Here is a 56,554-nt window from a genome sequence, read left to right as displayed (position 1 = left end):
CGGCGTCCTTGAGTGTGACGGACACCTGGCTGGACGTCACTGCGGCGGCTTTCTCGGCGAGTTCGCCGTAGGTGAGACTGCGGCCGCCGGCCGACGAGGTGATGATCCCGGCCTTGGTGGTCAGGGTGTCCAGGGCCGCCCCGAGTTCCAGGGCCGCCGCCTGCAACAGCCGGCCCCGGGCCACCGCGGCCGCCACCCGGATCGGTGTGAAGGTCGAGATGGTTGTGTTGGAGCCACCGGTGAGCTGGTTGAACAGCAGTTCCGGCCGCGCGTCGGCGAGCGTGACCCGGATCCGCTCCAGCGGCAGGTCCAGTTCCTCGGCGATCAGCATGGCGCTGGACGTCGTGATGCCCTGCCCGACCTCCGCCCGGGGCAGCTCGAAGGAAGCCGTGCCGTCGGTGTCGACGCGGATCGTGACCAGGTTCGCCGTCGGCAGTGCCGCATCGGTGAGCATGTCGTTGAGGTCGTAGATCTCCGCCGGGCCCGGCACGGACGGGACGACGGCCGCCGCCTCGTCCGGTGCGAACACCGCCTCACCGAGTTCGGCAGCCACGGTCAGCGTCGAGGCGGCCAGCACATACCCGAGGAACCTCCGCCGTCCGATCCCGGCCGCTGCGGGTATGCGTCCGGAGCTGTCCATGCGATCTCCTTCGATCCGCCACGAGTTGTGCACATGCCCGATCCGCGCGAGGACGGTGCGACACGCCGCCGGTGATTCCACCGCTCACCACCGGTTTCGGCCATAGGCAGGCGACGGGAAAAGACGCCGTGGGACTGTGCCGGCGCACAGTCCCGCCGGACTACACTGCGCCCGTGACGACGCAGCTGAGGGCCGCCGACCGGGTCGTCGAACTGGTCGGCCGACTGCTGACCGAGGTGGACCGGCTCGCGGAGGACCTCACCGACGAGATCCTCGCAGGCGAGCACTCGTACGCCGAGAGCACGCTGCTCGCCCGGGAACAGTTGCGTTCCCTGGTGCGCGACAACCTGACCACGATGTTCGCGGCACTGCAGGGGCGGCCCACGACGCTTGCGGCGCCCCGCGCCGCCGGGCGCCTGAAGGCCGCGCAGGGCATCCCGCTGGCCGCTCTCCTGCACGCCTACCGGCTGGCCGGCCGCTTCATCTGGGACCGGCTGCTCGCGGCCGCCGTGGACGAGGAGAGCACCGTCGAGCTGCTGCACACGGCCTCCGACATCTGGGCGGCGATCGACGACTACTCCAGTGCGGCCGCCGACGCCTATCGGGCCACCGTCGAGGAACAGTCGCGGCGCGACACCACGACCCGGAGCATGATGCTCACCACCCTGCTCGACGGCAGGGCCGGCACCGGCGCGAGCGCATGGGAGATCGCACGGGTCCTGGACCTCGACCGGCAGGGCCCCTTTCTGGTGGTCTGCGCCGAGGTCCACGACGGGGTTGAGCCACTGCCCAGCGTGCGCAGCCGGCTGCGTGCCGCCGGAATCGGCTCCGAATGGATCCAGCCGATAGGGGCCTGGGTGGGCCTGCTGGCCCTGCCGCACGAGCAGGCCATCGCACATGCGGTCGACCAGCTGTCCGACATCGCGCTGTCCCGGGTCGGGGTCAGCCGCGCCTTCACCTCGCCCGTGAACGCCCCGACCGCCTGGCGGCAGGCCCAGCTGGCCGTACAGTGCCTGCCTCATGGAGCAGGCGGCACCCACCTGTACGGCAGCGCTCCGGTATCGCTCCTGGCGGCCGCCTCCCCCGACATGGCGCAGGAAGTCGCCCGGTCGGTCCTCGGCCCCCTTCTCGCCCTGCCCCCGCAGGAACGGGCCACCCTGCTGGCGACCCTGCACGCCTGGTTCGCCGGCGGCGGATCGACGACGGCGGCGGCCGGCCGGCTGCACTGTCACCGGAACACGGTCCTGTACCGCCTCAACCGCATCGCCGAACTGACCGGCCGCCGCACCACCGACGCGGAGTCCTCCGCCGAGCTGTACATCGCCCTGGAGGCCGTACGCCTGAGCGGGCGGCCGGGTTCGTACGACGGGCACGACGCGCTGGACTGAGCCCGGCGGTCCCCGGCCGCGCCGGACCGGACGAACCCCGTGCTCCCGGAACAGAAAGCAGAACCCCTGTGGTGGGCAAGCGAGTTGTCCTCATGAGCCGCGCCTCCGGCATCGGCGAGGCCACGGCCCGGTTACTGCGCAAGCAGGGGCCTCACGTGGTCGCCTCCGGGCGCCGGGTGGCGCCGCAGCGGCGGCTGGAGCGGGAGACCGGCCCACTGGCGCGTCCGTCCGACGCGGGCGACCCCGAGGCCGTCGCGTCTGTCCGCCTGACTCCCGGCGAGGATCCTCGCCCCACCGACCAACTCGGCCCACCGTCCGAGGAGATCAGCCACGGAGGCGAGAAGCCCCTTCCGTTTCCACCGCGCCCCGCAGTCGACGACTGCCCGGCCGCGTTCCTCGCGCAGTCGTCGTGCGAGCGTGCGGATCTCCCCCCATGCTGGAGATGAGGGGGGTGTGACAACGGAGGAAGTGGTGAAGATGCGGACCGTTGTCGACCTCACACGGTGCCAGGGCTATGCACAGTGCGTGTTCCTCGCGCCCGAGGTGTTCGAGCTGCACGGCGAGGAGGGGCTGCTGTACGCCACGGCCGTGCCCGACGATCAGATCGAGCGCGTGCGCCAGGCCGCCGCGGCATGCCCGGTGCAGGCGATCCTCCTCGGCGAGGAGGTGAGCAGTGGTGCCCGCTGACCTCAAGGACGGCCGGATCGTCATCGTCGGTGCGTCGCTGGCCGGGCTGCGGGCCGCGGAGGCGTTGCGCGAGGAGGGCTTCACCGGCTCGCTGACCGTGGTCGGGGACGAGCCGCACGCGCCCTACGACCGGCCGCCGCTGTCCAAGCAGGTGCTGCTCGGGCAGGCGACGGCGGAGACCACCGAGCTGCCGATGCGCCGGGATCCGGACGCCGAGTGGCGCCTCGGCGTACCCGCCACCGGTGTGGACCCGCTGGCGAGACGCGTGGTGCTGGAAGACGGCGAGTCACTGCCGTACGACAGGCTGCTGATCGCCACCGGAACCCGCGCGCGTCCCTGGCCCAACCCGGAGGAAGCCGCCCTGGACGGGGTGTTCACTCTGCGCACCCGTGAGGACGCGGGCGGGCTGTCCGAGCGGCTGGCCGCCGGGCCGGAGCGGGTGCTGGTGATCGGCGCCGGTTTCACCGGTTCGGAGATCGCCTCGGCATGCCGGGAACTCGGGCTGGCCGTGACCGTCGCCGAACGCGGTCCCGCACCCCTGGTGGGCGCGCTCGGCGGCACTCTGTCGAAACTCGCGGCCGTCATGCACCGCAATCACGGCGTGGATCTGCGCACCGGTGTGACGGTCACCGCCCTGCGCGGGAACGGCAGCTTCACCGGTGCGGACCTGTCGGACGGCAGTCGCGTCGATGCCGATGTGTGCGTCGTGGCGCTGGGGGCGGTCCGCAACGTCGAGTGGCTGGCGGAGTCCGGGCTGGCGGCGGGCCCTCGCGGGGTCGCCTGCGACGCCGGGTGCCGCGCGTTCAACATGTACGGGATCGTCACCGATGACATCTTCGTGGCCGGTGACGTCTCCCGCTTCCCCCACCCGCTGTTCGGCTACCAGATGCTGTCCCTGGAGCACTGGGGGAACGCGGTCGAGCAGGCCGGGGTGGCGGCCCACAACATGGTCAGCCCAGGGCCCCTGCGGCGCCCGCACCTGGCCATCCCGGTGTTCTGGTCGACCCAGTTCGGCCTCAACATCAAGTCGGTTGGCGTGCCCACCTACTCCGACCACGTGGTCATCGCCCAGGGCTCTTTGGAGGCGCGCCGTCTGGCGATGGTCTACGGCTACCGAGGACGGGTGACGGCCGCGGTCACCGTCGACATGGCGAAGTCCCTCGACTACTACCGGCACTTGATCGAGACGGCTGCTGCGTTCCCGCCCCCGCCGGGCGCGGCGGACCGTGCGATCGTGGCCGACGTCCCGATTCCCTCCGATGTGCCGGACCCGTCGGTGCTGTCCCACGGACCGACCGTAGCGCTCACCGGACACCTCCCCGATCGCCGGCTGACGGTGGTGTGACGCACCGCCGTCCACGTCCTGCCCCCACCCGAGGAGCCACCATGGACTCCGAGACCCTGCTGGCACGCATCACCGACTACGCCAGCCGCCCGAATCCCTACCCGCTGTACGCAGAACTCCGCGAGGCCGGTCCCGTGGTGCGCCAGGCAAGTGGCAGCTACCTGGTCGGCACCTACCACGAGATCACGGCTCTGCTCCATGACCCACGGATGAGTGCCGATCCCCGCACCCGCGGCGAGGTGACCCACAAGCCGCCGTTCCTGCGGCTCGACGACCCCGAACACCACAGGCTGCGCAGGCTGGCCATGCGACCGTTCGGCCCGCCGCACAGCCCCGCCCGGGTCGACGGCATGCGCGGCGAGATCGACCGGATCATCGAGAACCTGCTGGAGCCCTTCGAGGCGGGCCGGCAGATCGACATCGTCGACGACTTCGCCTATCCGCTGCCCGTCACGGTGATCTGCCGCCTGCTCGGTGTGCCACGCGAGGACGAGCCGCTGTTCCGGGCCTGGTCCGACGCGATCGTCGCGGCCGCGGACGTCAGGCCCGACGAGGACACCGACACGGACAAGGCGGGGGACCAGGCTCGCATGGAGATGGGCGGGTACCTGGTGAACCTCGCCGAGCAGCGCCGTGGCCAGCCGAGCGACGACATGCTCTCCGCCTTCGTCAACGAGCCGGACCCGGCTCTGCGGCTCACTCAGGAGGAACTCGCCGAGACCGCCGTACTGCTCCTCATCGCCGGACACGAGACCACGGTCAACCTCATCACCAACGGCGTGCTCACCTTGCTGCGCCTGCCCGAGCAGCTGGACCACCTGCGCCGGGAACCCGGCCTGCTGCCGCAGGCGGTCGAGGAACTGCTGCGCTACGAACCCCCGGTCCACATGCGTGAGCGCATCCCGCACGCCGACATCGACGTCGCCGGCACCCGCATCGGCCAAGGCGCGACCGTCGTCCTGGTCCTCGGCTCGGGCAACCGCGACCCCAAGCGGTTCCACGAGCCCGACCGGTTCGACCCCACCCGCCCGGACATCGAGCACCTCGGCTTCGGCAGCGGCATCCACCTCTGCTACGGCGCCCCCCTCGCCCGTCTCGAAGCCCAGGCGGCGCTCCGCGCGCTGCTCCCCCACCTCGGCACCGCAAGCCTGGTCGAGGACCCGCCCCCTTACCGCCAGAACGCGATGCTCCGCGGGCCCCGCCATCTGCCCGTCCAACTTTGAGGTGGGAATCCGGCAGCAGACCACACCCCGTGCGCCTCGCAGGACCGACGCCGCTCGTCACCGTTTGCGGATCCAGTTGTCACAGCTGGGGACGGAGGACCTCGTAGGCCCACGCCGCCAGAGTGGTGGGCGTGGTGGTGTGCGGAGTTCGAGGCTGTTCCGGGACGAAGCCGTGCCGAAGTCCGGTCGACATCCCGATGACCGCTTCGACCAGGCCGTCGGTCATCCCGGATGCGCGCAGCAGGTTCCGCATCGCGTCGTCGCTGACGCACTCCGCGCGCAACGGGCGACCGATGGCGGCGGACACGATCTCGGCGGCCTGCGGCCAGGTGAGGTCGGCCGGGCCGTGCACGGCCTGGACACAGCGTCCGGACCAGTCGGTCGACAGCAGCCGTGTCGTGGCGACCTCCGCGATGTCACGCGGCGCGACCCAGGCAAGAGGCTGGTCCAAGGGCAGGATCACGGGAATGACGCCGGCCCGTACGGCATCGAGCTGGAGCTCCAGGTTGGTGAAGAAGTAGCCGCAGCGCAGGTGCGTGACCGTGGCACGGAGGTTATCGAGGGCGAGCTCGGTTGCCGCGAGCCCGTCGATCTCGCCGGCTCCGTGGCGCTTTTCGGCGCCGACGCTGCTCTGGAAGACCGTCCGCTCGACGCCGTTGGAATCGACGGCGCGCACCACGCTCGCCGTGGCCAACGCGTAGTCTCCCAGCGGATCTTCACCGGTCGTCGGGGGATCCACCCAGAACAGGGCGTCGACCCCGGCGGTCGCGGCGACGACGGCGTCCGGGTCACGCTGGTCCACTGCCACCGCATCCACCTCGCGGCGGATGTCGGGATCGAGCCGGCCGGGATCGCGGACCAGTACCCGTGGACGGACTCCTGCGCGCAAGAGCATGGCGACGACATGCCGTCCGACGTTCCCGGTGGGTGTCGTGACTGCGATATGCATGGCCCAGTGTCCTTTCGGCGGTTTCCAGCATGACGCTAGAAGCCAATCCGGACACCCTGTGTCGCCATATCGCACCGCGGACATGCGCGTGTGCGACGGAAAAAGCCCCCGGTTGCGAGCAATTCGGGGCAGAGTAACCTGGAGTTGCTTGACCCCTGCCCGTTCCTGGAGGTAGGCGATGTTTCTCCGATTTCTGCGGCGGCGAACGTCTCACGGGCTGATCCTGCTCGGCAACGGCCGCCTGATCCGGGGCTTCAGTGGCGGCATGTACGACGGGCACGGATACCAGGCCTGACAGTCCAGAGCGGAAGTCCCGGAGGAAGTGCGGTGGCAGAGGAGACCGATGCGCTGGCAGCCATGGCGGAGATTCTGTCACCGCACTGTCGTGTCACCAGGATGTCCGGCGGAGCGCTGATAGCCGACTGGCGGCGGACACGTTTTCTCGGAATGACCACGGCAGACCTTCAGAGGATCACCGATGGAAGCCGCGTGGATCGCGCCGAATTTGCCGTCGCTCTCGTCCGCGCGGGATGTGCGAGAACCCGCCGAAAAGACCTTACCGACACCGAGGCGGGACTCTGGCTGCGTGCCGTGCACCTGCTGATCCGGACCCTGGGGTTCGGGCGCGTGCTTCGCCTCCTGTCCTTGGCGGCCCCCGAGTACGCCCGCGCCGACCTCCCCTCCACAGAGGACGTGGCACGACTGAAACGGGCGGTGCAGGAGCACAGCCGCAGAAGCTGGTTCGTCAACGACGACTGCAAGTCCGAGGCCGTGACGGCTTTCGTGCTGCTGCGGCGACGCGGCCTGAAGGCCGTGCTCCACGTCGGGGTGCGCGAGCATCCGTTCGCCATGCACGCCTGGACGTCCTCGGCCGGCCTGTGCATCCCTGACGCCGATCCCCAAGGACACGCCTTCACACCGGTGCTGTCGATCTGCTGCGGAGGACAGTGAGGTGGAAGCGCTCCGCCTCGCGTGGGTCGAGGGCACACCGAAGCTCTGGACGTCAGAGGCCATGACACGGCAGGGACTCGTGACCACTGTGTCCTCGACGGCCGGAACTGCGGCCGTTGCCGGCTGGATCGGCTCCTACCACGACCGCGTGGACGGCGTACGCCGCCTCCTCGACGACTTCCACGGACCGGGACCCGCACCGCGTCCACCGCCCGGCGACTACGCGGCCGTGGTGGTGTGCCGCGACCGCATCTTTCTCGTGCGGGACGAACAGGCACGTATCCCGCTGTTCTTCAGGGAGTCCGGTGGCCGCGTGAGCGCGGTGAGTACATCGGCGCGCTGCCTGGGCGCAGGCGCAGAGCTGGACCGCCGCTACTTCTGCCGGTATCTGACCGGGAACCTGGCGCAACAGCACTCCACGCTCACCCCGTTCACCGGTGTGCACCGGGTCCTCGGCGGCGAGGTGGTGGAGCTCTCGATCACCGGGCAGCTACACGGTCGTATGCGGCACACCACCTGTTGGGCCGACGACCCGCCGGCGTCGGCGGCAGACGGACTCCGCCCCGGCCGGGCCGCGCAGGGGCTGCGACGGGCACTGGAGAACGCCGTCGGGCGCCGCGCCGGCAGGACGCCGGCGTGCCATGTCTCCGGCGGCACCGACTCCACCAGCGTCGCGTTGCTCGCGGCACACCTGCTCGGCACTGAACAGGGGCTCCTCACCGAACTCGTCCTGCTCGCCGGGCGCTTCGGTGACGGAGAACTGGCCGCGGAGCAGCCCTACCTGGACGAGGCGATGGACGCGATCCGCCGGCACGCGCCCACAGCCCGCCCGGTGATCGTCGACGCCGACGACGTCGCCGACTTCGACGACTTCCAGCAGCACGCGGGAGACTCGGACGAGCCCCATGCCCACGCCTTCCGCGCCCCGTTCTGGAGCAGGCTGCACGCCGCGGCGGCGGACCTGGGCTGCGACACCCTCCTGACCGGCTGCGGAGCCGACCCCATCGTGGACGCCAACCCGCTTCATCTGCATCGGCTGGCGCGCACCGGCCAGTTCCGGGAGCTGACGACGCAGGCGCGTGCCTGGGCAGCGGGCAGCGAACGGGGCCTGCGGGACGTCGTCCACACGTACGTCGTGCAGCCGGCACTTCCGCTGGCGACCGAACGGGTCAGGGCACTCACCTGCCACGGAACGGTCCTCGGGGGCCTTGGCACCTTCACCCGTCCCCCTTGGCTGCGACCCGGATTCGCGCATGCCCACGGCTACCGCAAGGCGAGCCGCGCGGAGAGCCGCTTCCTGTTCGGGCGCAAGCCGGAACGGGCGCTCTACGTGGCGGCGAACTACCTCGCTGCTCCCGACATCCTGTCCTGGCAGCGCGCGCCACAGGACGGCTTCTTCCTCTCCCACCCCTTCCTCGACCCGGGGGTTGTCGCCACGATGCGCCGTCTCCCCGCCGAAGCCACGCTTCTGCCGGGCCGCCCGAAGGCCGTTCTGCGCGAGGCCATGGCGGACCTGCTCCCGTCCCGGATACGCGGCCGAAAGGTCAAGGTCCCCTTCAACCAGCTGTACGTCCGCGGCCTCCGCGCCCACGGCGAGGAACTCGTCGACCTCTGCCGCTCCGCACGGCATCCGCTCACGGCGGAGATGTTCGACATCGACATGCTGTGCCAGGCGATCAGAGAGGCTCAGCTCGGCATCGGGGACTCATACTCCTGGGATCGCCTGAACAGCTCGCTCGCGTTGGTGGTATGGCTGGAGCGGCTGGACTGCCCGGTCATCGCCGGCCCTTGATGTCCCAGAGCGTTCGTTCGACCGGGCCCGCTTCGACGTCGCGAATGCCGTACCGGTTTTGCGTCTCCGTTTGGGATGCGTTCGTGCCGTTGGGCGAGGTGATGGTTTCCTGTATGTCTGCACCGTGCGTGCCGAAGCGCCAGTACACGGTCAAGGTCCGGCGGTCCATCGTGTGCTCGTCGATCGCATTGCTTTCATCTATTTTCCCCTCAAAAACGAGTGAGTCCCAGTCCCATTCCTTGCGCTGACTTACCCAAGCAGGCACGTTGGATCCGCGCTGCCAGGAGTTCCCCTTGAAGTGCAAGTTTTCCACGTTCATTCGGTCCTTGCGTGCGAGGCTCGCGCTGGCGTAGAAGGTCACCTGGTCGTACGGCGTGCCCATGGGAAGTTGCAGGACCATGCGGGCGGAGAAGGTGTCGCCGGGGTCGATCCACCGTGCATAGGGCATCCATGGTTGCGCCTCCACCAATTGACCGGGATGGTGGATCTCGCGGCGGGAGAGGGGATTGGCACCTTCGAAAAACTGCCACTGCCCGGAATCGGTGCGCCACTGCTGGCGAAGCCGGTCCTTCTGGCTCAGCGGCACCCGTTCCGCCATGGCGTGGAATATGTCGCCGAGTATGTAGAAGGCCACATCGCTGTGGTTTTCCATCGTGATGTCGACCGGTAGGGAGAATTCCTTGTGGTCCCTGCTCGTCACCGGAGTCCCTGTGGTCAGCTTGATAGTAGGCTCCGCCTCGCGCTGGGACGGCATGTAGAGGTTCTGGTAGCCGAAATTACCGACCGCGATGACAGAGGTGACGACCAGTGCCGCGGCCACCCGCTTCGGAGCCGGGATCACGACCGACGTCCGCCACACGGCGTGGACAGCCCCCAACGATCCCGCCGTGAGCGCGCAGAACACCGCGAGGTAGAACCTGGAATCGCCGTTCTTCACTATTCCGGTCAGGAGCAGGACGTTACTCAAGAGGGCCACGAAGGTACCGCCCAACGCCACAGGCCCGGAGTAGGGGAAGCTATGCCATATCCAGTGGTCCAGGACGGCGGCAGCACCCAGGAACGTGACGATGGCCGCCACGATGAGCGCAGCACCGGTCATGCGGCCGGGGAAGTTCAGCGCGGAGTCGACGTCCTCGACGCCGAAGTAGCCCAGCAGCGTGGTCGTCGCCAGGAGGACCAGCAGGCTCAAGACCAGGCACACCCGCGACCTTCTGTTTCTCGCCAGTATCCGTTGCGCGCGCTGACGCGAGTTGTTGGAGGCATTGGGAGGAATCTTCACGTGATCACCTCCTGAGGTGATCTGGTAACCGGCTCAGTCCCAGGGGGTCACCATGAGCCTGATCCTCGCGTCCTGACCGAGGATCGGGGCGGCGGTGACGGGCAGATCGACATCGCGGACCCAGACGCCGCGAGAGAGGTCCTCTTCCTCAAGGGCACGGAGGTCGGGCCGGTATGCGCTGATCGAACCGGTGATGGCGGAGTTCCAGGTGGCCGAGAGAGCGGGCGCGCCGGCCGGGTCGGTGCCGACGTCGACGACGAGGATGTCGTCGAAGTCCGCGGTCTGTTCCAGATGGTCCGTGAAGCTCAGCAGAGAGTCACGGCGCTGCAGTGACAGGATCCGCAGATGCAGCGCGTACCGCATGGCGCCCGCGTCGTCCGCGCGCAGGCCGCTGCTCAGGAAGGTGGTCACGAGCGGTACGGCCGCCTCGCTGTCCGGCAATTCGATCGGACACCACTGGGCACTGGTCCGCTCATAGGTGACGATCTGCAGGCCGCGCACCGACAGCAGCACCTCGGCCTGCCAGGTGGTGTCCGGCCGCTGCGGCAGCCGGGTGCCGACGAGAGCGGCCTCCACCTTGCGGTCCCCGAACAGGAATCGCCGCAGGTTCTGGTAACCCTCCTCGGAGTTGACGAGCCCATAGGGCCCGCTGTGGCTGCGGTGCACATAGGCCTGGTACGCGCCGGGGACATAGGCGTTGTCGATCTGCACGAGGCCGTCGCTGCGGGGGCCGACCGTGGCGGCCGAGAGGCCGCGCGCCACGTCGTAGTCGGTCGGGTCGGTTCCGATCAGACAGAAGACACGGTTGAGGGGGAAGGCGAACGGCCGGTCCTGGGGCATCGCGCGGGCGTCCCAGTTCCCCGGCGGACCGTCCTGGTCGGCGAGTGACTTGGGTGTCAGGTACTCGTACATCCGCTGGGGTCCGAAGATCTCCGCGCCGTTGATGCCGGTGATGTCACGCAGCTTTTCCAGCACGCCGAAGCCGACGTCGAACGCGATGCCGCCGTGCGGGGTGCCGTAGGTGAAGAGCTTGCCGACGTACTCGGCCGGATCGCGGTTCATGTCCGGGAGGATCTTCTGGATGAGGCAGCGGCACACCAGACCCCCCATGGAGTGGGCGACCAGGTGGACACACGGTGCCCCGGACTTCTCCTTGATCGTCTCGATCAGTGTCAGCAGGTCCTCCGCGGCCGTCTCCAGCCGGAAGTCCTCAGGCCTGCCGCCCCAGGTGGTAGCGGACGTGTCGTAGAAGCGGTGGATCCAGATGCTGTCCGGCGGAATCGTGTCGTGGGTGGACAGGTAGAGTTCCTGGCCGCCGTCGACCAGGATCCGGTAGCCCTCGTCCAGGTGCAGCCGGAGCAAGGGGCTCTCGAACTCGTAGAAGCACGGCTTGTCGTCCGGTCCGATACGGATGTGTGTGGAACCTTGGTTGAAGCCGTAGAACGGATCTGTCACCGCCTTGTCGATACCGGCGGTGCTGCCGGCGTATCCGCGTACGTAGATGATCGGCAGCCTTGAGGCCGGTGCCATGCGGTCCTCCAGAGGGTGACGGGCGCCGCTGGGCCAGACTGGCCGGGCGTCCCGGAGTCGGGCTCGGTGGTGAGGTGAGGGCGTCCGGGAATGTCCCGCTCGACGCTACGGACGCACCGTCAGCCCGGCGTCACGCTGACGTCACCCACCTGGGAAGACGGCGACCCCGTGGCGGGCCAACAGGTGCGCGAACTGAGGGGAAGGCTCCACTCCCAGCTCCTCCCGGAGCAACCGCCGGAACGAGTGATAGTGACGGACCGCCTCGCTGACGTTGCCCTCGGCGAGATGTGCGGACACGGCGGCGCGGTTCGCGCTCTCCCGCAGCGGTTCCGTACGCACGCTCTCCCACGCCGCCTCGAGCGCGAGCGCCGGCTTCCCCTCTCGTACGAGCGTCTCGGCCAGCGCATCGAGGGCGTGCAGCCGCAGCTGCCGCAGGCGTTCGCGCTCCAGCAGGACCCACTCCTCGTCCCAGCCCGGCAGCAGGTCTTCTCCGCCCAGCAGCCCCGGGGGGAACTGCGTGGGGGGCGGAGGGCTGCCGCCCTGTACGACACGGAGTGCCGTCTCGGTGAAGGCATGCACGTCGACGCGCAGGGTCGAGGCCGGCACGAGCGAGTCCCCGCTGCACCGGATCAGCGGCTGATCACAGTGCGGAAGCTTCCACAAGGTGGTGCGCAGGCTGCCCCGGGCGTGGTTTTCGGTGACCTCGGGCCACAGCGTTCCGGCAAGGACCGAACGGGAGACGCGCCGCCGCAGCGCGACGAACGCCAGCAGGCGCTGGCCATTGCGGCACAGTTCGACGGGTTCGGCATCGCATTCCAGCCGGAAATGGCCCAGCAATCGCAATTCCGGACGAGAAACCACCTTGATCGCCTCGCTCACCATCACCCGGGTGAGCGCGCCCCGGGAGGGCACGGAAGCCTCTGACCACCAGTTTCAGCCGGTGCGACCAGACCGTGCAACCTGGCGACCGGCGCGTGTTCCCGTCTCCATGACTCAGGTGGCAAGAATCCGCAACCGGAGTGACCATGAAGGAGAGGTGAGCGGCGTCTCCGTCAGGTCCTTGATGGACCACCGGTAACCCGGCCCCGGTCCGCAGGACGAGGACGTCGCGCAGAGTCCGTTCCGGATGGTGTGCCCGGCGGACGCCCGGCGACAGCGGCGCAGCCGCGCCGGCGTCCTGTGAGCTGCCTCACCCATCGCCGCCCACTCGGCGCGCGAACTGCCTCACCAGCGCCCCGCGTACCCGTGCGACGCCGCTTGTTGGCCGGATACGTCACTAATCTGTCATTGCAGCCAGTACGGCATCCGATACAGGCTGTGACTGTGTTGGATCGACGAGTTGTTGTCGTGGTGTACGCGGGCGCGATGGCCCTGGACATCACCGGACCGATTGAAGTGTTCGATACGGCGAACCGGCTCCTGGGCGCTTCGGGCACCCCCTACCGGACCGAGTTCATCTCCGCCGACGCACCACTGGTACGCATGAGTTCGGGGGTGGTGGTGGAGGCCTCGCCGCTGGAGGCGGGACAGGGCCCGATCGACACGCTCCTCGTGCCGGGCGGATGGAGTCTCAACGAGGCGCTGCGGGACCAGTCGCTCGTGTCCTGGATCGGCAAGGCAGCGGCCCGCTCGCGCCGGGTCGCCTCCGTATGCGGCGGTTCCTTTCTGCTGGCCGAGGCGGGCCTCCTCGACGGCAGGCGCGCCACCACGCACTGGGCGTACAGCGAGGCGATGGCGTGCCGCTATCCGGATGTGACGGTGGACGCCGAGCCGATCTTCGTCTGGGACGGCCCCTTCGTGACCTCCGCGGGCGTGTCGACGGGCATCGACATGGCGCTGGCTCTGGTGGAGGCCGATCACGGATCGGCGCTCGCTCTGGAGACGGCACGGTTTCTGGTGCTGTTCCTCAAGCGACATGGAGGACAGTCCCAGTACAGCGCCGTCCTCGACGCCCAGTTGGCCGACCATCCGCCGATCCGGGCGGCACAGGAGTGGATCCTGGAGCACCTGGACAGTCCGCTGCCCGTGGCCGACATCGCGCGGCAGGCCAACATGAGTCAGCGCAACTTCGCCCGGGTCTTCCGGCGCGAGGTGGGCACGACACCCGGCCAGTACGTCGAGCGGACGCGTATCGCCCGCGCGCGCGAACTACTGGAGACCACAGACCTGACGACCAGCCAGATAGCCGGCCGCTGCGGATTCGCCACTACGGAGACGTTCTTCCGCTCCTTCGGACGAACCCTGGGGCTCACCCCCAAGGAATACCGGCACCGCTTTCAGGTCGTCTCGCCAGCCGGCCTCATCGAACGGAACCACGAGCGGGAGGGGAGCCCCGCATGACCCCCACGACCTCGGAATTACGCGAGGCGGAAACGGTACGCGTGGTCGACCACCTGGCCGGGGAACTCGCCACGGCCGGCGTCACCCACATGTTCGGTGTCGGCGGCGCGAACATCGAGGACCTGTTTGACGCGGTGCACCGCGGCGGCACCATCCGCGGCGTCGTCGCGAAACACGAGTTCTCCGCTGTCACCATGGCCGATGGCTACGCACGTACCACCAGGCGCCTCGGCGTCGTTGCCGCCACCTCGGGCGGTGGGGCGATGAATCTCGTACCGGGTCTGGCCGAGGCGTATGCCTCCCGGGTGCCCGTGCTGGCTTTGGTGGGCCAGCCGCCGACCGGCCAGGAAGGGCACGGGGCCTTCCAGGACTCCAGCGGCAAGGCGGGCTCCTTCGACGCAACCGAGGTCTTCGCGCCCGTCTCCCGGTTCTGCGCCCGGGTCGATGACCCGGACTCGCTCACGGAGTTGCTGCCCCGGGCAGTCGCGGCGGCACAGGCCGATCCCCGCGGGCCGGCCGTGCTGTTGCTGCCCAAGGACGTGCAGCAGGCGCGGATCCAGGTGCCCGTCCGCGACACGCCCGCGACACCGGGCGGTCCCGCGACGGCATCCGCGGCACGGCTCGACACCGCTGCCGTCAGGGCCGTTTCGGACGCCCTTCGCGGGGCCGGTCGCGTCCTCGTCATCGCCGGGGAGGATGTTGCCGCCGCCGACGCGCGTGGGGATCTGGCCGAACTGGCCCGATGCCTCGGGGCATGGGTGGCGGTCACCCCGGACGCCAAGGACGTCTTCGACAACCGTGATCCACGGTTCGCAGGCGTGGCGGGGGTGATGGGCCACGCCAATGTCGAGGACTGTCTGCGCCGGGCCGACCTGTGCCTGCTGGTCGGTACCCGGCTGCCGCTCCTGGCACGCGGCGGCCTCGACCGGGCCCTCGCCACCACCGAAGTCGTGTCCCTCGGCCCCGAACCACCCTTCGTGGCAGGCACCGCCCTGGGTGGGAACCTGCGGGACGCGCTGCGCGCGGTGACCCTCCGAATGCCGTCGCGGCCGCGCCCCTGCCCGCCGCACGCCGGCCCCCTTCCCGCACCCACGCCGGGTCCGCTCGTCCAGGCCCGGGAGCACACCGTGCCCCACGCCCAGGCGGTCGCCGCGGTGGAGGCGGCACTCCCTCAGGACGCACACGTCTTCGTGGACGCCGGCAACGCGGGTGCCAGCGCGATCCATCTCCTCCCGGCACCGCGCCACGGCCGGTTCGTGGTGGCGGTCGGCATGGGCGGCATGGGCTACACCTTCGGCGCCGGCATCGGCGCCGCGCTCGCCACCGGCCGGCGCACCTACGTCCTCGCCGGCGACGGGGCCTTCTTCATGCACGGGATGGAAGTGCACACCGCCGTGGAGTACGGCGCACCCGTGACGTTCGTGATCTTCAACAACAACGCCCACGCCATGTGCGCGCTGCGGGAGGAGTTCCTCCAGGGCGGCGTCCGCAGCGACGACCTGTTCGCCCGGAGCGACCTCGCCGCGGGAGTGGCCGCCGCCTTCCCGTCCCTGGAGGCCACGGGTGCCGCCGACGCGGCGCACCTGCGGACGGCACTGCTGCGCAGCAACGCGGGCGGCGGCCCGGCGTTCGTCGCGGTGGCCTGCGACCCACGGGAGATCCCCCCGTTCCTTCCCTTCCAGTCCTTCACCGAAGCCACCGACAGCAAGGAGCGTTCAGATGAGCGAGGAGTCGTCCACGTTGGCTGACATCCCCGGCCTGGTCCGGATCGAGAACGCCGACAAGGAGGAACTGACGGCCCACTGCATGGAGTTGACCCACGCGGTCTACCCCCACCATCAGGTCTACGGGCAGTACTGCACCATCCACGAGTACGTCGACTGCCCCCCGGAGCAGGCCTACGACTACCTGCGCCAGGGGCACCACCTGGAGGAGTGGACCTGCAGTCTGCGGGGCTTCGCGCCCACCCGCACACCGGGGCTGTGGGTCGGTCACGACCGGCTGGAGGACGACACCAGGATCTACTGCAAGGTGGTCGCGAACCCCGAGGCCATGACCGTCGACTACCACTGCTCCTGGGACCAGGGCGAGAAGCTGTGGATGATCTACCTGATGCGGGTCGTCCCGGCCTCGCTGGTCCTCGACAGGCCCGGTTCGGTGATCACCTGGACCAACTGCCGGCACCCCTACTACGACGACAATCCGCATCCCGACCTGGCTCCCCGCCCGGACCGGCCCTGGGTGGGCGACTACTGGGACCTCTTCTACGCGGGGCACACCGTGGAGATGCACAACCTGAAGGCCATCCTGGAACACCGCCACCGGAGCGGCCTGCCGGTCAGCTCGGCTCCGGCGAGGGCGGTGGCGCGGTGACCACGGTCAGTCTCACCGACGTCGCGAGCTATCTGCCCGGCGAGCCGGTCCCCGCGGCGTTCTACACGGAGTTCCCCGGAGCCGAGGACAAGCTCCGCAACCACCCCATGTTCAAGGTCCCGCTGTTACGGCACCACGTAGCCAGGGACGAGACCAACGCGGACATGGTCGAGCGCGCCGTACAGCCCCTGATCGAACGGCACGGCGCGGCGGAGATCCGAGGCGTCGACGTGCTGTTGGTGCACAGCCAGTTGCCGGACCTGCCGTTCGTCGGAGCGGGAACCGAGGTGGCGCGTCGGCTGGGCCTGAACCCGGAGTGGCTCGTCGACGTGGCCAACGCGGGCTGCGCGTCTTTCGTTTACATGGTGAAGCTGGCCCGGCAGATCCTCACCTCCACCGACGCGAGGACCGCGCTGATATGCAACGCGCAGAGCGCGGCCGGGCAGTGGTTCACCCAGTCCGAGGTGCGCAAACTCGCCCAGGCGGCGATCCCGGGCGACGGGTGCGGTGTGGGGTACATGACCACGTCGGCACGGTCGCCGGTCCTCGGCGTGGAGACCCGGCACATCGGCGCGTACGCCGGCGACATGACCGTGGCGGTCGACGACGGTCGCAAGTACTGGGAACCGGGGACGTCCCAGCTGCGGATCGGGTTCACCGACGCAAGCGTCGCCAAGGTCCTGGCCCGTGGGAACCGCCTCGTCCCCGAGGTGGTCACGGAGCTGTGCCGGCGGCTCGGCGTGGCGAGCACCGACATCGACGCCCTCATCACCAACCAGCCCAACCGCACCTTCCTGCGGAACTGGCGAGAGGCGCTGCAACTGCCGGCCGAACGGCACCTGGACACCTTCGACGCATACGGGAATCTGTTCGGAGCGGCGATCCCGGTCACATTGGACCGCGCGATCAGCTCCCGTCAGGTGGCGGACGGCGATCTGATCGTGCTCGGGGGATTCGCCCACGCCGGCGACTTCGCCGGTGCGGTAGCCGTTCGCTGGCACGGCGGGCGGGACTGAGCCATGGACATCCCCGTGCTGCACCGGCTCGCCCTGAACGAGAGCCCCTATCCCCCACTGCCCTCGGTACGCGAGGCCATGCGACGGGCCGTCGCACAGGCCCACCGCTACCCGCAGTTCCACCCCGACGACCTCACCGAGCGGATCGCCGCGTGGTGCGGGGTGCCCTCCGACCGCGTCGCGGTCGGCAGCGGATCGGTCGGCGTGGCCCTCCAGTTGCTCCGGGCAGTGGTCCGGCCCGGCGACACCATGGCCTACGCCTGGCGCACGTTCGACGCCTACCCGCTCCTGGCCGCCATGGTCGGAGCCCAACCGGTCCCCGTGCCCATGTCGCCGGACGGACACCAGGATCTGCGCGCCCTGCTCGCGGCGCTGGACCACCGCACCCGCGTCGTGGTGCTGTGCAATCCGCACAACCCCACCGGAAGTCTCGTCACCGCCGACGCACTGGCGGCGTTCCTTCCTCAGGTCCCGCGCCACGTCACCGTGCTCCTCGACGAGGCGTACATCGAGTTCGCCCGCGACACCGGCCTGCCGGATACCCTCGCGCTCCTGGACGCACACCCCAACCTGCTGGTGCTGCGCACCTTCTCCAAGGCCTACGGCCTCGCCGCCCTGCGGGTCGGCTACGCACTCGGCGCCTCCGGCCTGGTGGAGCGGATCCGTCGACAGCAGTTGCCCTTCGGGATCAACGCGGTGGCGACAGCGGCGGTGAAGGCCTCACTGCGGGCCGAGAGCCAGCTGCGCCAACGCGTGGACACCATCGTCGCCGAACGCGAACGGCTCCGGGGTGAACTCGTGTCCCTCGGCTGGTGCGTACCCCCCAGCCACGCCAATTCCGTCTGGCTCGCCGCGCCCGGTCCGATCGACGAGGGCGCGGCGGCACTCAGCGACGCCGGTGTCCAGGCACGTCACTACCCCGGCGAGGGACTGCGGCTCACCGTCGGCAACCGGAAGGCCAACGACACCGTGCTGACCGCACTGGCGGGACTGCGCGCGCACCACCACCGCCAGTGACGCCCTGAGGCCTGGGGCCTTTCCGTTCTCATGTGCCGACGAGCTTCCCCGGACCGGGGACAGTACGAAAACGGAACGGCTCCGGGTCGCGGCCGGGCTGGATGAACCAGCAATCCCCGGTGCCGTCGCCGGTGACGATCCGCAGCACCGTGTCCGCGACGACCTGGGCCGGGATGATCGGCAGTGACTGCTCGGAGAGCATGTCGCGCAGGGGATCGATGATCCGTGACTCGGCGAACCCGGGGCAGACGGCGTTGAAGCGCACGTTCTCCGGGGCAAGAGCCGGCCCCAGCGAGCGAGCAAGTCCCACGACCGCATGCTTGTTGGCCGCGTACAGGGGGTCGAGCGGCACGGCCGCCAGGCCCGCCAGCGACGAGGTCGCCACGATCACCCCGCCACCGCGGGCCCGCAGTGCCGGCAGCAGCGCATGGGTGCCGAAGACCACGCCGTCGAGGTTGGCTCCCATCGCGCGACGGTAGCGTGCCAGGTCGAAGTCGTCACCGAGGCCGCATCCGGTCGTCACCCCGGCGTTGAGCAACGCGATGTCGACGCCACCGCAGGTCTCCTGGGTGAAGTCCACCAGCGCACGGTTGGCGTCCGGGTCGGAGACGTCACAGGCGCGGAAATGACCGTCCACCATGTCGGCCACCTCCTGGCCGCCCCGCGCGTCGAGGTCCGCGACCACCACGCGCGCCCCCGCCTTCGCCAGCGTCACTGCGGTGGCCCGGCCCAGTCCACTGGCGCCGCCGGTCACGATGGCGACCTTGCCCCGGAGTACCGCGCCGTCCGTCTGCCCCGGCCGGGCTGCGCTGTCCCGCTCGACGGTGGTCATGCCAGCTCCAGGACGAGCTTGCCGACGTTGTCCCCGCGGAAGAGCATCTGCAGTGTCTCCGGGAAGTCGTCCACGCTCCCCCTCACCACGTGTTCCTTCACCTTGATGCGGCCGGCTGCGATCCAGGTGGAGATGTCCTGCGCGGCCTGCGCGTAGCGCTGGGCGTAGTCGAAGACGACGAAGCCCTCCATGCGGGCGCGGCGCACCAGCAGCGAGAGGTAGTTGGACGGGCCCTTGACCGGCGTGGCGTTGTTGTACTGACTGATCGCACCGCAGACCACGACTCGTGCGTGCATCGCCAGTCGCGTCAGGGCCGCGTCGAGGATGTCCCCTCCGACATTGTCGAAGTAGACGTCGATGCCGTCGGGGGCCTCCCGGCGCAGCGCCTTCCTGACGTCTTCGGCGCGGTAGTCGATCGCCGCGTCGAATCCCAGTTCGTCGATGAGCACGGCGCACTTCTCCGGCCCTCCGGCAATGCCGACGACCCTGCAGCCCTTGGCCTTCGCGATCTGGCCGGCGATGCTGCCGACCGCCCCGGCCGCCCCCGACACCACGACGGTCTCGCCGTCCTTCAGTGACCCGACGTCCAGCAGGCCGAAGTAGGCGGTCATGCCGGGCATGCCCAGCGCGCCGAGATACGTGGAGGGCGGGGCGAGGGAGGTGTCGATCTTCATGGCGCCCCTGCCGTCCGAGACCACGTACTCCTGGACGCCGAACATGCCGACCACATGATCGCCCGGCTGGAAGTCGGGGTGGTCCGACGCGGTGACCTCGATGACCGAGCCGGCGCGCATCACCTCCCCGATGCCCACCGGTGGCAGGTAGGAGGGGCGGTCGTCCAGCCAGCCCCGCATCGCCGGGTCCAGGGAGATCACGCGCGTACGGCCCGCGAACCGGCCCGGGCCCGGCTCGTCGACGGGCTCTGAACAGTGCTGCCAGTCCTCGGGTTTGACCTCGCCCACGGGTCGGGCTGCCAGACGGATCCGGCGGTTGGTCGCAGACATCGCGCCTCCTGTCGCTCACGGCTTCGCCGCAGCGTACCGACCAGTAGGTATGTCGAGACATGTGTCGTTCGCCACACAGGGGCGTGAATACATCGTGAGCCGTGCCCGCGCCACCCGCCGGGCGCCGTCGAGCGGATTCGGCTCGTCGGGCATCCTTGGGAAGAATGCCGGGAGACGGTGAGGGGAGCCGTGGTGGACGAACGCGCGCGGGGTTCGCGTGAGATGGAGACGTCCGGGACGTCTCCACAGCTGCGGCTGGACGTACTGCTGGACGACCTGCAGCAGCAGGTGGCTCAGGTGCGGGCGGCCCGGGACCGGGTCCACACGCTGCTCGACGCGGTGCTGGCCGTCGGCTCCGACCTCGACCTGGAGGTGGTGCTGCACCGCATCGTGGAGTCGGCGGTCACCCTGGTCGACGCCCAGTACGGGGCGCTCGGCGTGCTGGGCGAGGAAGGCACGATCAAGCAGTTCGTCACCGTCGGCATCGACGAGGAGGTCATCGCCCGCATCGGACACTACCCGCGCGGCGAAGGCATCCTCGGCCTGCTCATCCGGCACCCGGAGCCGCTGCGCCTGGCCAACCTGGCGGAGCACCCGGCGTCCGCCGGCTTCCCGGACGGGCACCCGCCGATGACCAGCTTCCTCGGCGCCCCCGTCCGGGTGCGCGACCAGGTCTTCGGCAACCTGTACCTGACCAACAAGAAGAGCGGCGCGGAGTTCGACAGCGACGACGAGGCGGTGCTGCGCACGCTGGCCGCCGCGGCCGGCGTGGCGATCGACAACGCCCGGCTGTACGAAGACGCCCACCGCCGGCAGCGATGGCTGGCAGCCAGCAACGAGCTGACCCGCAGCCTCCTGTCCGGCGCGGAGCCCGCCGCGGTGCTGGACTCCTTCACCGCCACGGTGCGCGAAATGGCCGGCGCGGACCTGGTCACCCTGGCGGTGCCGGTCGGCGACAAGGGCGAACTGGTCATCGAGGCCGCCTCGGGAGCGCGGGCCGCAGAGGTCCGCGGGCTGCTGCTGCCCGCCACGGCACTGGCCGCCAAGGTGTACTCGTCCGGGGACACGATCACCAGCAAGGCCGTGAGCGCCGACCCGCGCGCCGAGGGCGGCAGCGCCTCGGTGGTGCAGCTGGGCCCGGCGTTCTTCGTCCCCCTCGGCACCCGGGAGCACGTCCGCGGAGTACTGCAGGTCGCGAACCTGCCCGGCGGCACCCTCTTCACCGATGCCGTGATCGACATGGTCACCGGGTTCGGCAACCAAGCCGCCCTGGCACTCGATGTGGCCGAGCACCGGCGGGACACCGAGCGCATGGTCGTCCTCAACGACCGTGACCGCATTGCCCGGGACCTGCACGACCTGGTCATCCAGCGGCTGTTCGCCGGTGCACTGTCACTCCAGTCCACGCTGGGCCGGGTCTCCGACCGGCCGCAGGTGAGCGAACGCATCCAACGAGTCGTGGACGACCTCGACGACACCATCAAGATCATCCGGTCCACCATCTACGCCCTGCGCGAGCACGATCAGTCCCGTCGCGGCAGCGGGCTGCGCGCCGAGCTGGTTGCGGCCACCGAACGGGCCACCGAGTCGCTCCGCTTCACACCCGCGCTGCGCATGACCGGGCTGCTGGACACGACCGTGTCCGCCGACCAGGCCGAGCAACTGCTGGCCGTACTCGGCGAGACCCTGTCCAACGCCGCCCGGCACGCGCACGCCGGCACCGTCGACGTCACCGTCGAGGTCACCGACACCGAGCTGAAGCTGCGGGTGGCTGACAACGGCCGCGGAATCGACCCGACGGTCACCCGCCGCAGCGGCTTGGCCAACCTGCGCAAGCGCGCGGAGGAGTTGGGCGGCAGGTTCCGCCTCTCCGCGAACCAACCGAGCGGCACTGTTGTCGAGTGGGTCGTCCCGCTCTCCTCGACAGGCTGACGCTTCTTCGCCGCGCCGGCCGGGATCTTGCTTCTGGTGGTCACGCTGATCGTAGGACTGACCGAATCCCGAGTCTGATCGGCTGGTAACGGGCGATCTACGGCTGCACAGCCAGCGCACACACTCGCGCCGGTCACCGCAGCGTCAACCGGCGCGTCAGCCGCAGTCCGCCGAGCCGCAGTCTCCGGATGCGGGAGACGCCCACAGCTGCCACCGTATGGGTGAAGTGGTGGGTCCGTACGGGTCGGCCGGAAGGAGGGAAGCCGTGATCACGGCACAGCCTTCGCTCCTGCGAGAGCTGGTCGCATGATGACCGAGGCGATCAGACGAGGTCAGCGCCTCCTCCGCTGACGGGCTCATGCAGATCGAACGGTGCTTCTCCGACGCTCCGAGGCCATACAAGCCGGGCGTCGTGATCACGACGTCCGGAGTGGGACGGGCGAAAGCCACCGGACGGGAAGGGGAGAGGGCCTGTGACCACGCCGCCGATCGACTACCACGCGCTGTTCGCCGCCATCCCCAGCCCCTACCTGGTGCTGGGCCCCGACCTCGTGATCCTCGACGTCAACGCGGCCTACTGCCGGGCGACCGGCCGCACGCCGGAAGACCTCATCGGGCAGTACCTCTTCGACGCCTTCCCCGACAACCCGGCAGACCCCAACGCCGACGGGGTACAGAACCTCAGCGCCTCCCTGCACCGGGTCCTGCGCACGCAGCAGCCGGACACGATGGCCGTGCAGAAGTACGACATCCCCGCACCCGCCCGCCCTGGAGAATTCGAGGAACGGTGGTGGTCCCCGACCAACACCCCCGTGCTCGGGCCCGACGGCCAGTTGGCATGGATCATCCACCGGGTGGAGGACGTCACCGAGTTCGTGCTCTCCCATCCCGCCCGCACCCACACGGGCCAGGCGCTCAACCAGCGCGAAGCCGTGGAGGCCGAGCTCTACGCGCGGGCGCGGGAACTCCAGATGGTGAACGAGCAGCTGCGGCAGGCCCACGCCCGGGAACGGAAGGTCGCCGTCACCCTCCAGGAGGCGATGATGCAGTCGCCGGACCTGGCCGGGCACCCGGACATAGCGGTGCGCTACCTGCCCGCCGCCAAAGGGCTCAATGTGTGCGGCGACTGGTACGACGTGGTGGACCTGCCCGACGACGCGTTCTCCGTCGCGGTGGGCGACGTGGTCGGCCACGGTCTGGAAGCGGCCGCCGCCATGGGCATGCTGCGCAGCGCCCTGTCCGCCGCCGTACGCGCTCTGCACGAGCCGGCAAAGGCGATGGAGGTCTTGGGTTTGTACGCCCGCTCGGTCGAAGGAGCCCTGGCCACCACCGCGGTCAAAGCCGTCATCGACACCCACCGCCGACACGTCACCTATAGCAGTGCCGGCCACCCGCCACCCGTCCTGGTTCATCCCGACGGCACCTTCGTACTGCTCGACCAGGCCACCGACCCACCCCTGGGAGTCCGCCCGCATCACGTCCCGCGCCCCCAGGCCGCCCTGCCTTACATGCCCGGCGACACCCTCGTCCTCTACACCGACGGGCTCATCGAACGCCGCGACGAGGACATCGACACCGGCCTGAACCGCCTCACCGAGACCCTCACCGACAACCCCCGGCTCAGCCCGGAGCACCTGGCCGACGTCCTTCTGTCCCGCCTCGGCGTCAGCGGCGGCGGACACGACGACATCGCCTTGATCATCGCCCGCCTGTAGCGCTTCCAACAAAAGCCGGAGCACCTCGCGGCAGCGTCGAGCACCCCCGGCGAGGATGGAGGTCCTACTCACCCCTGATCGGGGCTGGGCCGGTGGGTTCTCGTATGGGTGTGCGAAGGGCGAGGAGGGCGACGTCGTCGTGGCCTGGCGGCTGGATGCGGCGCAGGAGCCGGTCGGTGAAGGACGGCAGGGGACGGTGGGCGAGGGCGGCGGCGTGCTGGCGCAGTCGGTTCAGGCCGTCGTCGAGGGGGCGACCGGGTACTTCGACGAGACCGTCGGTGTAGAGCACGAGGGTGCAGCCGGGTGGCAGCGGGACGGTGGCGTCGGGGCGGGGTGTGTGGAGGCCGGTGCCGAGCAGGAGACCGTGACCGTCGGTGAGGTAGTCGGCGAGGCCGTCCCGGGTGACGAGGAGGGGCGGTGGGTGGCCGGCGTTCGTCCAGGACAGCTGCCAGTGGTCGTCGCCGGTCCGGATGACCCGGGCAAGGATGAGGGTGGCCATGGTGACGTCCGTGATCGGCTCGATCGCCGCGTCGAGGCGGTCGACGATCCGGCTGGGGGGTTCTTGCTGGGACCAGGCGTAGGCGCGAAGCATGTTGCGCAGCTGGGCCATGCCTGCGGCAGCCTCCAGGTCGTGGCCGACGACGTCGCCGATGGCGAGCGCGGTGGCGCCGTCGGAGAGGGTGAAGGCGTCGTACCAGTCGCCGCCGACCTGGGAGGCGTCGGGGGCGGGCAGGTAGCGGACGGCCATCTGCAGTCCGGGTACGCGCGGCATCTGGGGCAGCAGGTGGTTCTGCATGGTCTCGGCCACGGCGCGCTGGCGCTGGTAGAGGCGGGCGTTGTCCAGCGCGAGGCCGGCGCGGCGCGCGATGTCCTCCAGCAGTGGCAGGTCGGCGACGGTGAAGTTCCCCGGCTTCTTGGCACGGCCCAGGGTGAGGGCGCCCAGCACGTCCCGGGTGCTGCGCAGGGGGGCCACGGCCGCGGAGCGAATGCCGGTGACGTCGAACAGGCGGCGCTGCTCGGCGGCGATGCCGGAATCCGGGGCCCGTCGGTAGGTGTCGGGGCCGGCCAGGGTGGAGGCGAAACCCCGCAAGGCTTTCGACAAAGGCGTCACGGATTCTTCCGGGACCGGCGGCATGGGTCCTTCGAGATTCTCATGGTGGACCAGGGTGTCGCCGTCGGCCTGGACGACGGCGGTGCGCCATACCTCGTCGCGCTCGGTGATCAGGTCGATGACGGCCCAGTCCGCCAGGCGCGGCAGGACCAGGCCCACCAGTCGGCGCAGCGCCTCGTCGACGTCGAAGGTGGAGGTCAGCTGGGTGGTGGTCTCGGCGAGCAGGGCGAGTCGCTCGAAGTCGGTCAGCGTCCCGGCGGCCTGCTCCGGACGCGGTGCGCTGTCCGGCGCCTGCCCGTGGCTGTAGAAAACGACGAGGGTGCCGGCGCGTCCCTCGCCGATGTCGTACGGCGTGATCGTCCAGGAGATCGGGAGCAGGTAGCCGTCGGCGCGCTCGAAGTACTCATCGCTGCCCTGGGCCGGGCTCCCGGCGTGGAACGCCTGCCTCATGCCGCACTGCGACGTCGGCAGATGCTGCCCCTGCGGCCCGCGATGCAGCAGTTCGTGGGCGTCCTGCCCGACGAATTCGGGGGCCCGGCGGCCCAGCAGGTGTTCTGCCCGGCTGTTGACGGCGACGATGCACCCCTGCTCCTCCACGACATAGGCCCCGGCGCCGATGGCCTCCAGCGCCGCGGTGAGCCGAGGAGAAGGCGCCGCCGCAAACCGCGAGCTCTCCGGTCCCGCCACGTCCTCGCCTCCCTGGGTATGGGGCATTCGCCCTCGGTCGCTCCGGTGTGCGGGCGGGGCATTCGCACCGCCTTTCATACCCATATGCCCCACTCCAGGGAAGAGCTAGCTGTATTGGCCCGCAGGGTTGTTCACGTCATGTGATCGGTTTGCGGAGGCACGGGGCGTACGGGAGTGCGGCCCGGCCGGCGACGGCGGGCGGACCGTTCAGGCGGCCGGCCGGGACAGGGTGCTGCCCGCCTTGGCACGCGTGGCCTCGACCGCTTCCCAGTCCTCGGTGCTGAGGTTGGCGAGTGCGGCCGGGAAGACGCCGTCCTGTTCCTTGAGGATGTCGTCGCGCAGCATGGCCATCGCCTCGATCAGCCGGTCCGGCCAGGTCGGGTCCGAGGGTGTCACGCCGCCGGCGACCTCGGCCAGCACCGCTTCGCCGCGACGGTGCTCGGCCTCCAGAGCGGCTGTCTGGCCGGGGAAGTCGGCGGCAGGGGCGGGAAACAGGCCGTGCTCCTCGACCTGGGTGTGTGGTTCGAGCACCCGCGCGATCTCCCGGGCGACCTGTGCCATCCGGGCAACCCCGCCCTCCTGACGGGCCGGCCGGAGGCGGCTGATGAGGCGGACGACCTCGTCGTGTTCCGACTTGCTTGCGCTCGCCGCCTTCGGCTGCGGCGCGGACACCGGTGAGGGTGTAGGCCAGCGCGGCGGCGGCCACCACGGCGAGCAGGGCGAGACCGGCCGCGTACGTCCCGTACTCGTCGTACAGCGAGCCCATCACCAGCGGCGGCAGGAAGCCGCCCAGACCACCCGCGGCGCCGACCACGCCGGTGACCGAGCCGACCTTGTTGGCCGGAGTCCGCAGGGCCACCAGGGCGAAGGTCGCACCGCTGCCCGCCCCGAGCGCGGCGGCCATGGCCAGGAAGGCGATGGTTCCCACCGGCGCCAGGTCCGGGGTGAAGGACTGCACGACCGCCCCCGCCACGACCACGGACAGCGCCGCGGCCAGCACCCGGACCGGGCCCAGCCGGTCGGAGAGCCAGCCGCCGACCGGGCACATCGCCACCGCGAGGAGCACGAACCCGGCCATGCGGTTCGCGGCGTCCGCCTGGGTCAGGCCGTAACCGGTCTCGAGGTAGGTGGGCAGGTGGACGGAGAAGGCGACGTATCCGCCGAACGCGACCGCGTACAGCGCGGATGCCTGCCAGGTGATGCCCAGCCGGGCGGTGGCGGCCGGCCGGCGTCCCAGCGGCTCGGTCGGCACGGTGCGGCCGGGTGCGTCACGCAGCAGCGCCGCGGCCGTCACGGCGTACCCGGCCAGGACCACGGCGTGATCAGGAACGGGGTGGACATGCTGTGCGCGTTGACCAGCTTGACCCTGGTCAGGGCGCTGATGGCGGTGCCGCCCATGCCGGCGCCGAAGACGCCGATGGCCAGACCGCGCCGCTCGGGCGGGAACCAGGCGTTGACGAAGGGGACACCGACGGCGAACGCGGTGCCGCCGATGCCGAGGAGGAATCCGCCGGCCAGCAGGGCGGCGAGGGAAGAGTGACCGGCCAGGCCGAGGTAGAGCACGGGCACGATGGTGGCCGCCGACACGATGGGGAACATGACCCGTCCACCGAACCGGTCGGTCAGCGCGCCGATGGGGATGCGGCCCAGCGAGCCGACCACGACCGGCACCGCCACCAGCAGCGACTGCTGGAACGAGTCACGTCCAGGCTGTCCTTGAACCGCGGGCCGAGCGGGCTGAGCAGCGCCCAGGCCCAGAAGTTGACGTCGAAGCCGATCGTGGCCAGCGCCAGCATGAGCCAGGCGCGGCCCGGCACCGGCTCGTGCGCCGACGGCGTTGCGTCGCTTCTCCCAGACCGTTGGAGCGCCATCGTGAACCTCCTGATCACAGTGATCCGGCCGTCCGCGCCCTGACGGCTCGGTGGCCCGTGTCCAGATTTCGCGGTCCGGGGCTGTCATGCACGGGGCCAACGGTGCCTCTCGCCGGCCCGACCGGTCCTCGCGCGGGGACCGTATGGGCCGCCCAACGAGGCAAGCTGCCAGGGCCGTTGGTCCCCGCCCGGCTACGTGGAGGAGGTCGGCCGGCGGACGGGGCGGCCGAGGCGAACCGGGACACCCGGTGAGTACAGGACGCTGACCGGGGCGGCACCAGGCGCGGGCAGGCCGGCCGCGGTGAGCAGGTTCTCCTCGCAGGTGATCAGCTCGGCGCGGTGCAGGGGCCAGCGCGGGTGGTGGTTGGGCAGGTACGCCGCACCACCGGCGAAGGGGTTGTGCATGCCCCAGCGGGCAGTGAGAAAGACCTCCAACTCGGTGGGTTCCTCGATGCGTTCGCCTGGGCGCACGGTGACGCGGCTGTACGCGCCGCGCACGCTCGGCCAGCGTCGCGAACTGGTGTAGGTGATGGTGTCACCGGTGGTGCGCAAGGACATACGGGACCACAGGTAGGGAAGGCGGAAGCCGATGCGTCCCATCACCACGGGGATCAGACGCGAGGCGTCCATCGAGCGGAAGACAACACCGCGGCGGCCGTGCGCGTCCACCGAGTACAGGCGGACGTTGGTCTCCGGGAACGAGCCCAGGTAGGGCAGCCCGGGCAGCCGGAACCAGCCGACCTTGTGCATGCGGAAGGCGACGAGCCCGATGTAGGTGACCCCACCGTGGATGTCGGGGACGGTCCCGGGTGGCATCAGCTTTGCCACTATGGCCGGTTCGACGGCCCAGTGGATGAACGTCAAGTCCAGCCACTGCTGGGTGAGCAGCGGGAAGCGTATGTCGACAGGAGCATCCGGGGAGTGGGGAGAGTCGGGGACCGGCTTCTGCATGACTCGAGGATGACAGGCGACTGGCAGGTATGACCGCTCGGCTCCTCGGACACCCACCCGTGCCTTGCGTTCGTTTCGCCCGCCCGGGCAGCAGACGGCCATGAGGGCTGTCCGGCCCTGACACGGTCTCGGCCACGTGCGAGAGTATGGACCGATGTCCGACAACGACGGCTTCCATGCACTCGATCGGCAGGAGTGCCTGCGCCTGCTGGCCAAGGTGCCGGTCGGTCGCATCGTGTACACCCGGCAGGCGCTGCCGCCGTCCTCCCGGTCAACTTCAGCCTGGACACCGACTCCTCTGTGCTCGTGCGCACGTCGGCGGGCTCCGACCTGGTCCGCGCGGTCGACGGAGTCGTGGTCGCCTTCGAGGCGGACGACTTCAACGCCGCCGAGCACTCGGGCTGGAGCGTGGTCGTCACCGGCCGAGCGACCGCGGTGACCGATCCCGCCGAACACGAACGCCTCTCCCGGACCGGCCCGCGATCCTGGGTGGTCACCCAGAACTGGGTCTTCCTGCGCATCGAGGCCGAGATGGTCACCGGGCGGGAGATCACCGGCGCGCCGGACGCAGACTGATTCCAGCAGCGCGGTCGCCAGGCCTCTTGGTACGAGCCGCATCGCCTCAAGTCAGCGGTGGAAGAGCATTCCCTGTGGGGCCGGCCCCCTCAGTCCGCGCGATGCCGAACCGGCTGCGCGGAGGCGCGCGGTGTACGGCCGCCGTCCGGTCCGTAGCCGAACCGGATCAGCGACTGGGGGCAACAACGCCGTTGCGACAGGCAGGCCGCCGCCCGCAGATCCGGCCACTCCATCGCCTGGTGCAGCATCGAGGTACGGCGCCGGCCAGGGTGGTCAGGACCGCGCTGGCGTCCCACTCTGCGGTGCGCGGCCGGGCGCCGGTGCGCTCGGCGACCCTGCGGTAGAACTCCTCGATACCGAAGCTCTCGGTCTGCGCCTGCTTGGCCTCGGCCGGCGCCTGTCCGAGCGGTCCAGGCATCTGGGAGGCAAGGTCCTCGACCTCACCCGGGCCGATGCGCTGGGCCAGCACGCTCAGCACCGCGTCGGTGGCCTTCGCGGCTTCGTCCTGGCTGTCGTATTCGCCGAGCTCACGCACGCGCGCGAGGAACTCGTGATGCTGCATCGTTTCGTCACCTCCGCTTGCCGGCGATCTCGGGGCATCGAATGCGATGCCCCCTTCCCTCGGTACCCAGGTAGGGGCAAGCCTGTCAGCTCCGCGAGACGGGCAACGGCGGCTTGCCTGCCGGGGCGGATGCATCCCGTACGCCGCACTCCTGCGTCGATGCGCTCCTCGCGGGCGGGGCCGGCCCGGTGACCTCCACGGTGGCCGGGCGCAGCAGGCTCTCGCCAAGACGGTAGCCAGGACGCAGGACCGCCGAGCACACCAGGCGGTCCGCATCGGGGACAACATGGTGCGTCAGAGCGTCGTGGCAGGCCGGGTCGAACCGATCGCCCACCTCACCGAACGACGTGACGCCCAGCGAGCCGAGCTGCTCCTGCAGGCTGTCGGCGATGTCCCTCAGACCGGGCGTGAGCGGCTCGTTGGCACACGCCCGGTCGACGGCGTCCAGCACGGGAAGCAGCGCCTTGAGCACGTTGGCCACCGCGATCTCGCGCACGGCCAGGCGGTCCCGCCGCACCCGCTTGCGGTAGTTGTCGTACTCGGCCTTGATCCGCTGCAGGTCGGCGGTCCGCTCCTCCACCAGGCGCCGCAGCTTGTCCAGCTCGGTGCTCCGCGGACCGCTCCTGGTCATCGTCATCCAGCCTCCGGCTTGTCGTCGTCGACGATCTCGGCGTCCACCACGTCATCATCGGACGAACCACCGCTCGTACCACCGCCCGCGGATGCGCCAGCCGCACCCGCCGGCTGCTCGGCCCGGGACTGCTGATACAGGGCGGTGCCGATCTTCTGCGCGGCCTGTGCGGTGCGGTCGATCGCCTGCCGGATCGCGGCGGTGTCCTCTCCCTTCAGCTTCTCCTTCAGCTCGGCCAGCGCCGTCTCCGTCTCGGACTTGGCGTCCGCCGGGATCTGCTCGGCGTTGTCCTTCAGGAGCTTCTCGGTCGAATAGACGAGCTGCTCGCCCTGGTTGCGGGTCTCGGCCGCCTCCCGGCGCCTGCGGTCCTCCTCGGCGTGCTGCTCGGCCTCCCGGACCATGCGGTCGATGTCGTCCTTGGGCAGCGCCGAGCCGCCGGTCACCGTCATCTTCTGCTCCTTGCCGGTGCCCAGGTCCTTGGCCGAGACGTGCATGATGCCGTTGGCGTCGATGTCGAAGGTCACCTCGATCTGCGGCACGCCGCGCGGAGCCGGGGCGATGCCGGTCAGCTCGAACATGCCGAGCTTCTTGTTGTACGCCGCGATCTCCCGCTCGCCCTGGAAGACCTGCACGGTCACCGAGGGCTGGTTGTCCTCGGCGGTGGTGAAGATCTCCGAACGGCGGGTCGGGATGGTGGTGTTGCGCTCGATCAGCCTGGTCATGATGCCGCCCTTGGTCTCGATACCGAGGGACAGCGGGGTGACGTCGAGCAGCAGGACATCCTTGACCTCGCCCTTGAGGACACCGGCCTGCAGCGAGGCACCGACGGCGACGACCTCGTCGGGGTTGACGCCCTTGTGCGGGTCCTTGCCGGTCAGCTCCTTCACCAGCTCGGTGACCGCAGGCATGCGGGTGGAGCCGCCCACCAGGACGACGTGGTCGATGTCGGAGACCTTGATCCCGGCGTCCTTGATCGCGTTGTGGAACGGCGCCTTGCACCGCTCCAGCAGGTCGGCAGTGAGCTGCTGGAACTGGGCGCGGGTCAGCTTCTCGTCCAGGTGCAGCGGGCCCTCGGCCGAGGCGGTGATGTAGGGCAGGTTGATGGTCGTCTCGGTGGACGACGACAGCTCGACCTTCGCCTTCTCCGCCGCCTCCCTGAGGCGCTGCACGGCCATCTTGTCCCTGGACAGGTCGACGCCGTAGTGGTTCTTGAACTGCGTCACCAGGTGGTCGACGATCCGCTGGTCCCAGTCGTCACCGCCCAGGTGGGTGTCACCGTTGGTGGCCTTGACCTCGATGACGCCCTCACCCATCTCCAGCAACGACACGTCGAAGGTGCCGCCGCCCAGGTCGAAGACGAGCACCGTCTGGTCGTTCTCCTTGTCCAGCCCGTACGCCAGCGCGGCGGCCGTCGGCTCGTTGATGATCCGCAGCACGTTCAGGCCCGCGATCTCACCGGCCTCCTTCGTCGCCTGCCGCTGGGCGTCGTCGAAGTACGCGGGCACGGTGATCACCGCGTCGGTGACGTCCTCGCCCAGGTACGCCTCCGCGTCCCTCTTCAGCTTCTGCAGCACGCGCGCGGAGATCTCCTGCGCGGTGTACCGCTTGCCGTCGACGTCCCCGTGCTCGGGAAAGCGCCAGGCGTGGTCGCCCATGTGCCGCTTGACCGAGCGCGCGGTGCGCTCGACGTTCGTCACGGCCTGCCGCTTGGCCACCTCGCCGACGAGCACCTCGCCGTTCTTGGAGAACGCCACCACCGACGGGGTCGTCCGCGCGCCTTCGGTGTTGGTGATGACGGTGGGCTCGCCGCCCTCCAGTACCGAGACCACCGAGTTCGTCGTTCCCAGGTCGATGCCAACCGCACGTGCCATCTGTGCTCTCCTCCTCGTCCTCACCTCGTTCTTCGTCTCACCGGCCGGGAATCCACCGGACCGGACCCGCACGCAGCGGCGGCTCGGGACGCACGTCCCCGAGCACCACCGCGTACCGCCACGCGGACCGCGCCGGCACGGTGGGGACAGCTCCTCGATCAGGCGCCGGCAGCGTGTGCTCGAGGCGCTGGTCGTAGGCCGCCCGCAGGATGGGGTCGCGCAGCGTCTCGTATGCCGACCGCACTTCACCGAACCGTGCGGCGGTATCCGCGTCCACTCGGGTGTCGGGGCGCAGTTCCCGCACCCGGGCGCGGAAGGCCGAGGTGATCGCCTCGGCCGTCGCCGAGGGCTGCACCCCCAGCACCGCGTACAGGTCCGATTCCTGCTCCCGCGCCCGCACGTCCGGCCACCTCCTTGCCCATCCTGAGCTGCGGTTTCATACCCACTTGCCTACCTTTCTGAAATAAAACTTGAGTCTTGCCTTGTCAAGTCTGGCGAGGTATAGCGGAGGTGTCCGCGGTACTCCCGTGACTGCGCGGAACGCAGAGCGGCGCAGTGGGCGAAGGAGTGGAAGCAGAGATCCAAGGACGCCGACCGTGGGCGGCTCACACAGACACTGAGACGTAGAGAGCGGGGTGCGGATCATGGCACTGTTCCTCGCCGCGCACTGGCACAACGGCTGGGCCGCGATAGAGATCAAAGGCGTCCTGGACGCGGCCACGGCCCGGGAACTGCGTGACTTCGCGGCGTCCGTCCACGCGCAGCACCGGCACCAGCATCTGATTCTGGACCTGTCCGGACTGACCCATGCCGACGCCGACGGACTCAACGCTCTGATGTCCGTGCGGACGCTGCTGGACCGGGACCAGGGGGAGCTACGCCTGGTATGCCCACAAGGACGGACGGAGCGGCTGCTGCACAGCAGCGGCGCCGCTTCAGACCTGCCCCTGTATCCCTCCCTCGACGCGGCCCTGTCAGCACCCCGGATCGTTCCTGCGCACCGGATGGGAGGTGCAGTGCAGTGATCACCGAACTCGCTGTCGAACGTGTGGAGTTCACCTGCGGCTCGTGCTGGCACAACTGGAGCGTCGACTACGACGTCCAGCGCTACCGAGACGCTCTCGACGCCGAGTGGGAGGTCTTCTACCGCGACAACACCGCCGTTCCCTCCCCGTATACGCCGCAGGGCGCCCCGCCCTGCGAGCACTGCGGCCGCCGCTGGGTCGGACGCCTGGTGGCGCGCCGGCCCGTGCCGCTGCCCGGTGACGCCGAGGCGCCGCGCAGCCGTGTCCCGGTCGAGGGCGGCCATCGTCCCGAGCGGCACACCGCGCCGATGCTGCACGCCGCCGGTCACCCGCAGCCGCAACCCGGCGAACGAGCAGCCCAGCCGTCCACGAAGCCGTCCGAATGATCCGGACAGTGCGCGCCTGCCCCTTGAAGGCGGGCGCGCACTGTATGCCAGGGACTTCGCACGCCGACTTCCTGGGCGCTGCGGCGGGACCCTCGGGGGCGTCACAATCTGCACTCACGTGTGAGCTGCGGCATTGTCGCTCCACGTGGTCGGCCTCCACGATGACCGGACCAGACGATGTCAAGAAAGGCAGCTCCTCATGGGTGATCATGTGCATGTGCGGCTCAGCCAGGGGCTGAGCGTGTCGGCCGAGGGAGAACTGATCGAGCACTCCCGCTGCCGGTGCGGGGCCACCTTCACCAAGGTGTTCGACGCGGACGGCGGGAAGCCGCAGGGCCCGGCTCCGTCCTGATGCGCTCCCAGCGCCGGGCGCGAGAGGCCGGCAAGGGTTCTCCCGGCCTGACGCTCCGCGGGACCGTCACTCCTGCTGCACGCCGTATGCACGGGTAACCGTGCGAGAGACCGTGGCTTCCTTGGGATGACGGTGGCACGTCGGCGGCCCGGCGCCCCGACGGATCGCGCAGAAGGGGGATCGCATGACCGGCATCGTAGGGTTCGCGCAGGCCGTGGGCATCGCCGGCCGGACTCTGCGCGACCCGGCGGCCCGGCACCGCGTGCTGGAGATGCGCCGCGTCTTCCGCCGCCGCCAGGCCCATCTGGGCGCGATCAGCCTCGCGGCGCCTCCCGGAGTCAGGAAGCCGAAGGCCGCGATCGACGAACCGAACAGGAAGAGCCAGCAGGCAAGCATGTTCAGGCGCGGGAACGCGACGTCGGGGGCGCCGATCTGCAGCGGCATGATCCAGTTGGCGAAGCCGGTGAACAGCGGCATCGCGAACATCAGCAGCATGATCGAGCCGTGCATGGTGAACGCCTGGTTGAACTGCTCCTGCGACATGATCTGCAGGCCGGGTCTGGCCAGCTCCGCGCGCATCAGCAGCGCCATCACACCACTGATGATGAAGAAGGCGAACGCGGTGACCAGGTACATCGTCCCGATCTTCTTGTGGTCGGTGATCGTCAGCCACTCCGTCCACGGCGGCCGTACGGTCCGTCCGGTCGTCCCTGCGGCCACGGTGCCCCCGGCACTCGGCCGCGCGGTCCCCACCTTGTGTATCTGTGCCTGGTCCACCGGACGGTGTCCTCCCCTTCTGCCATGTCGACGACGAGCCGGGAAGTGCCGTGGTGCGGGTATGGACCTGGCGCCTTCCCGGCCGCCGCTCCGTGATCGTCGGAGGGGTACCCGGGCCGGATAGGGCCGAACAGCCCCGGGCCGGCCGACGGATGGGGTCCAACGGCCCCTCTTCGCGTCGCGCGGCGGAAACAGACGTAGATCAGGATGTCTGTGGTCCTTTCGCGGTGAAGCGGCACGTGCCGGCGCTGCCGGGACCTCTGCTCGCGTTGATCCTCGGCACGGCAGTCCTCAGCTGCGGCCGGGCTCGCGAGGCGGTGCCAACCGGCCGGCGGTGCCATGCCGTTACGGCTCGTTCGAGATGGGGGTTGCAGCCGTCTTCGCTGTCATCCACCTCGGGGCCGGATGGCCCTGTTCCGGACCCAATGGCCCCTCGCCCGGTCGGAGTCGGCACCACACGCTGGAGGTATCGGTTCGTACACCCTGACCGGGAGGCCGGCCATGAACACCCCGAGCATGCTGCGCGCGCTGCCCACCCAACACCGGCAACGGCTCATGCGCCTTGCCCGGGAAGTGTCCTTCCCGCAGGGGACGCGCATCTTCAGCGAAGGTGCACGTGCCGACCGGTTCTGGATCATCCGCACCGGCTCCATCGATCTCGACACACACGTACCCGGCCGGCGCCGGGCCATCATCGAGACCCTCGGCCACAACGAACTCGTCGGACTGTCCTGGCTGTTCGCGCCGCACGTGTGGCACATGGGCGCCACAGCGGCGACCCAGGTACGGGCCTACGAGTTCGACGCCACGGCCGTCCGCTCCCTCTGCCAGGACGACCCGGCACTCGGCCGTGCCGTCACCCAGTGGGCCGGCGACGTACTGGCCCACCGCCTCCGTACCACCAGGACCCGGCTGCTGGACCTCTACGCCCCCTACGGAGCCGGCAGCGCCGTGTGAACGGGCCACGTTCAAGGAGATCGTGCAGCTCGTGCAGGACTGGAAGGGTGGTGGGAGGCTCGGCCCGCGGCATCCGCGACCGGGTACACGGCCTGCTGGAGGCGGTGCTCAACTCAGGCACTCGGCAGGCTCGGCGTCGAACCGCGGGGGCGGACGACACCACGTCAGCGGAACGGACCGGCCGATGCGGGCAAGCCGGTTTGACCGAATGCGCCGCCGGATGATCTCGGAGTCGCCCGGCGATTCTGTCTCGCTCGTCCCCCGTCGGCCTCCCGTTTCAGTGCCCTTCCTGCCGCTGCCGGTCCTGGACCTGGGTGGCGATGACGGCGGCCTGGATGCGGCGCTCGACGCCGAGCTTGGCCGGCAGACGGGAGATGTGGTTCTTGACCGTCTTCTCGGCCAGGTACAACCGCTGCATCCCGGCCGAGGGGCCAGGGCCGGGCGACCCTGTTGTCCGCCCGTAGTGTCCCGCGGCCTTGAGATCCGCTGCCGCCCGGGTACGAAACAGGCATACCACCTCACAGGGTGCAGGCCCAACGGCCCCGCTGCTCGGGCCTGAGAGCCCTGGACCAGGACCGGTACTCGCAGAAGTCTGGAGCCCGCGAAACGATCAGAAGGAGCGGAGCACATGACTGCCGAGGACACCGACGCCCAGGTCACCAACACCGTCGCCGTCGCGGTGCGCGTGGAAGGCGATGTGGATGAGGAAGCCATCGCATACCTACGGGAGAAAGTCGACGCGCTCCTCGGCCGGCCCGGGGTGCCCGCCGTGCGTGGTGCGGTGAGGGTCACCAGGGCGGTGGCGCACCACGCCGAGCGACCCTGGTCCGCCGGTGCCGAGCTCGTCGTGGGGAACACTCTCGTGGTCGTGCATGCCCAGGAGGCCACGGCCCATGAACTGGCGGACCGGCTGCAGGACCGGCTGCGCAGCCAGATGAACCGTGTCCTGCACCGCAAGGAGGAGGCCCGCAGGTCGGCCACTCCTCCTCCGTGGCGCGGCGGAGGTGCCGACTGCGGCCGAGAGTAGCCCGAGTCGACCGGTGTGGCCGGACCAGTGCCGTTCAACCCCCCGGAAGGGACCATAGGCACCTGGGAGTCGGGATCAGGCAGGACGAGAGTGGAGGCGTGAGCGGCACCGATCCCCCGCGGTGCCGCTCCCGTCCGCACACCGTCGGCCACCGCCGACGGCTCTCGTCAACGGAGACCTCCCCGATGACCCGTCATGAGGCCGGAATCCAGGCAACAGCAACTGCAGGCGCGCCGTCCAACATCAGCATCACCGTGGACCATCTGGTCACGAACGGACTCAAGGCGCTCGCCGACGTGGTCTGCGCGATCACAACGGTCACCAACCCGACCTCGACCACCGTCTTCAAGGCGCTCATGGCGCTGAAGGCACGCAGCCCGATCGTGTTCGCTGCTCCTGGGGTGTGCAGGGCCGACCGGTCACGGACAAGGGCCGAACGGCCCTGGCGTGAGGACGTCCACTGCCGGTCCAATGACCTGATCACGCCTGTCCGTGTGGCTCCCAACCGGTTGCCACGGACAGGCAACCGGCCACACCTTGAAGGGACGAGGGACATGCCGTACCGGCGCACCGTCCGCGACCGCACTGGCAGGCCGTGCGGCAGCCCCGCCGCCCCGGCCGAAGACACGCAGCAGTGAGCCACGACACCGCACGGAAGCCTCCCATGACCATCGACACCGCCCAGTCCCTCCCTGCCGGGCCGCGCCGGAGCATCGAGCTGGACAGCGACGAAGCCCTGCGACTGCTGGGCAGCGTGTCCTTCGGCAGGGTCGTCTTCACCCGCCACGCGCTGCCGACCGTCCGCCCGGTCAACCATGTCCTGGACAACGGCGACATCGTCATCCGCACCCACGAGGGCGCGGTTCTGACCGCGCGCGCCGGGCAGGCCGACGGCCAGGGCGTCGTGGTGGCCTACGAGGCCGACGCCATCGACCCCGACACGCACCTCGGCTGGAGCGTCGTGGTCACCGGCTACGCGCACCTGGTGACCGACTCGGAGGAACTGGCCCGTTACCAGGCACTGCTCAGCCCCTGGGTAAAACGGACCATGGACTACGCGGTACGCATCCGCCCGGATCTGATCACCGGCGTCCGGCTCACCGCCGACAACGAGTCCGACGGCGCCTGATCGCGGTCCGGCTTCGAACTCATCGCGGCGTGAGAAACTGCTGGACAGCGCCCATCCCGTTGGCGCGCATCCGGTTCACCGGGTGGCCGAGGACGCCCCGGCCGGCCACCTGCTGGGGTTGCCGCAGATGAAGGCCGGCAGCTGTGCATCATGCTCCCCAGCACCACTCGCCGCGTGGCCTGTTCAATCGTGCGAGGCCCCCACGAGATGCGGGCCCGCCTTGGCGATCACGGCCTGCTCTGCCACCGTGTGCCAGACGGCGAGTGTGCGCTCGGTCGGGCCGGTCAAGAACTCCGGACCGCCTTCGTACGGCGTGTAGTTGGCCTGGATGAAGTCGCGTACGTCGATCCGTTCGCGCCAGCGCCGGCCGACGCATCCACGCCAGGCGTCGGCGGGTGCGTCCACGTCCGGACGGGTTGTCACGGTCATCACTGCCTCCGCATCGTTCGCGACACGGCACACGGACGGTTCCGTGGACCGTAGGGCTGTACGGGCCAGGTCGCGGGCGCAGGTGCCAGTGGTCAGGCGGAGAGGTGCAGGCCGTACACCGTGCGGCCCCCGACCAGTTCGCGCCCGGTGACCAGTTCAGGCTCGATGCGCACGAAGGCCTCCTCGGGTGAGGGAGCCCAGGAGTGCGGGCCGATCCGCTCGAGGCGTGCCGCCTCGGCCGGATCCGTCACGATCTCGGCCCGGCCGGTGACGACGACGCTCCACCCGGAGTGTTTGTCCACGTCGACCGCGTCCGCCTCGAAGGCGACGACCGCGGCGTCGACCGCGCGGGCCAGCCCGGAGGCCGCCGCGGTGCGCAGCAGCACCGCTCCGTCGGTGTCCAGGCTGAAGTTGACCGGCACGATCGCGGGCAGCGCCTGGCGCGTGTGGACGATTCGGCCGATGGGGGCCGTCGCCATCAGACGCAGGCACTCGTGACGACCGAGTTCACGGAAACCATCGTTCGGGTACATGAGTCAGCCCGTCTTTCGCCCGGTGGAGGGGATCACACTCCATGCTGAGCCCACCGGCGGCCGCGGGTGAGGGCCACGGGTCCCGCCCTGACCGGAGAGCGGCCCGAGGAAACGTGGCGGCGAAGGGGGGCCGGACGGCCCTTCCGGCACGCCCATCGGCCCGGATTGGCTCTGAACATGTCATCCCGGAAAAGGCCGATCAGGCCGCCAACCGAGCGCAACACCGTCACGCGGGCGGAACATTCAGGGCCCCGGCGAGAAGGCCGGGTGTGCCGCTCGTCGGACGTGGCCACCGCACCACCCGGAGGCTACAACTCATTCCGGGAGCCCGGTGGCCACCAGCGACGCTGAAGGAAAGCTCAGAGGCCGTCCAGTTGGTTACAGACCGACCGGGCTGACGTAGGTACCCGGGTGGGTGGCTCCGTCCTGCTTGAGGATCTGGCCGCCGAACGGCCACTTCAGGGTGAAGTGCGTCGTCTCGTTCGGCGGGGTGACCAGGAACTTCGCCGGAACGAACTTCTGCTTCTGCGGCGTGGACCTGGCCACCGGGAGCAGAGTGATGCTGAAGTCCACCGTGTCCCCCTGCCCCAGGGTCAACTTTTCGGGCTTCTCGGAGGAACGCGCCAGCGACCAGGTGCCGTCGGTCTGCTGAGCGCCGACCATGTCGACACCGGCGAAGCCGGACAGGGTGCAGGTGTGCTTGCTCCGGTTGGTGAACCAGATGTACGCCTGAGTCTGCTTCGCGGTCTGCCCCATCTCCGGCTTCGCGTCATCCCCCATGGCGAAGCCGGCCTTCAGGTCGGCGGTGTGGCAGCGGGTCGGCGCGGCCTTGGCGGGGGCGGCCGAGGCCGGGATGGCGGCAGCCGCAGTGCCGGCGGCAACGACGGCCGCAAGGGCCACGGCGGTCAGCTTGGTCTTCATTAGTGTTTCGGGTCCCCTCGAATACGAATCGGCACGCGAGGTCAGTGCGCGCCTACGCACCTGAAGACGTGCAATGCCTGGGGGACGTTCGGTCTACCGGGGAGCTTTTTCCGGCCGGCCGGGCTCCCAACTGTGGCCGCGTACGAGAACTCATGCGGCGCGGGATCAGGGCTACGACTTGGTAGTCTGCCGCGTTCGGCCTTCGGAAGTCAGCACCGAACCAGCACCGGGAAATCTCGGGCCGGGCCCGGGCCCGGCTGGGGTGGGACATCGAACGCCCACCGCATCCACTACGACACCCCGTACGTCCGTGACGTGGAGCGCTACCCCGGCCTGGTCGTCCACGGCCCCCTGCTGGCGCTGCTGATGCTGGACCTGGTGCGCAGGAACGCCCCCGAGCGGCAGGTACGCTCGCTGTCGTACCGGCTGCACCGACCGGTGTTCGTCGGCGAGCACCTCCTGGCCGACGGCACCCCCTCCCATGGGCAGGCCGAACTGCACATCGCCACCCACCGCGAGACCCGGCACGCCGGCGCCGAGGTGACCTTCGCATGAGCAACCCGGACCCCGGCGACAAGGAGAACGCCCGCGACAACGGGCGCCGCATGGCTCGCCCTCGGCAACCGGGCCGTCGTACGCGTCGATCCGCCCGGAACCCCGTGGTTCGAGGCGGACCTGGCACGAGCGCCCCGCCACGGCAGTGCCCTCATGGTGCCCAAGGCCGAGGATCCGGCCGTCCTCGCGGAGATCGCCGCCCGTGCGGCCGGGCGCTCCCGCTGAATCCCCTGGTCGAAACCGCCCTCGACATCGAGCGGGCCCCTGAGGTCTGCGCCGCTCCGGGAGTCGTCCGCGCCGCCTTCGGCAACGTCGACCTGGCCGCCCGGCGCGGCGTCGCCCACGACGACCACGACGCCCTCGCCCACGCTCGCGCCCGGTTGGTCCTCGCCTCCGCCGCGGCGGGCGCCCACCCGCCCCGCCCCCGGTATGACGGCACCGCCGGTCACGGCGGCGGCGTACGCAGGGGTGCCCCGCGGACCATATGACGTCACGGGTGGCACGTTCGCCCGGGGGGCCGATGGCCGATCCCGACGGTGGATTGTGACGGGAGCCTCCCGGTGAAGCACCTCCCGAACTCCCGGCTCGCATCGATAATGACCTTGTGCGCTCGCTAGTCAGGAATTCCATCCTGCCCCTGATCCTGGTCATCGTCGGGGCAGCCGCAGTGATGGGCGACGCCGCGGGGGAATTCCATGCGGCCAGAACCAGCGGGCGCAGCGGTTTCGGCAAGTCCGGCGAACCGGGCCAGTCCCAGCGGGACCAGGACCAGGACCTCCCCGCGACGGCCCCGGCCAAGGACGGCAACGCGTACACCCCCCGCAGGACCGAGGAGAACGCCCGGATCGGCGCGGTCTTCGAGAAGGACGACCAGGGCGCCCACTTCTGCACGGCGAGCGTGGTGCAGAGTCCGGGCCGGAACATGCTGATCACCGCGGCCCACTGCGCCTTCGACGCCGACTCCGGACAGCCGCTGAACGACCTGGTCTTCGCCCCCGGCTACCGCAACGGCGACGAACCCACCGGCCTGTGGAAGGTCAGCAAGGTGGTCGTCGACGACCGCTGGGCCAAGTCGCAGGACGAGGACCTCGACGTCGCCTTCCTCCTCCTCGACCAGAAGGACGGCAAGGACATCCAGGACGTCCTGGGCGGCAACACCCTCGGCATGGACCGCGGCTTCGACAACAAGGTCAAGATCACCGGCTATCCCACCAGCCGCGACACCCCCATCTCGTGCCAGAACCGCACCACGAAGTTCAGCGACACGCAGCTGCGCATCCAGTGCGCCGACCTCGAGGACGGGACCAGCGGCAGTCCCTGGCTCGCCGAATACGACTCCAAGCGCCACACCGGTACGGTCATCGGCGTCCTGGGCGGCCATGAGGGCGGCGGCGACCAGGACGATGTCTCCTACGCCGCGTACTTCGACGACGACATCGCCAAGCTCTACCGGCGCGCCCAGGACGAGGACTGAGCCCAGCTCATCCGCACCCCGCTCACGGCGAAGGGCCGTAGCCGCGAAGCATGCCGGGGAGGGGCTGGGCGGCCCAGAGGCTGACGCTGGAGGGTTTCGGTGGCCTCTTCCGTGGTGGCTCACTCTGCTGACCAGCCTGAACGACCCTCGGGACCGATGGCGGCGATGCTCGTGCTGAGACCCCACACAGCCCTTCCCGTACTCTTCCTCAGAGCCGCCGCGCAGGACCGGCTTCGGAGGGGGCAGGGACAACCACGAGGGAGACGGCATGGGAACCGCTGACCGGCAGAGCGCCGGAAACTGGAACGGGGTCGGCGCCCCATCGGGAACCAGAGGCGGCCATGCGAGCGAGTACGGGCACGACTACGAATACAGGAATCCTCCCGAGTCGATACCCCACCCCGGCTACGGGCCCGATGCAGACACGGGTCACATTCCCCCTCCGGCCATAAGCGGCCATGGGCACGCCCCCATGATGGGCAACGGGCCCATCACGGTGACCGATCCCAGACATGGCTCCGACCACCGTCCTGAAGCGGGCACCGACGGTCACGGACACGCGCACACCCACAGCCACGGACCCGCCGCTCCGGTCTCCCGGCACCTGCGCAAGGTCATCGCGGCCATCCTGATCCCCTTCACCGCCGCCGTGGTCGTGGGGCTCGTGGTGCTGTGGCCGGGCGGAGCCCCGCCACACAAGCGCACCGGTGTCGGCTTCGACCAGCAAACCCAGCAGGCCACGGTCACCAAGGTCGTCGAGGTGAGCTGCAAGTCGGTGAACGCCTCCGGCGAGACCCCCACCGGCGACACCTCCACCGCCGAGGGCAACTCGGCACAGCAGGAGACGAGCGGCACCTGCCACAAGGCCACGATCCGGGTCGACACCGGCAAGGACAAGGGCCGCACCTTCACCGAGATCGTGCAGCCCGACCAGGCACGGCAGCTCCACCAGGGCGAGCAGGTCGTCACCGCCTACGAACCCTCCGCGCCCAAGGATCTGCAGTACTCGGTCACCGACGTCAACCGTCGCTTCCCGATGGGCCTGCTCGCCGGCATCTTCGCCCTCGCCGTCGTGGTCGTGGGCCGGCTGCGCGGCGTGATGGCGCTGGTCGCGCTGGCCATCAGCTTCCTGGTGCTGAACTTCTTCATCCTGCCCGCGATCCTGCAGGGCTCGAACCCGCTCCTGGTGGCGGTGGTCGGGTCGAGTGCGATCATGCTGATCGCCCTGTACATGTGCCACGGCCTATCGGCCCGCACCTCGGTGGCCGTGCTCGGCACACTGGTCTCACTGGCACTGATCGGCATCCTCGGCTCCCAGTTCATCGACTGGGCCGCGCTCACCGGCAACACCGACGACCAAACCGGCCTGATCCACGGCCTCTTCCCGAAGCTCGACATGAGCGGCCTGCTGCTCGCCGGCGTCATCATCGGCTCCCTCGGCGTGCTCGACGACGTCACCGTGACCCAGACCTCGGCCGTCTGGGAACTGCACGACGCCAACCCCACGATGGGCTGGCGCGGACTGTACCGGGCAGGCATCCGCATCGGCCGCGACCACATCGCCTCCGTGGTCAACACCCTCGTCCTCGCCTACGCCGGCGCCGCACTCCCCCTCCTGCTCCTCTTCTCCATCGCCCAGAGCGGCGTGAGCACGGTCGCCAACAGCGAACTGGTCGCCGAAGAGATCGTACGCACCCTGGTCGGATCCATCGGACTGGTCGCCTCCGTACCGGTCACCACGCTCCTCGCCGCCCTGGTCGTCTCGGCAGACCGGCCCGGTCCGCAGACAGGCACGACTACACCAGGCGCGCCGGCTACTGGCCGAGCGCCTGCCAGTCGGGGCGGACGTCGACGGAAGCGCTAAGAACGAACTAGGAAGAGGGCAACCGTGGTGGCGCAGACTGGGCACCGGCGGCTGCCCTCGCCATGCTGTACCTCGCGCGCCATGTCAGTTCGCTGCCTGACGAACATGATCTGGCTCCGCTTCGCCGCGTCCAGGACACTTCGGTCAGGCGTGGCATGAGTCAGACCCCGGACCCGGGTACTTCCCGAGCTTCTACGCCTCACCGTTCGAAGCCGCCGCCGCCCCCGGTCAGGAGCAGAGTCACCAACGGCGTGAGCCGGGGGCGAACTCGGAGGCCACCTCGCCACATGGGGCTGCCCACCATGAGCACCCCGTCCGTCCGGCCGCATCGCGACGGCCGGATACAGTGCGCGTGACGGCAGCCTGGTTGCTCAAGGAGGGGAAGCGTGACCGACACCAGCGAAACCCGATCCGCCGAGAGTGCAGCGCACGCGACTCAGCAGACCCGGCTGCACCGCTTCATGCGCTACATCCCCCTGATCGCCCCCGTACTTCTGTGGACCGTGCCCGGCTGGGTGCTCCTGTACACCGGCCAGCACTGGCCGCTCCCTGTCACGCTGGCCGGCACCGGCCTGTTCGTCCTCGGCCTGATCGGTATGCCGCTCGCGATGGTGCGCGGCCACGGCCGGCGCCAGCAGGACTGGGCGGCGATCATCGGTGACACCCTGCTGGGCACGAGCTGGGTTCTTTTCACCTGGTCCGTTCTGCTCGGCGTCTTCTTGCGGCTCGCCCTGACTGTGGCCGGTGTCGGCGAGAGCCAGGACCGGGCCCGACTCGTCACTTGGGCCGTACTGGGCATAACCGCCGTACTGCTCGCCTGGGGGTACGCCGAAGCCCGCCGCGTGCCACGCGTGCGCCGACTCGACGTGCAACTCCCAAGGCTGGGGGCCGGGTTGGACGGCATCCGCGTCGTCCTCATCACCGACACCCACTACGGCCCGCTCGACCGCGCCCGTTGGTCGGCACGGGTCTGCGAGACGGTCAACACCCTGGAAGCCGACGTGGTCTGCCACACCGGAGACATCGCGGACGGCACGGCCGAACGCCGCCGTGCCCAGGCCGCACCACTCGGCACCGTGCGCGCCACCCGGGCCCGGGTCTACGTCACCGGCAACCACGAGTACTACAGCGAGGCCCAGGGCTGGGTCGACCTGATGGACGAGCTGGGCTGGGAGCCGCTGCGCAACCGCCATCTGCTGCTCGAACGCGGAGGCGACACCCTCGTGGTTGCCGGCGTGGATGACGTCACCGCCGAGTCCTCCGGCCTGGCAGGCCACCGCGCCCACCTCGCCGCAGCCCTGCACGGCGCCGACCCCGACCTACCCGTCCTGCTCCTGGCCCACCAGCCCAAGTTCGTCGACCGGGCGGCAGCCGCCGGCATCGACCTCCAGCTCTCCGGCCACACCCACGGCGGCCAGATCTGGCCCTTCCACCACCTGGTCCGCATCGACCAGCCCGCCCTCGCCGGCCTCAGCCACCACGGCACCCGCACCCTCCTCTACACCAGCCGCGGCACCGGCTTCTGGGGCCCGCCCTTCCGCGTCTTCGCCCCCAGCGAGATCACCCTGCTCGTACTCCGCTCCCCGCAGCGGCCACCGACGCCGTAGCGCTGGGCGGGCCGGCGGTTCTGCCTTGAGATGCTGCAGTGCGCCGGCACGCCGAAGAAGGGCTGCGCATCCTGCAACGCCCTGCGCGTCATCAGCGGCACCACCGCCTTCCTGGAAGAGCAGGCGGCGAAGAAGGGATCGCCCCCAGAGCGTCCGGCCGAAAGCCGCCGGGAACTCCCCCACCGGCTACAGCCCCAGCGACCTGCAGTCGGCCTACGGCCTGACCTCCGCCGCCTCCGTCGGCGGCTCCGGCAGGACCATCGCCGTCGTCGATGCCTACGACGATCCGAACGCCGAGTCGGACCTGGCCGACACCCACGACAGTCAGGCTCTGATGCCCCTGTCCAAAGCCTCCCGCCGCGCTGACGGTGACTCTCGATCGTGTGTGGAACGAGTCGAGGTGTACGTGATTTCGATGGCCCTGGGAGTGCCGGAGGCGAGGAAGTCGCCGGGAGAGGCCGCTGGCGCAGGCGATCCCCCCGCCAGGGCAGAGGCAGCGCGCTGCGTCCAGCGGCTCCCGCATGCCGGCCACCCATGCAGGCGAAGCCGGTGCCCCGCCAACCGGCACACCGCGTCATTCCGAAGGAATGCGAAACTCGAATTCGGGACGGTCCCACGGCACGGCGGGCGGGTTCGCGAATGCTGTCCCGGTCCGCACTGCACCGACACGGTGGTAGAAGTCCTGGGCGGGAACATGCGACACGACCTTGAGACGGTCGAGCCCGGCGGCACGGGCCTCGGACTGCATGTGCGCCACGAGCAGCCGTCCAATACCCCGTCGTTGCGCTTCGTCGGCGACGAACAGCAGGTCGAGCTCCGGTGGCGCGAGGACGAGCGAGTAGAACCCGAGGACCCGGCCTCCATGCTCGTCGGCGCCGACGGCCACAAAGGTGCGGTGGGCCTCGATGTAATCAGGACCGACCCGGTAGCCCGCGACTGCGGCTGCGTACTTACCCTCGTAGGCGCCTGAGCCACGCACGAGCCGCGTGAGCCGTTTGGCATCCCGGGCGACGGCCCTCCGTATCGTGATCGGCTGGCTGATCGGGGAAGTGCGTGAACTCATCGGGAGAGTATTTCGCACCGGGGAGTGCCTTCCTGCGGCGGGTCGGCTGCTTGGGCAGGCGTTCCTGCACTGCTCCCGGGAACCACTCGTGCGAGCGCAACCGATCTCACGCCGAAGCCGCGCCGGAGCGCTGCGGTGCGGCTCGGGCGTCTCACGGCTCCGCGCGGAGGTCCCGGTCAGGGGCTACTGGTCCGAGAGCGTCCGCCCAGTTCGTGATAGCGGGTGATACGGCGAGACCCGCCAGAAACCCTTCCGGCGGTCCCTACGATCTGTGTCAGGTCGGACCGTCGCGGGCCCAGGGCCTGCGGCCGGCGCCCACTTCTTGGGACGGGGTACGCCGGAGGGCGAAGATCTTGGAGCCGAAAGCATCCTCTGCGATGCCGGCTGAGCGCCCGCTTCAGTCACTCAGCGTTCCTGCGACAGCGCCAGATTGCGCCTCTCCGCCGTCCACGAGGGCAGGGGGGTGATCGGTCACCAGCCCACGAGGGCGCCACATCGACCTGCTCCGCCGTGCCGTGGCCGCGCGTCCGGCGACACCGTCGCGGCTGCGCGGCACACGGGGCTGAACCCTGACCGACCGGTGGCCGGGCCCACACGGCCCGGCCACCGGTGATGCTTACGGCGCGTCTACGGGGCCATCTCGTACGCGCCGGACAGCGCCTCGACCCGCTGCCAGACCCGTTCCGTGCGAGCCGCGTCGACGACCGGCCGCCGGACCGCACCCAGCGCCCAGTCCTGCTGCGCTTCAGTCGCCGAGTCCTTGCCGTGCAGTTCGACGGCGTGCGCGGAGAAGTCCCGCACGAGGACGGCGAAGAGTTCGTCGAGCACGTCCTCGTCGAGTCCGGTCAAGGCGGCCTGCTCCAGGACGAGCTGCCCGTGCACGACGAGGGCAAAGAGCTGACCGACCGCTAGGAGGAGGTCGAGGTCGCGGCTCTGCTCCGCGTCGGGGGCGGCCGTGGCGACGAACACGCTGAGCGCGTCGGCCTGTTCGCGGAAGCGGGTCACATTGGGCAGGTGCGGGTACGTGTCGAAGGCGGGCCGCCAGTCGTGGAAACGCACCGCGCCGAGGCCGCGGGCCGGTCCCTGCCGGAACAGGAAGTCGTCGTCGGCCGCGTCCAGGCGGGTCGGCACGGCGGGGTACTCGACCGGGTCGAGGAGGTGACTGCGCATGAACTTCAGGATCAACGCAAGGTTGACGTGGACCGTACCCTCCAGCTTCGGCAGACCGCGGATCTCCACGGCCGCCTGGCCGAAGTAGTTGTCCTTCTCGAAGCCCTTGGCCGCGATGACGTCCCACATCAGGTCGATGACCTTTTCGCCCTCCGTGGTCACCTTCATCTTCGTCATCGGGTTGAAGAGGAGGTAGCGGCGGTCGTCCGGGCCGGCGGAGCGGAAGTAGTCGACGGCGCGGTCGCTGAAGAACTTCATTCCGACGAGCCTGACGTACGCGTCGGTCAACTCGCGCCGCACGTGCGGAAAGCTGGTGACGGGACGGTCGTAGAGAATGCGGTTGTGGGCGTGGGTGACAGCCTCGTACATCGCGTGCTCACAGATGCCGATCGAGGCGGTGCACAGGTTGAACTTGCCTACGTTGACCGTGTTGAGGGCGGCGTCGAAGGCGGCGCGGCCGGTGTGCAGGACGTCCGCGGCCGCTACGGGATAGTCCTCCAGGCGGAACTCGCTGACGAACTTCGAGGAGTCGACGACGTTCTTGACCAGGTGGTAGGCCGGGTGACGGCTGTCGGCGGCGAAGAAGACGTAGCCGTCGGGCCCATCGACGTCGGTCCGGCGGCCGAAGACGGAGACGAGTCCGGCGGCGTTGCCGTTGCCGATGTAGTACTTGGAACCGGTGGCCCGGAAGCCGCCGTTGCCGTCCGGCTCCAGCAGCATGTCGGTGGAGTAGATGTCGGCGCCGTGGGCCTTCTCGGACAGGCCGAACGCGAACACCTCTCCGCGCGTGAGAAGTTCCGCGGCGCGCAAGCGGGCGGCGGCGTTGTCGCTCTGCCAGACCGGGCCGAGTCCGAGGATCGTGACCTGCCAGGCGTACCAGTAGTCCAGGCCGTAGAAGCCCAGGATCTCGTTGAGCGCGGCGATGCGGGCGGTGTCCCACCGCTTGTCCGGTTCACCCTCCCCCGCGGCGGACGACGGCGTCAGGAAGGTGGCGAACAGGTTCTCCTTCGCTGCGAAGGCGAGGAAGTCGCCGAGCCACGCACGGGTCCGGTAGTCCTCGATCAGCCGCCCCTTTCCGCGCTCCTCGAACCAGTCGACGGTGGCACGCAGCAAGCGGCGCGTCTCGGGGTCGAAGTGCGCGGGGTCGTAGGTGCGCGGGTTGAACAGCAGCTGGTCAGCCATGGTGAGGACGCCTTTCGGCTGGTGGACGGGGGGAATCGGAACTCTGTACGGCTGGACTGGCAGGATCGGGAGGACCTGCGGAGGGTGCGGCGGCGATCAGCGGCACGGACCGAACCGAGCCAGCGTGGCAAGGACGTCGTCCAGCCAGTCGATCATCATCCGCTCGTACGCGATGCCGCCGCGCAGTACGACGTGCTGGAGCTCCCGCTCCGCGTCGAGCGGTCCCTGCGGACCGGCCGTGTCTGCCTCGGTCCCCGTGAAGTCCCGCGCCTCTCCTGCCAGATAGTGCGCCAGCCGGTCCCGGTGCGCCTGCCGGTGCCGCTCCACCTCGCGGATCAGGGCGGCAGGGTCGTCGAAGGCGGCGCCCCGGATCTTCACGGCCAGGTCGTGGCGGACACTCTCCGGCTCGATCGGATCGTGCAACCAGGACGACAGCGCCGCCCGGCCGAGGTCGGCGACGCTGTATTCCTTCTTGTCCGGCCGGCCCTGCTGCGGGATGTCCCTGGCGTCGACCCAACCGTCGTTCTCCATGCGCTTGAGCACGCGATAGATCTGTTGGTGGGTCGCGGTCCAGAAGTAGCCGATGGACCGCTCGAAACGCCGTGCCAGCTCGTAGCCGGATCCCGGCTTCTCCAGGAGCGACACCAAAATCGTGTGTTCGAGCGCCATGCCGCCGATCCTTCTATGCAACTCGTTGCATAGCAAGCCTTCCCCGCTCCGATGCGACGCGGCTCACTGGGCAACACGGCGGTGGCTCTCAAGGACAGACGTAGCTGAAGCTCGCCTTCGCCTCCATCGGGGCCGACTGGCGCGAGATCCTCAGGCGGGCGGTCCCCCGGAAGCGACCCGAACCGCGGACCGTCCAGCGCAAGTGCACCCTGACCCGGCGCTCACCGCGGTGGGCGCTGCGTATCAGCTCGCCCGAGTCCTGACCGTCCGCGCGCAGCCACCGGTATGTGACAGGGCCGCCGTGCCCGTCGGTGGTGACGACACCTATCAGGTCGGCCGTCTGATCGCAGTGCAACGGCCCGGCGGGGGCCTGGACCTGCACGGCGACGACCGCGGGAGCGGGGGCCGGGCGCAGCAGCAGCCAGAGCAGGACGGCGGCGATCGCGACGACGGCGGTGCTGACGATCCATCCCCGGCGTCTGCGGCGCGAGCGTGGGGAGGTGGCTGCCGCTGCCTCGGACCGCCATCGTGCACGCAGGGCGTCCTGATCCTCCGAGGGAACCCCGGGCCCGAACCGGAGCAGGATCTCGCCGCAGTCCTCCCCTGCCGCCACCGGAAGCGAGGTGGCACGGTTGCGCTTGCCGAGGACGGTCGCCTGAGTGTCCGGGTCGGTGGGACGGCGAGCGCGGCCGACCGTGGTGACCTGGTCGGCGACGGCTGGTGGGTGAGGTCCGGGGGCGGGCAGGGGAACTCGCGGGTCCGGGCCCGCGGCGCTGTGGGCGCGGGCCGCCGTGGCGAGTTGGTCGGCGGTGGCTGAAGGGTGGGACGCGCGGTCGGGCGCGGAAGCAGGGTGTTCGGGGGCGGTGGGGCGGGGAGCGGGGTCAGCCGGCGCCGGGTGACGGTTCGTCGGTGGAGTCGGGCGATCGGGAGCCACTGCAACGGACGGTGTCGGTCCCTTCGGCGGTGCGAACTCCGGGGTCGACGCGGCAGTCGCCGCGCGCAGCGCCGTGCGGCGCAGGAAGTCCGCCGGGAGTGCCGCGCGCCCGCCCACCAGGGCGGCCCTGGCCGCCGCCAGCCCCTCCGACTCGGCGGTGGCGGAGCAGCGGGCGACCAGGTCCGCCGCGGGGGTTCCGGGCTGCGTCCAGGCGGCGCCGAGGGTGCGGGCCAGGGCAGCCCAGGCAGCCGTGTCGCCTGCCTGGCGGGCGGCGTGCGGCGTGTCACCCGACACCCGTACCGCGGCCGCGTCGCCCAGCACCATGCCCAGCTCCGCCTCGGCCAGCAGGGCGACCCCGTCCGGGGCCATCACGACGGTGTCGGGGCCGAGTGAGCCGTGGGTCAAGCCTGCCGTGTGCAGGGCGAGGAGGGTCTGGGCGGTCTCGTTGAGGATGCTGGCCACGCTGCCCGCGTCCGGGCGAGGGCCGTTGGCCGACGCCAGGACGTCGGCCAGCGTGGGGGCCGGTGGCCGGGCCGTCAGCAACCACACCTCACCGGCCTCGGCCACGAGGTCGACCGTGCCGAGCAGGCCGGGCAGCCTGAGCTTCGCCGTGGTGAGCACCACCGCCGCCAGGCGCTCACGCGTGCCTTCGGGCGCCAGCAGGGCGCGGTCGATGCGCAGCGCGCCGAGGGTGGGCTCGCCGGACCGGGCGGGGAGCAGGGCATGCCAGGTGCCGTGGCGCGTGTGCCGTGACCAGCCGGACAGGGGGCGGCCGGCCACTGTGGTGGCTGTCGTCATGTCGATCCGTTCTCGTCGCGGCAGGGGGTGGCTCTCGGGTCCGCCGGGGCCATGGTCAGCACGGCGGTGCGTCCAGGGAGGCCGTCTGGGGACCGTTCGCTGCCGCCGGGTCGCTGCTGAGCGTGACCTCCCAGGTGCCCCGGCACGGGTGGTTGGAGAAGTCGGCCTCGAAGGTCAGGTCGTACCGCGTACTCCCGGACAAGGGCTGGGATTGGGAGCCGTACGGGTCGGCGGGTGTGTCGACGTAGTAGTTCGCGGTGACGGTCAGCGGACCGGTGCCCGTCGTCTGGACCGACACCGCCGCGATGAGCGTGCCCGGTTTCTGTCCGCGCTGCCAGGAGCCGATGGTGAGGGTGACCGTGCCGGGGGTGGCCGCGCTCGGGGACGCGGTGGCCGGCGGCTCGGCCGGTGCGGTCGTCTCCGTGGACGGCGTCGGCGAGGGCGACGGGCTGTCCGAGGGCGTGACGGAGGGCGGTGGGTCGGCCGTGGGCGGGGCGACGGCGGGCGAGATGGATGCGGAAGGTGAAGCGCCCGGCTTGGTGGGCGAGTCGACCGGTGACGGGGATGACGGGGTCGAACTCGCCACCGTCGTCGACGTGTCGTGCGGGCGGCCCGTCGCGTACGTCGCTCCGCCCGCGACGACCGCCAGCGCGGCCACCCCACCGGTCGCCGCCTTCCACCCCCCTCGTTTCAGTCGGCCCAGCAGGGTCAGCGCACTGGCCGAGCCGTCGAGCGCGGCGGTCGTGGTGAACGGGAACAACAGGGCGAGCAGCGCGGCGAGTTCGGCCAGTCTGCGACGGCCGCGCTCCTCCCAGCCGGCGCCATAGCCTTCGGTGGCTGACCGTTCCAGGTCGGCGAGGAACGTCTCGACGTCCGGCCGGTCCGCCGGGTCCTTCGCAAGGCCCGCGCGCAGCAGCACACGCACCGGCGCGGGTACGTCGTCCAGCGGGGCCGGTGCGCGCAGGTGCTGCAGGCGCAGCGCGGTCACATCCCCGCCGGGGAACGGCCGCCGGCCGGTCAGGCACTCGAAGAACACCACCGACGCCGCGTAGACGTCGGCCGCCGGGCCGGCGGGCTCGCCGTTCCACTGCTCCGGCGCCATATAGGCGGGCGTGCCCGCGGCCTCGGTCTCCCGGCCGTCGCGCACCGCGATGCCGAAGTCGGCGAGCGCGCTGGTGCCGTCGGCGCGGACCAGGACGTTCTCCGGCTTGTAGTCGCGGTGCACCACCCCGGCCGTGTGGGCCGCGCCCAGCCCGAGCAGGGAGCCCTTGAGCAGGACGAGCGCGGCCTCGGGGCCGGTCGCCCCGTGCCGGCGCAGCAGGTGGCGCAGGCTGACGCCGTCCACCGCCTCCATCACGATCGCGGCACCGGCGCGTGCCTCGATGTACTCGTACAGCCGCACCACGCACGGGTGCCGCAGCTCGCCGAGCAGCCGGGCCTCGGCCCGGAAACGGGCCAGGAAATCGCGGTCCGCGCGCAGGCGCTCGCTCAGGTACTTGACGGCGACGGGCACGCCGGTCGCGGTGTGCCGGGCGAGGACGACCCGGCCGCCTGCTCCCTCGCCGAGCGTGCGGACGGCCTCGTAGCCGGGTACGGCCCAGCCGCCGTCGGCGTGCGTGTCCTGGGTCATGCCGTCCCCTCCACCGGCGCGGGGAGCCCGGCGCCCTGCGGTACGTCCTTCGCGCCCCGCCGGCGCCGTACCCGGCGCAGCAGCCAGCGCACGGGCGCGGCCCACACCGGGAAGGCGACCAGGGCGACCACGGCCGCCTCGATCACCGTGGTCCACGGCTCGGCCAGCCGGCCCTCGAGCAGGTCGCCGATCCGGGAGCGCCAGGCCAGCAGGGCGAGGGTGAGGAAGCCGTAGGTGCCCACGACGACCGCGAGGCCATAGGCGGCCATGCCCGCCTGGCGCGGGCCGGGCCGCTTGCCCGCGCGCAGGTCTCGCCACAGGCCCGTGCGGAAGTAGGCGCTCGCCTCCTCGCGCAGCCGGGGCACCCGCAGGGCGTCGGTCAGCGCCTGGTAACCGTCCAGCGGCATCAGCGGGTTGAAGTTGTAGAGGGTGTTCAGGTAGAGGCCGAAGGCGAGGTGGTAGAGGATGGCCGAGACGGGGCCCGCGGGCAGCACGGCCGCGCCCGTGGCGCACCAGCCGGCCAGCGCCGCTGTGGACAGCGGCCCGGACAGGGCCACCACGACCCGTGACCAGCGGGAGCCGAACCACATGTCGCTGGTGTCCACGAACGCGAACGGCATGCCCATCATCAGCAGGAACCCGCCGCGCCGGACCTTGCGGCCGTACGACTTCACGGCCAGCGCGTGCGTCAGCTCGTGGACGAGCAGCGCGGTCACGTATCCGGCGGCCAGCAGGACCGGGCCCCACACGCCCGCTCCGCCGAAGTCGAGCAGGTGGTGCCGGCCCTGGGCGGCGAAGAACGCGACGAGGCCGCCGGCGACCGACAGCCAGGCGAGCAGCACCCCGGTCCGGGTGAACAGCCGCCAGCCGAAGGCCCGGTAGAGCCGGGTCACCAGTCGGTCGAGACCTGGGACGGACACCTCCAGCTTGAGCAGCGCCCGGTACATGGCACTCGCCGCGCGCCGCCAGCCCTTCGGCCGCTCCTCCTCCGGCCGGCCGGGCAGACCGCGCAGCAACCCGGCTTCCGCGAACGCGGCCAGCGCGGACTCGATGCGGGGCAGGGCGAGTTCGCCGTAGCGGTCGGCGTAGGCGAACAGCAGGTCCCGTACGGTGTTGTCACCGTCGACGGCGTGCCAGAGGAAAACCTGGCGCTCGTCCAGTTCCAGATAGCGGCCGGTGCGGGTGCTGCTGAGCACCCAGCGGGGGGCGCCGCGTTCGGTGGGGACCTGCTTGAGGGCCCAGCCGGAACGCCGTCGGGGGCGCGCGGTGAGCGGGCCGTTCGCCTCCGGGGCCTCCTCCCCTCCGGCGGTGGGCAGATGGGTCAGCTGGGTGCCGACGACCATTGTGCGGGAGCCGATCCGGGCGTCGCGGGGCTGCTCGAACACCAGGCGTACGTCACCGACGGACAGTTCGGTGCCGTCGGTGAGGCCGGCCGCGCCACCGTGCAGCTCGACACCGCCGACCGCGATGCCGTTGAAGGAGTCCAGGTCCTCGATCCGGAAACCCTCGGCGGTGCGGACGATACGGGCGTGGCGGCGCGAGACGCTGCCGTCGGACAGGACGACGTCGTTGTCCTCGCCCCGGCCCAGCATGGTGACAGGTCCGGTCAACGCGACGAGCAGGGTGGCGTCGTCGAGGCCGCGCAGCTGGGGCGCGGCGTACGACGTCGGTGCGGCACCCCGGCGCGGGGTGCCGCAGTGCAGGCAGTACGGGAAGTCGCGCCGCACGTGGACGCGGCAGAGATGGCAGAGCATTCGGTGGCTCAGCCCGCGCCGGAACCGCTGGCGAAGGTTCCTCCGTCGAAGCCGGCGTCGGCTTCCGCGGCGGGGCCGGAGTCCGGCAGGTGCGTGGCGGCGTTTCCGAGGCCGGAGGCGGGCAGGCCACCCTGGACGATGATGTGATCACCGCTGCCACCCTCGCCCGAGGCGGGCAGGCCGCCCTGGACGATGATGCGATTACCACCGCCGGGCTCACCGAAACCGCCGGGACGCCGACCGATGTTCTCCTGGCTGCCTCCGCCGTTTCCGTCGCCCCCGCTGTCACCGCCACCATGGCCACCGCCACCGCTGGGACGGTTGGTGTTCTCCGGGTCACCACCACCCTCACCACCACCGCCACCACCGTCGCCACCACCATGGCCACCACCGCCGCTGGGACGGTTGGTGTTCTCCGGATCACCACCACCCTCACCACCACCGCCACCACCGTCGCCACCACCATGGCCACCGCCACCACTGGGACGGTTGGTGTTCTCCGGGTCACCACCACCCTCACCACCACCGCCACCGCTGTCACCGCCGCCATGGCCACCGCCACCACTGGGACGGTTGGTGTTCTCCGGGTCACCACCACCCTCACCACCACCGCCACCGCCACCGCCACCATCGCCGCCGTCGCGGTCGTAGATGCCCCCATGACCGAAGTGACCGGCGTCACTACCGCCTTCACCGCCTACACCGCCGAAGCCGCCGTCCCCACCGGCACCGCCGAAGCCGCCATGGCCACCGAGATCACCGAACCCACCATCGCCGAGACCGCCGCCACCGAGGCCGCCGTCACCGAACCCACCATGGCCGAACCCACCGGCGCCCAGCCCCCCGTCACCGAAGCCACCGTCGCCACCGCCGCCGAACCCGCCGAAGCCTCCCTCGGCTCCGCCGAACCCGCCGTCGCCCCCGGCGCCGAAGTCGCCGAAGCCCCCTTCGGCACCGCCGCCGACCTGCCCACCGAGCCCGCCGAGGTCCGCGCCCATACCCGCGTTCCCGTGCTCGTCAAAACCGCCGAAGCCGCCGAAGTCCCCGAAATCTCCGAAATCTCCGAAATCTCCGAACTGTCCCTGGCCACCGGCCGGTTCGAGGGGCGACTGGTCCAGCAGCGGGCCGCCGAGCAGGCTGTGGGAGCCGGTCGACGCCACGTCGACACCGCCGACGCCCCCTTGACCCGCGCCCGGATCCGGCAGCTCCGACGAGTGGCCGGCGGAGGCCGGGCCCCCGGTGTCGTGGTCGCCGGAGACCTGGTCCGTCGGAACGGCGTGGGTCGCGGAGACGTCATGCGTAGCTGCGGAGACGTGGTCCGCCCGTACGGCATGGCCGGTTGATGCGGCGTGGTCGGCCGGGACGTCGTGGTGCGCCAGCGCATGCGCCGCACTTCCGAAGAACAGGGACGACTTGGACAGCCGTGGGTCGAGAGCGGCCGGTCCCCCGTCGGTGCCGGACTCGACGCGGAGGGAGCGGAGTTCGGCGACCTGCGCGGGCGACAGGCCGAGTCTTCGCGCCACCTCGTCGGTGTCGCCGTCGAGTTCGGCACGGAAGGCCGGGTCGACGGCCAGGCGGGTCAGGGCAGCACGATATGCGTCGTCGGTCATGGTTCGGTCTCCGTCGGTCAGCGGGCATTGATGCCGATCGCGACGGAGCCGAGGATCCCCCCTGGTCGGCGGCAACTGCCATTTCCGGCCATCCCCGCCGATACCTGCAGAACACGTTATAGAGGCTTGGCACGGGCAAAGCAAGAGCAGCCGAGCAGGGCGGTTGACTGGTGCCGGGCGCCCAGCCGCGTCGCGTGCTCACCGATCGGATATGGCCATCGCCCCACCGGCATGTCGACGAAATACCGAACAGCCGGAGCCTCCCCTGTCAGCCCTTCCTCCCCGGCGGAAGCGATCGACCCACTTCGCGATGACCCGTCGGCCGCCGAAAACACGCCGCCTAAGACATCGTTTCCTATGGCTGTCGGCAGGCAGTTGACAGACGAGACCGGAGCGATGTCAGAGTCTGCAGTTAGGGTTCGCGTCCATGGGCAT

General features: G+C 70.3%; 49 protein-coding genes and 6 pseudogenes (1 of these 55 cut by a window edge). 28 read left to right on the top strand and 27 right to left on the bottom strand.

What is annotated here, in order from left to right:
- Positions 1-640, bottom strand: partial view of a molybdopterin cofactor-binding domain-containing protein gene (locus tag ACWCQS_RS36840; protein WP_451008515.1) — the 5' end (the start) only. Its footprint begins 1,679 nt before the window's first position; 640 of the gene's 2,319 nt are visible here — the first part of the coding sequence; the start codon lies at positions 638-640; the stop codon falls past the left edge of the window.
- Between the two features lie 173 nt (positions 641-813).
- Here ACWCQS_RS36840 and ACWCQS_RS36835 point away from each other — a divergent pair, with 173 nt between their 5' ends.
- The 5 genes from ACWCQS_RS36835 (at position 814) to ACWCQS_RS36815 (ending at position 5,283) form a co-directional block, all read left to right on the top strand.
- Positions 814-2,028 carry a PucR family transcriptional regulator gene (locus tag ACWCQS_RS36835; protein WP_451008514.1) on the top strand — a complete coding sequence of 405 codons (1,215 nt, stop codon included), beginning with the start codon at positions 814-816 and terminating at the stop codon, positions 2,026-2,028.
- A 71-nt stretch (positions 2,029-2,099) separates the two neighbouring features.
- Positions 2,100-2,474, top strand: a complete 375-nt coding sequence (locus ACWCQS_RS36830) for a hypothetical protein (protein WP_451008513.1) — start codon at positions 2,100-2,102, stop codon at positions 2,472-2,474.
- 31 nt (positions 2,475-2,505) lie between these two features.
- Positions 2,506-2,715, top strand: coding sequence for a ferredoxin (locus ACWCQS_RS36825; protein ID WP_450982717.1), 210 nt, complete (start codon positions 2,506-2,508; stop codon positions 2,713-2,715).
- Entirely contained in the window at positions 2,705-4,060 is a 1,356-nt protein-coding gene (locus tag ACWCQS_RS36820) for an NAD(P)/FAD-dependent oxidoreductase (RefSeq protein WP_451008512.1), read from the top strand. Before ACWCQS_RS36825 ends, ACWCQS_RS36820 begins: the two co-directional genes overlap by 11 nt.
- 41 nt (positions 4,061-4,101) lie before the next feature.
- Entirely contained in the window at positions 4,102-5,283 is a 1,182-nt protein-coding gene (locus ACWCQS_RS36815) for a cytochrome P450 (protein ID WP_451008511.1), read from the top strand.
- 79 nt (positions 5,284-5,362) lie between these two features.
- Here the strand turns inward: ACWCQS_RS36815 and ACWCQS_RS36810 are convergent, their stop codons facing one another.
- The gene (locus ACWCQS_RS36810; protein WP_451008510.1) at positions 5,363-6,232 is read right to left on the bottom strand and encodes an NAD(P)H-binding protein; all 870 of its coding nucleotides are present in this window, start codon (positions 6,230-6,232) and stop codon (positions 5,363-5,365) included.
- A 327-nt stretch (positions 6,233-6,559) separates the two neighbouring features.
- Between ACWCQS_RS36810 and ACWCQS_RS36805 the strand changes: the two genes are divergently transcribed.
- Together ACWCQS_RS36805 and ACWCQS_RS36800 are read left to right on the top strand one after the other, a co-directional pair.
- Entirely contained in the window at positions 6,560-7,183 is a 624-nt protein-coding gene (locus ACWCQS_RS36805) for a lasso peptide biosynthesis B2 protein (protein ID WP_451008509.1), read from the top strand.
- A gap of 79 nt (positions 7,184-7,262) precedes the next feature.
- Positions 7,263-8,975, top strand: a complete 1,713-nt coding sequence (locus ACWCQS_RS36800; RefSeq protein ID WP_451008508.1) for an asparagine synthase-related protein — start codon at positions 7,263-7,265, stop codon at positions 8,973-8,975.
- On the opposite strand, the gene ACWCQS_RS36795 is transcribed toward ACWCQS_RS36800, so the two are convergent.
- The 3 genes from ACWCQS_RS36795 to ACWCQS_RS36785 all read right to left on the bottom strand — a co-directional run bounded on the left by ACWCQS_RS36795 (position 8,959) and on the right by ACWCQS_RS36785 (position 12,666).
- Positions 8,959-10,254, bottom strand: a complete 1,296-nt coding sequence (locus ACWCQS_RS36795) for a hypothetical protein (RefSeq protein WP_451008507.1) — start codon at positions 10,252-10,254, stop codon at positions 8,959-8,961. The genes ACWCQS_RS36800 and ACWCQS_RS36795 overlap by 17 nt on opposite strands.
- Positions 10,255-10,287: 33 nt before the next feature.
- A complete protein-coding gene (locus tag ACWCQS_RS36790) occupies positions 10,288-11,784 on the bottom strand; it encodes a hypothetical protein (RefSeq protein WP_451008506.1) in 1,497 nt (498 codons plus the stop codon).
- A 141-nt stretch (positions 11,785-11,925) separates the two neighbouring features.
- Positions 11,926-12,666, bottom strand: coding sequence for an AfsR/SARP family transcriptional regulator (locus tag ACWCQS_RS36785; RefSeq protein WP_451008593.1), 741 nt, complete (start codon positions 12,664-12,666; stop codon positions 11,926-11,928).
- Positions 12,667-13,107: 441 nt separating this feature from the next.
- On the opposite strand from ACWCQS_RS36785, the gene ACWCQS_RS36780 reads away from it, so the two are divergent.
- Genes ACWCQS_RS36780 through ACWCQS_RS36760 form a run of 5 tightly spaced genes read left to right on the top strand, consistent with a single transcriptional unit; the run spans position 13,108 to position 18,530 of the window.
- The gene (locus ACWCQS_RS36780; protein WP_451008505.1) at positions 13,108-14,124 is read left to right on the top strand and encodes a GlxA family transcriptional regulator; all 1,017 of its coding nucleotides are present in this window, start codon (positions 13,108-13,110) and stop codon (positions 14,122-14,124) included.
- Positions 14,121-15,872, top strand: coding sequence for a thiamine pyrophosphate-binding protein (locus ACWCQS_RS36775; RefSeq protein ID WP_451008504.1), 1,752 nt, complete (start codon positions 14,121-14,123; stop codon positions 15,870-15,872). The genes ACWCQS_RS36780 and ACWCQS_RS36775 overlap by 4 nt, the downstream gene beginning before the upstream one ends.
- On the top strand, positions 15,844-16,497 hold the full coding sequence (locus ACWCQS_RS36770) for an SRPBCC family protein (protein WP_451008503.1): 654 nt from the start codon (positions 15,844-15,846) through the stop codon (positions 16,495-16,497). Before ACWCQS_RS36775 ends, ACWCQS_RS36770 begins: the two co-directional genes overlap by 29 nt.
- Positions 16,494-17,513, top strand: coding sequence for a 3-oxoacyl-ACP synthase III family protein (locus tag ACWCQS_RS36765; RefSeq protein WP_451008502.1), 1,020 nt, complete (start codon positions 16,494-16,496; stop codon positions 17,511-17,513). The genes ACWCQS_RS36770 and ACWCQS_RS36765 overlap by 4 nt, the downstream gene beginning before the upstream one ends.
- A gap of 3 nt (positions 17,514-17,516) precedes the next feature.
- Entirely contained in the window at positions 17,517-18,530 is a 1,014-nt protein-coding gene (locus ACWCQS_RS36760; RefSeq protein ID WP_451008501.1) for a histidinol-phosphate transaminase, read from the top strand.
- A gap of 28 nt (positions 18,531-18,558) precedes the next feature.
- On the opposite strand, the gene ACWCQS_RS36755 is transcribed toward ACWCQS_RS36760, so the two are convergent.
- The gene (locus ACWCQS_RS36755) at positions 18,559-19,362 is read right to left on the bottom strand and encodes an SDR family NAD(P)-dependent oxidoreductase (protein ID WP_451008500.1); all 804 of its coding nucleotides are present in this window, start codon (positions 19,360-19,362) and stop codon (positions 18,559-18,561) included.
- Positions 19,359-20,366, bottom strand: a complete 1,008-nt coding sequence (locus ACWCQS_RS36750; protein WP_451008499.1) for an NADP-dependent oxidoreductase — start codon at positions 20,364-20,366, stop codon at positions 19,359-19,361. The genes ACWCQS_RS36755 and ACWCQS_RS36750 overlap by 4 nt, the downstream gene beginning before the upstream one ends.
- Positions 20,367-20,588: 222 nt before the next feature.
- On the opposite strand from ACWCQS_RS36750, the gene ACWCQS_RS36745 reads away from it, so the two are divergent.
- Together ACWCQS_RS36745 and ACWCQS_RS36740 are read left to right on the top strand one after the other, a co-directional pair.
- Positions 20,589-22,298 carry a sensor histidine kinase gene (locus ACWCQS_RS36745; RefSeq protein WP_451008592.1) on the top strand — a complete coding sequence of 570 codons (1,710 nt, stop codon included), beginning with the start codon at positions 20,589-20,591 and terminating at the stop codon, positions 22,296-22,298.
- Positions 22,299-22,771: 473 nt separating this feature from the next.
- Positions 22,772-24,013, top strand: coding sequence for a SpoIIE family protein phosphatase (locus ACWCQS_RS36740; RefSeq protein ID WP_451008498.1), 1,242 nt, complete (start codon positions 22,772-22,774; stop codon positions 24,011-24,013).
- 64 nt (positions 24,014-24,077) lie between these two features.
- Here ACWCQS_RS36740 and ACWCQS_RS36735 read toward each other — a convergent pair whose 3' ends face one another.
- The 4 genes and pseudogenes from ACWCQS_RS36735 to ACWCQS_RS36720 all read right to left on the bottom strand — a co-directional run bounded on the left by ACWCQS_RS36735 (position 24,078) and on the right by ACWCQS_RS36720 (position 28,633).
- Positions 24,078-25,838, bottom strand: coding sequence for a SpoIIE family protein phosphatase (locus tag ACWCQS_RS36735; RefSeq protein WP_451008497.1), 1,761 nt, complete (start codon positions 25,836-25,838; stop codon positions 24,078-24,080).
- A gap of 180 nt (positions 25,839-26,018) precedes the next feature.
- Positions 26,019-26,483: a hemerythrin domain-containing protein gene (locus ACWCQS_RS36730; RefSeq protein ID WP_451008591.1), complete on the bottom strand. Its 465-nt coding sequence runs from the start codon at positions 26,481-26,483 to the stop codon at positions 26,019-26,021.
- Positions 26,470-27,682, bottom strand: a pseudogene (locus tag ACWCQS_RS36725) (MFS transporter); the annotation flags it as partial. The pseudogene ACWCQS_RS36725 and the gene ACWCQS_RS36730, both read right to left, overlap by 14 nt.
- 192 nt (positions 27,683-27,874) lie before the next feature.
- A complete protein-coding gene (locus tag ACWCQS_RS36720; protein ID WP_451008496.1) occupies positions 27,875-28,633 on the bottom strand; it encodes a YqjF family protein in 759 nt (252 codons plus the stop codon).
- A 154-nt stretch (positions 28,634-28,787) separates the two neighbouring features.
- Here ACWCQS_RS36720 and ACWCQS_RS36715 point away from each other — a divergent pair.
- Positions 28,788-29,209: pseudogene (locus ACWCQS_RS36715) on the top strand (pyridoxamine 5'-phosphate oxidase family protein).
- A gap of 166 nt (positions 29,210-29,375) precedes the next feature.
- On the opposite strand, the gene ACWCQS_RS36710 reads toward ACWCQS_RS36715, so the two are convergent.
- From ACWCQS_RS36710 to ACWCQS_RS36695, 4 genes are all read right to left on the bottom strand, one after another.
- Entirely contained in the window at positions 29,376-29,771 is a 396-nt protein-coding gene (locus tag ACWCQS_RS36710) for a DUF2267 domain-containing protein (protein ID WP_451008495.1), read from the bottom strand.
- An 85-nt stretch (positions 29,772-29,856) separates the two neighbouring features.
- On the bottom strand, positions 29,857-30,408 hold the full coding sequence (gene grpE, locus ACWCQS_RS36705; RefSeq protein ID WP_451008494.1) for a nucleotide exchange factor GrpE: 552 nt from the start codon (positions 30,406-30,408) through the stop codon (positions 29,857-29,859).
- Entirely contained in the window at positions 30,405-32,273 is a 1,869-nt protein-coding gene (dnaK, locus tag ACWCQS_RS36700) for a molecular chaperone DnaK (RefSeq protein ID WP_451008493.1), read from the bottom strand. Before dnaK ends, grpE begins: the two co-directional genes overlap by 4 nt.
- A 37-nt stretch (positions 32,274-32,310) precedes the next feature.
- Positions 32,311-32,673 carry a J domain-containing protein gene (locus ACWCQS_RS36695; RefSeq protein WP_451008492.1) on the bottom strand — a complete coding sequence of 121 codons (363 nt, stop codon included), beginning with the start codon at positions 32,671-32,673 and terminating at the stop codon, positions 32,311-32,313.
- Between the two features lie 244 nt (positions 32,674-32,917).
- On the opposite strand from ACWCQS_RS36695, the gene ACWCQS_RS36690 reads away from it, so the two are divergent.
- The 3 genes from ACWCQS_RS36690 (at position 32,918) to ACWCQS_RS36680 (ending at position 34,036) form a co-directional block, all read left to right on the top strand.
- Positions 32,918-33,298, top strand: a complete 381-nt coding sequence (locus ACWCQS_RS36690; protein WP_451008491.1) for an STAS domain-containing protein — start codon at positions 32,918-32,920, stop codon at positions 33,296-33,298.
- Positions 33,295-33,684 (top strand): hypothetical protein, encoded by a 390-nt coding sequence (locus ACWCQS_RS36685; protein ID WP_451008490.1) that lies wholly within the window; start codon positions 33,295-33,297, stop codon positions 33,682-33,684. The genes ACWCQS_RS36690 and ACWCQS_RS36685 overlap by 4 nt, the downstream gene beginning before the upstream one ends.
- A 199-nt stretch (positions 33,685-33,883) precedes the next feature.
- The gene (locus tag ACWCQS_RS36680; protein ID WP_450982563.1) at positions 33,884-34,036 is read left to right on the top strand and encodes a hypothetical protein; all 153 of its coding nucleotides are present in this window, start codon (positions 33,884-33,886) and stop codon (positions 34,034-34,036) included.
- 321 nt (positions 34,037-34,357) lie between these two features.
- Here the strand turns inward: ACWCQS_RS36680 and ACWCQS_RS36675 are convergent.
- Positions 34,358-34,813, bottom strand: a pseudogene (locus ACWCQS_RS36675) (cbb3-type cytochrome c oxidase subunit I); the annotation flags it as partial.
- 501 nt (positions 34,814-35,314) lie between these two features.
- Here ACWCQS_RS36675 and ACWCQS_RS36670 point away from each other — a divergent pair.
- Positions 35,315-35,770 carry a cyclic nucleotide-binding domain-containing protein gene (locus ACWCQS_RS36670; protein ID WP_451008489.1) on the top strand — a complete coding sequence of 152 codons (456 nt, stop codon included), beginning with the start codon at positions 35,315-35,317 and terminating at the stop codon, positions 35,768-35,770.
- A gap of 277 nt (positions 35,771-36,047) precedes the next feature.
- Here the strand turns inward: ACWCQS_RS36670 and ACWCQS_RS36665 are convergent.
- A pseudogene (locus ACWCQS_RS36665) lies at positions 36,048-36,185 on the bottom strand (LuxR C-terminal-related transcriptional regulator); the annotation flags it as partial.
- Between the two features lie 213 nt (positions 36,186-36,398).
- Here ACWCQS_RS36665 and ACWCQS_RS36660 point away from each other — a divergent pair.
- Positions 36,399-36,797 carry a hypothetical protein gene (locus tag ACWCQS_RS36660; protein WP_451008488.1) on the top strand — a complete coding sequence of 133 codons (399 nt, stop codon included), beginning with the start codon at positions 36,399-36,401 and terminating at the stop codon, positions 36,795-36,797.
- Positions 36,798-36,990: 193 nt separating this feature from the next.
- On the opposite strand, the gene ACWCQS_RS36655 is transcribed toward ACWCQS_RS36660, so the two are convergent.
- Positions 36,991-37,155, bottom strand: a complete 165-nt coding sequence (locus ACWCQS_RS36655) for a hypothetical protein (protein ID WP_451008487.1) — start codon at positions 37,153-37,155, stop codon at positions 36,991-36,993.
- 306 nt (positions 37,156-37,461) lie between these two features.
- On the opposite strand from ACWCQS_RS36655, the gene ACWCQS_RS36650 reads away from it, so the two are divergent.
- Positions 37,462-37,926: a pyridoxamine 5'-phosphate oxidase family protein gene (locus ACWCQS_RS36650; protein ID WP_451008486.1), complete on the top strand. Its 465-nt coding sequence runs from the start codon at positions 37,462-37,464 to the stop codon at positions 37,924-37,926.
- Between the two features lie 240 nt (positions 37,927-38,166).
- On the opposite strand, the pseudogene ACWCQS_RS36645 reads toward ACWCQS_RS36650, so the two are convergent.
- From ACWCQS_RS36645 to ACWCQS_RS36635, 3 genes and pseudogenes are all read right to left on the bottom strand, one after another.
- Positions 38,167-38,355: pseudogene (locus ACWCQS_RS36645) on the bottom strand (hypothetical protein); the annotation flags it as partial.
- Between the two features lie 92 nt (positions 38,356-38,447).
- Positions 38,448-38,888 (bottom strand): pyridoxamine 5'-phosphate oxidase family protein, encoded by a 441-nt coding sequence (locus tag ACWCQS_RS36640; protein WP_451008485.1) that lies wholly within the window; start codon positions 38,886-38,888, stop codon positions 38,448-38,450.
- Positions 38,889-39,266: 378 nt separating this feature from the next.
- Entirely contained in the window at positions 39,267-39,809 is a 543-nt protein-coding gene (locus ACWCQS_RS36635; RefSeq protein WP_451008484.1) for a DUF4232 domain-containing protein, read from the bottom strand.
- 315 nt (positions 39,810-40,124) lie between these two features.
- On the opposite strand from ACWCQS_RS36635, the gene ACWCQS_RS36630 reads away from it, so the two are divergent.
- The 6 genes and pseudogenes from ACWCQS_RS36630 to ACWCQS_RS36605 all read left to right on the top strand — a co-directional run.
- Positions 40,125-40,364 (top strand): hypothetical protein, encoded by a 240-nt coding sequence (locus tag ACWCQS_RS36630; RefSeq protein WP_451008483.1) that lies wholly within the window; start codon positions 40,125-40,127, stop codon positions 40,362-40,364.
- On the top strand, positions 40,361-40,852 hold the full coding sequence (locus ACWCQS_RS36625; protein WP_451008482.1) for an aldolase/citrate lyase family protein: 492 nt from the start codon (positions 40,361-40,363) through the stop codon (positions 40,850-40,852). Before ACWCQS_RS36630 ends, ACWCQS_RS36625 begins: the two co-directional genes overlap by 4 nt.
- Before the next feature lie 116 nt (positions 40,853-40,968).
- Positions 40,969-41,838 (top strand): trypsin-like serine peptidase, encoded by an 870-nt coding sequence (locus ACWCQS_RS36620; RefSeq protein WP_451008481.1) that lies wholly within the window; start codon positions 40,969-40,971, stop codon positions 41,836-41,838.
- A gap of 472 nt (positions 41,839-42,310) precedes the next feature.
- Positions 42,311-43,702: a YibE/F family protein gene (locus tag ACWCQS_RS36615; RefSeq protein WP_451008480.1), complete on the top strand. Its 1,392-nt coding sequence runs from the start codon at positions 42,311-42,313 to the stop codon at positions 43,700-43,702.
- Between the two features lie 386 nt (positions 43,703-44,088).
- Positions 44,089-45,309, top strand: coding sequence for a metallophosphoesterase (locus ACWCQS_RS36610; protein WP_451008479.1), 1,221 nt, complete (start codon positions 44,089-44,091; stop codon positions 45,307-45,309).
- Between the two features lie 30 nt (positions 45,310-45,339).
- Positions 45,340-45,619: pseudogene (locus ACWCQS_RS36605) on the top strand (peptidase S8); the annotation flags it as partial.
- 264 nt (positions 45,620-45,883) lie between these two features.
- On the opposite strand, the gene ACWCQS_RS36600 reads toward ACWCQS_RS36605, so the two are convergent.
- The 6 genes from ACWCQS_RS36600 to ACWCQS_RS36575 all read right to left on the bottom strand — a co-directional run bounded on the left by ACWCQS_RS36600 (position 45,884) and on the right by ACWCQS_RS36575 (position 54,482).
- Positions 45,884-46,372, bottom strand: a complete 489-nt coding sequence (locus ACWCQS_RS36600) for a GNAT family N-acetyltransferase (protein ID WP_451008478.1) — start codon at positions 46,370-46,372, stop codon at positions 45,884-45,886.
- Between the two features lie 627 nt (positions 46,373-46,999).
- The gene (locus tag ACWCQS_RS36595) at positions 47,000-48,724 is read right to left on the bottom strand and encodes an acyl-CoA dehydrogenase family protein (protein WP_451008477.1); all 1,725 of its coding nucleotides are present in this window, start codon (positions 48,722-48,724) and stop codon (positions 47,000-47,002) included.
- Between the two features lie 96 nt (positions 48,725-48,820).
- Positions 48,821-49,393, bottom strand: coding sequence for a PadR family transcriptional regulator (locus tag ACWCQS_RS36590; protein ID WP_451008476.1), 573 nt, complete (start codon positions 49,391-49,393; stop codon positions 48,821-48,823).
- Between the two features lie 88 nt (positions 49,394-49,481).
- Complete coding sequence (locus tag ACWCQS_RS36585; RefSeq protein ID WP_451008475.1) at positions 49,482-51,125, bottom strand: hypothetical protein; 1,644 nt, start codon at positions 51,123-51,125, stop codon at positions 49,482-49,484.
- Positions 51,126-51,180: 55 nt separating this feature from the next.
- Complete coding sequence (locus tag ACWCQS_RS36580; RefSeq protein WP_451008474.1) at positions 51,181-52,755, bottom strand: serine/threonine-protein kinase; 1,575 nt, start codon at positions 52,753-52,755, stop codon at positions 51,181-51,183.
- A complete protein-coding gene (locus tag ACWCQS_RS36575; protein ID WP_451008473.1) occupies positions 52,752-54,482 on the bottom strand; it encodes an FHA domain-containing protein in 1,731 nt (576 codons plus the stop codon). Before ACWCQS_RS36575 ends, ACWCQS_RS36580 begins: the two co-directional genes overlap by 4 nt.
- 116 nt (positions 54,483-54,598) lie before the next feature.
- Between ACWCQS_RS36575 and ACWCQS_RS36570 the strand changes: the two genes are divergently transcribed.
- Positions 54,599-55,852 (top strand): hypothetical protein, encoded by a 1,254-nt coding sequence (locus ACWCQS_RS36570; protein WP_451008472.1) that lies wholly within the window; start codon positions 54,599-54,601, stop codon positions 55,850-55,852.
- Positions 55,853-56,554: the final 702 nt, after the last annotated feature.

Source organism: Streptomyces sp. NPDC002076, from assembly GCF_053593835.1.
Note: the sequence above shows the minus strand (reverse complement) of the source record. Positions and strands in the feature narration are given on the sequence as shown.

Excerpts from the sequence above, each read along its gene's own strand:
- ACWCQS_RS36825 (WP_450982717.1), top strand. The coding sequence starts at position 2,506 with ATGCGGACCGTTGTCGACCTCACACGGTGCCAGGGCTATGCACAGTGC.
- ACWCQS_RS36815 (WP_451008511.1), top strand. The coding sequence starts at position 4,102 with ATGGACTCCGAGACCCTGCTGGCACGCATCACCGACTACGCCAGCCGC.
- ACWCQS_RS36810 (WP_451008510.1), bottom strand. The coding sequence starts at position 6,232 with ATGCATATCGCAGTCACGACACCCACCGGGAACGTCGGACGGCATGTC.
- ACWCQS_RS36790 (WP_451008506.1), bottom strand. The coding sequence starts at position 11,784 with ATGGCACCGGCCTCAAGGCTGCCGATCATCTACGTACGCGGATACGCC.
- ACWCQS_RS36785 (WP_451008593.1), bottom strand. The coding sequence starts at position 12,666 with ATGGTGAGCGAGGCGATCAAGGTGGTTTCTCGTCCGGAATTGCGATTG.
- ACWCQS_RS36775 (WP_451008504.1), top strand. The coding sequence starts at position 14,121 with ATGACCCCCACGACCTCGGAATTACGCGAGGCGGAAACGGTACGCGTG.
- ACWCQS_RS36770 (WP_451008503.1), top strand. The coding sequence starts at position 15,844 with ATGAGCGAGGAGTCGTCCACGTTGGCTGACATCCCCGGCCTGGTCCGG.
- ACWCQS_RS36760 (WP_451008501.1), top strand. The coding sequence starts at position 17,517 with ATGGACATCCCCGTGCTGCACCGGCTCGCCCTGAACGAGAGCCCCTAT.
- ACWCQS_RS36755 (WP_451008500.1), bottom strand. The coding sequence starts at position 19,362 with ATGACCACCGTCGAGCGGGACAGCGCAGCCCGGCCGGGGCAGACGGAC.
- ACWCQS_RS36750 (WP_451008499.1), bottom strand. The coding sequence starts at position 20,366 with ATGTCTGCGACCAACCGCCGGATCCGTCTGGCAGCCCGACCCGTGGGC.
- ACWCQS_RS36745 (WP_451008592.1), top strand. The coding sequence starts at position 20,589 with ATGGAGACGTCCGGGACGTCTCCACAGCTGCGGCTGGACGTACTGCTG.
- ACWCQS_RS36735 (WP_451008497.1), bottom strand. The coding sequence starts at position 25,838 with ATGCCCCATACCCAGGGAGGCGAGGACGTGGCGGGACCGGAGAGCTCG.
- ACWCQS_RS36720 (WP_451008496.1), bottom strand. The coding sequence starts at position 28,633 with ATGCAGAAGCCGGTCCCCGACTCTCCCCACTCCCCGGATGCTCCTGTC.
- ACWCQS_RS36710 (WP_451008495.1), bottom strand. The coding sequence starts at position 29,771 with ATGCAGCATCACGAGTTCCTCGCGCGCGTGCGTGAGCTCGGCGAATAC.
- grpE (WP_451008494.1), bottom strand. The coding sequence starts at position 30,408 with ATGACGATGACCAGGAGCGGTCCGCGGAGCACCGAGCTGGACAAGCTG.
- dnaK (WP_451008493.1), bottom strand. The coding sequence starts at position 32,273 with ATGGCACGTGCGGTTGGCATCGACCTGGGAACGACGAACTCGGTGGTC.
- ACWCQS_RS36690 (WP_451008491.1), top strand. The coding sequence starts at position 32,918 with ATGGCACTGTTCCTCGCCGCGCACTGGCACAACGGCTGGGCCGCGATA.
- ACWCQS_RS36680 (WP_450982563.1), top strand. The coding sequence starts at position 33,884 with ATGGGTGATCATGTGCATGTGCGGCTCAGCCAGGGGCTGAGCGTGTCG.
- ACWCQS_RS36670 (WP_451008489.1), top strand. The coding sequence starts at position 35,315 with ATGAACACCCCGAGCATGCTGCGCGCGCTGCCCACCCAACACCGGCAA.
- ACWCQS_RS36660 (WP_451008488.1), top strand. The coding sequence starts at position 36,399 with ATGACTGCCGAGGACACCGACGCCCAGGTCACCAACACCGTCGCCGTC.
- ACWCQS_RS36655 (WP_451008487.1), bottom strand. The coding sequence starts at position 37,155 with ATGAGCGCCTTGAAGACGGTGGTCGAGGTCGGGTTGGTGACCGTTGTG.
- ACWCQS_RS36650 (WP_451008486.1), top strand. The coding sequence starts at position 37,462 with ATGACCATCGACACCGCCCAGTCCCTCCCTGCCGGGCCGCGCCGGAGC.
- ACWCQS_RS36640 (WP_451008485.1), bottom strand. The coding sequence starts at position 38,888 with ATGTACCCGAACGATGGTTTCCGTGAACTCGGTCGTCACGAGTGCCTG.
- ACWCQS_RS36635 (WP_451008484.1), bottom strand. The coding sequence starts at position 39,809 with ATGAAGACCAAGCTGACCGCCGTGGCCCTTGCGGCCGTCGTTGCCGCC.
- ACWCQS_RS36625 (WP_451008482.1), top strand. The coding sequence starts at position 40,361 with ATGAGCAACCCGGACCCCGGCGACAAGGAGAACGCCCGCGACAACGGG.
- ACWCQS_RS36615 (WP_451008480.1), top strand. The coding sequence starts at position 42,311 with ATGATGGGCAACGGGCCCATCACGGTGACCGATCCCAGACATGGCTCC.
- ACWCQS_RS36600 (WP_451008478.1), bottom strand. The coding sequence starts at position 46,372 with ATGAGTTCACGCACTTCCCCGATCAGCCAGCCGATCACGATACGGAGG.
- ACWCQS_RS36595 (WP_451008477.1), bottom strand. The coding sequence starts at position 48,724 with ATGGCTGACCAGCTGCTGTTCAACCCGCGCACCTACGACCCCGCGCAC.
- ACWCQS_RS36590 (WP_451008476.1), bottom strand. The coding sequence starts at position 49,393 with ATGGCGCTCGAACACACGATTTTGGTGTCGCTCCTGGAGAAGCCGGGA.
- ACWCQS_RS36585 (WP_451008475.1), bottom strand. The coding sequence starts at position 51,125 with ATGACGACAGCCACCACAGTGGCCGGCCGCCCCCTGTCCGGCTGGTCA.
- ACWCQS_RS36580 (WP_451008474.1), bottom strand. The coding sequence starts at position 52,755 with ATGACCCAGGACACGCACGCCGACGGCGGCTGGGCCGTACCCGGCTAC.